The 57,671-nt window shown below is 55.6% G+C and carries 46 protein-coding genes (1 of these 46 running past the window's edge); 23 read left to right on the top strand and 23 right to left on the bottom strand.

Annotated features, from left to right (window positions below; genetic code table 11):
- From dnaA to KGP21_RS00035, 7 genes are all read left to right on the top strand, one after another.
- Positions 1-1,395 (top strand): chromosomal replication initiator protein DnaA, encoded by a 1,395-nt coding sequence (gene dnaA / locus KGP21_RS00005; protein ID WP_021181394.1) that lies wholly within the window; start codon positions 1-3, stop codon positions 1,393-1,395.
- Between the two features lie 5 nt (positions 1,396-1,400).
- Positions 1,401-2,501 (top strand): DNA polymerase III subunit beta, encoded by a 1,101-nt coding sequence (dnaN, locus tag KGP21_RS00010; protein ID WP_021181393.1) that lies wholly within the window; start codon positions 1,401-1,403, stop codon positions 2,499-2,501.
- 32 nt (positions 2,502-2,533) lie between these two features.
- Positions 2,534-3,619, top strand: coding sequence for a DNA replication/repair protein RecF (gene recF / locus KGP21_RS00015; RefSeq protein WP_021181392.1), 1,086 nt, complete (start codon positions 2,534-2,536; stop codon positions 3,617-3,619).
- An 18-nt stretch (positions 3,620-3,637) separates the two neighbouring features.
- Positions 3,638-6,052, top strand: a complete 2,415-nt coding sequence (gyrB, locus tag KGP21_RS00020; RefSeq protein WP_059199267.1) for a DNA topoisomerase (ATP-hydrolyzing) subunit B — start codon at positions 3,638-3,640, stop codon at positions 6,050-6,052.
- Positions 6,053-6,177: 125 nt separating this feature from the next.
- On the top strand, positions 6,178-6,993 hold the full coding sequence (gene yidA / locus KGP21_RS00025; protein WP_223536735.1) for a sugar-phosphatase: 816 nt from the start codon (positions 6,178-6,180) through the stop codon (positions 6,991-6,993).
- 319 nt (positions 6,994-7,312) lie between these two features.
- The gene (locus tag KGP21_RS00030; RefSeq protein ID WP_223536737.1) at positions 7,313-8,053 is read left to right on the top strand and encodes a phosphatase PAP2 family protein; all 741 of its coding nucleotides are present in this window, start codon (positions 7,313-7,315) and stop codon (positions 8,051-8,053) included.
- Between the two features lie 75 nt (positions 8,054-8,128).
- A complete protein-coding gene (locus KGP21_RS00035) occupies positions 8,129-9,409 on the top strand; it encodes a DUF3748 domain-containing protein (RefSeq protein ID WP_223536739.1) in 1,281 nt (426 codons plus the stop codon).
- On the opposite strand, the gene KGP21_RS00040 is transcribed toward KGP21_RS00035, so the two are convergent.
- The gene (locus tag KGP21_RS00040; RefSeq protein ID WP_021181375.1) at positions 9,410-9,769 is read right to left on the bottom strand and encodes a YceK/YidQ family lipoprotein; all 360 of its coding nucleotides are present in this window, start codon (positions 9,767-9,769) and stop codon (positions 9,410-9,412) included.
- Between the two features lie 304 nt (positions 9,770-10,073).
- On the opposite strand from KGP21_RS00040, the gene ibpA reads away from it, so the two are divergent.
- The 3 genes from ibpA to KGP21_RS00055 all read left to right on the top strand — a co-directional run bounded on the left by ibpA (position 10,074) and on the right by KGP21_RS00055 (position 12,812).
- The gene (ibpA, locus tag KGP21_RS00045; protein ID WP_021181374.1) at positions 10,074-10,487 is read left to right on the top strand and encodes a small heat shock chaperone IbpA; all 414 of its coding nucleotides are present in this window, start codon (positions 10,074-10,076) and stop codon (positions 10,485-10,487) included.
- Between the two features lie 70 nt (positions 10,488-10,557).
- The gene (gene ibpB / locus KGP21_RS00050; RefSeq protein ID WP_021181373.1) at positions 10,558-10,986 is read left to right on the top strand and encodes a small heat shock chaperone IbpB; all 429 of its coding nucleotides are present in this window, start codon (positions 10,558-10,560) and stop codon (positions 10,984-10,986) included.
- 167 nt (positions 10,987-11,153) lie between these two features.
- Positions 11,154-12,812 carry a putative transporter gene (locus tag KGP21_RS00055; protein ID WP_071682676.1) on the top strand — a complete coding sequence of 553 codons (1,659 nt, stop codon included), beginning with the start codon at positions 11,154-11,156 and terminating at the stop codon, positions 12,810-12,812.
- A gap of 60 nt (positions 12,813-12,872) precedes the next feature.
- On the opposite strand, the gene KGP21_RS00060 is transcribed toward KGP21_RS00055, so the two are convergent.
- The 16 genes from KGP21_RS00060 to KGP21_RS00135 all read right to left on the bottom strand — a co-directional run bounded on the left by KGP21_RS00060 (position 12,873) and on the right by KGP21_RS00135 (position 32,546).
- Complete coding sequence (locus KGP21_RS00060; protein ID WP_059199262.1) at positions 12,873-14,123, bottom strand: valine--pyruvate transaminase; 1,251 nt, start codon at positions 14,121-14,123, stop codon at positions 12,873-12,875.
- A gap of 134 nt (positions 14,124-14,257) precedes the next feature.
- Positions 14,258-16,324, bottom strand: coding sequence for an alpha-amylase (locus tag KGP21_RS00065; protein WP_223536741.1), 2,067 nt, complete (start codon positions 16,322-16,324; stop codon positions 14,258-14,260).
- Positions 16,325-16,510: 186 nt separating this feature from the next.
- Positions 16,511-17,485, bottom strand: a complete 975-nt coding sequence (gene ghrB, locus KGP21_RS00070) for a glyoxylate/hydroxypyruvate reductase GhrB (protein ID WP_223536743.1) — start codon at positions 17,483-17,485, stop codon at positions 16,511-16,513.
- 81 nt (positions 17,486-17,566) lie between these two features.
- Positions 17,567-18,835: an MFS transporter gene (locus KGP21_RS00075; RefSeq protein ID WP_024483300.1), complete on the bottom strand. Its 1,269-nt coding sequence runs from the start codon at positions 18,833-18,835 to the stop codon at positions 17,567-17,569.
- Positions 18,836-18,957: 122 nt separating this feature from the next.
- On the bottom strand, positions 18,958-19,905 hold the full coding sequence (locus KGP21_RS00080) for a sugar kinase (protein WP_172413971.1): 948 nt from the start codon (positions 19,903-19,905) through the stop codon (positions 18,958-18,960).
- The gene (locus tag KGP21_RS00085) at positions 19,902-20,660 is read right to left on the bottom strand and encodes a sugar phosphate isomerase/epimerase (protein WP_223536745.1); all 759 of its coding nucleotides are present in this window, start codon (positions 20,658-20,660) and stop codon (positions 19,902-19,904) included. Before KGP21_RS00085 ends, KGP21_RS00080 begins: the two co-directional genes overlap by 4 nt.
- A gap of 156 nt (positions 20,661-20,816) precedes the next feature.
- Positions 20,817-21,851: a LacI family DNA-binding transcriptional regulator gene (locus tag KGP21_RS00090; protein ID WP_179248620.1), complete on the bottom strand. Its 1,035-nt coding sequence runs from the start codon at positions 21,849-21,851 to the stop codon at positions 20,817-20,819.
- Between the two features lie 70 nt (positions 21,852-21,921).
- Positions 21,922-23,193, bottom strand: coding sequence for an MFS transporter (locus KGP21_RS00095; RefSeq protein ID WP_223498654.1), 1,272 nt, complete (start codon positions 23,191-23,193; stop codon positions 21,922-21,924).
- Between the two features lie 82 nt (positions 23,194-23,275).
- Positions 23,276-25,402 carry an alpha-galactosidase gene (locus tag KGP21_RS00100; protein ID WP_223536747.1) on the bottom strand — a complete coding sequence of 709 codons (2,127 nt, stop codon included), beginning with the start codon at positions 25,400-25,402 and terminating at the stop codon, positions 23,276-23,278.
- Positions 25,403-25,531: 129 nt separating this feature from the next.
- A complete protein-coding gene (locus KGP21_RS00105) occupies positions 25,532-26,539 on the bottom strand; it encodes a LacI family DNA-binding transcriptional regulator (protein ID WP_059199253.1) in 1,008 nt (335 codons plus the stop codon).
- A 118-nt stretch (positions 26,540-26,657) separates the two neighbouring features.
- Positions 26,658-27,317 carry an OmpA family lipoprotein gene (locus tag KGP21_RS00110; protein WP_223536750.1) on the bottom strand — a complete coding sequence of 220 codons (660 nt, stop codon included), beginning with the start codon at positions 27,315-27,317 and terminating at the stop codon, positions 26,658-26,660.
- Between the two features lie 257 nt (positions 27,318-27,574).
- Positions 27,575-29,011, bottom strand: a complete 1,437-nt coding sequence (locus tag KGP21_RS00115) for a 6-phospho-beta-glucosidase (protein WP_223500578.1) — start codon at positions 29,009-29,011, stop codon at positions 27,575-27,577.
- Positions 29,012-29,037: 26 nt separating this feature from the next.
- On the bottom strand, positions 29,038-30,546 hold the full coding sequence (locus KGP21_RS00120; protein ID WP_059199250.1) for a PTS transporter subunit EIIC: 1,509 nt from the start codon (positions 30,544-30,546) through the stop codon (positions 29,038-29,040).
- A 176-nt stretch (positions 30,547-30,722) separates the two neighbouring features.
- Complete coding sequence (locus tag KGP21_RS00125) at positions 30,723-31,454, bottom strand: MurR/RpiR family transcriptional regulator (RefSeq protein WP_059199249.1); 732 nt, start codon at positions 31,452-31,454, stop codon at positions 30,723-30,725.
- A gap of 76 nt (positions 31,455-31,530) precedes the next feature.
- Positions 31,531-31,977, bottom strand: a complete 447-nt coding sequence (locus KGP21_RS00130; protein WP_223536752.1) for an N-acetyltransferase — start codon at positions 31,975-31,977, stop codon at positions 31,531-31,533.
- Positions 31,974-32,546, bottom strand: coding sequence for a DNA-3-methyladenine glycosylase I (locus KGP21_RS00135; RefSeq protein WP_223536753.1), 573 nt, complete (start codon positions 32,544-32,546; stop codon positions 31,974-31,976). The genes KGP21_RS00130 and KGP21_RS00135 overlap by 4 nt, the downstream gene beginning before the upstream one ends.
- A 193-nt stretch (positions 32,547-32,739) precedes the next feature.
- Between KGP21_RS00135 and KGP21_RS00140 the strand changes: the two genes are divergently transcribed.
- The 8 genes from KGP21_RS00140 to KGP21_RS00175 all read left to right on the top strand — a co-directional run bounded on the left by KGP21_RS00140 (position 32,740) and on the right by KGP21_RS00175 (position 44,845).
- The gene (locus KGP21_RS00140; RefSeq protein ID WP_223536754.1) at positions 32,740-34,728 is read left to right on the top strand and encodes an autotransporter outer membrane beta-barrel domain-containing protein; all 1,989 of its coding nucleotides are present in this window, start codon (positions 32,740-32,742) and stop codon (positions 34,726-34,728) included.
- A gap of 789 nt (positions 34,729-35,517) precedes the next feature.
- Positions 35,518-36,261, top strand: coding sequence for a LuxR family transcriptional regulator (locus tag KGP21_RS00145; RefSeq protein WP_218520064.1), 744 nt, complete (start codon positions 35,518-35,520; stop codon positions 36,259-36,261).
- A 282-nt stretch (positions 36,262-36,543) separates the two neighbouring features.
- Complete coding sequence (gene glyQ / locus KGP21_RS00150) at positions 36,544-37,452, top strand: glycine--tRNA ligase subunit alpha (RefSeq protein WP_021181351.1); 909 nt, start codon at positions 36,544-36,546, stop codon at positions 37,450-37,452.
- 8 nt (positions 37,453-37,460) lie between these two features.
- Positions 37,461-39,530, top strand: coding sequence for a glycine--tRNA ligase subunit beta (gene glyS, locus KGP21_RS00155; RefSeq protein WP_059199243.1), 2,070 nt, complete (start codon positions 37,461-37,463; stop codon positions 39,528-39,530).
- A gap of 198 nt (positions 39,531-39,728) precedes the next feature.
- Complete coding sequence (locus tag KGP21_RS00160) at positions 39,729-40,448, top strand: DUF3053 domain-containing protein (protein ID WP_059199242.1); 720 nt, start codon at positions 39,729-39,731, stop codon at positions 40,446-40,448.
- 547 nt (positions 40,449-40,995) lie between these two features.
- A complete protein-coding gene (locus tag KGP21_RS00165) occupies positions 40,996-42,912 on the top strand; it encodes a PTS mannitol transporter subunit IICBA (RefSeq protein ID WP_223536755.1) in 1,917 nt (638 codons plus the stop codon).
- A gap of 62 nt (positions 42,913-42,974) precedes the next feature.
- Positions 42,975-44,123: a mannitol-1-phosphate 5-dehydrogenase gene (locus tag KGP21_RS00170; protein WP_179252561.1), complete on the top strand. Its 1,149-nt coding sequence runs from the start codon at positions 42,975-42,977 to the stop codon at positions 44,121-44,123.
- Between the two features lie 164 nt (positions 44,124-44,287).
- Positions 44,288-44,845 carry an MltR family transcriptional regulator gene (locus KGP21_RS00175; protein WP_021181346.1) on the top strand — a complete coding sequence of 186 codons (558 nt, stop codon included), beginning with the start codon at positions 44,288-44,290 and terminating at the stop codon, positions 44,843-44,845.
- Here the strand turns inward: KGP21_RS00175 and KGP21_RS00180 are convergent.
- Positions 44,842-45,450 carry a LysE family translocator gene (locus KGP21_RS00180; RefSeq protein WP_021181345.1) on the bottom strand — a complete coding sequence of 203 codons (609 nt, stop codon included), beginning with the start codon at positions 45,448-45,450 and terminating at the stop codon, positions 44,842-44,844. The two genes, KGP21_RS00175 and KGP21_RS00180, sit on opposite strands and share 4 nt — an antisense overlap.
- A 137-nt stretch (positions 45,451-45,587) precedes the next feature.
- On the opposite strand from KGP21_RS00180, the gene KGP21_RS00185 reads away from it, so the two are divergent.
- Together KGP21_RS00185 and KGP21_RS00190 are read left to right on the top strand one after the other, a co-directional pair.
- Positions 45,588-47,057 carry a PLP-dependent aminotransferase family protein gene (locus tag KGP21_RS00185; RefSeq protein WP_115160317.1) on the top strand — a complete coding sequence of 490 codons (1,470 nt, stop codon included), beginning with the start codon at positions 45,588-45,590 and terminating at the stop codon, positions 47,055-47,057.
- A 67-nt stretch (positions 47,058-47,124) separates the two neighbouring features.
- On the top strand, positions 47,125-47,487 hold the full coding sequence (locus KGP21_RS00190) for a YibL family ribosome-associated protein (protein ID WP_021181343.1): 363 nt from the start codon (positions 47,125-47,127) through the stop codon (positions 47,485-47,487).
- A gap of 600 nt (positions 47,488-48,087) precedes the next feature.
- Here KGP21_RS00190 and KGP21_RS00195 read toward each other — a convergent pair.
- The 5 genes from KGP21_RS00195 to fdhD form a co-directional block, all read right to left on the bottom strand.
- Positions 48,088-48,867 (bottom strand): class I SAM-dependent methyltransferase, encoded by a 780-nt coding sequence (locus KGP21_RS00195; RefSeq protein ID WP_223536756.1) that lies wholly within the window; start codon positions 48,865-48,867, stop codon positions 48,088-48,090.
- Between the two features lie 49 nt (positions 48,868-48,916).
- Entirely contained in the window at positions 48,917-49,588 is a 672-nt protein-coding gene (yiiM, locus tag KGP21_RS00200; protein WP_223536757.1) for a 6-hydroxyaminopurine reductase, read from the bottom strand.
- A 100-nt stretch (positions 49,589-49,688) separates the two neighbouring features.
- Entirely contained in the window at positions 49,689-51,611 is a 1,923-nt protein-coding gene (locus KGP21_RS00205; protein ID WP_223536758.1) for a methyl-accepting chemotaxis protein, read from the bottom strand.
- A 121-nt stretch (positions 51,612-51,732) separates the two neighbouring features.
- Complete coding sequence (sodA, locus tag KGP21_RS00210) at positions 51,733-52,356, bottom strand: superoxide dismutase [Mn] (protein ID WP_024483271.1); 624 nt, start codon at positions 52,354-52,356, stop codon at positions 51,733-51,735.
- Between the two features lie 128 nt (positions 52,357-52,484).
- Positions 52,485-53,312 (bottom strand): formate dehydrogenase accessory sulfurtransferase FdhD, encoded by an 828-nt coding sequence (gene fdhD, locus KGP21_RS00215; protein WP_039996103.1) that lies wholly within the window; start codon positions 53,310-53,312, stop codon positions 52,485-52,487.
- Positions 53,313-53,485: 173 nt separating this feature from the next.
- Here fdhD and fdnG point away from each other — a divergent pair, with 173 nt between their 5' ends.
- The 3 genes in view from fdnG to fdoI are tightly spaced (at most 12 nt apart) and all read left to right on the top strand, a layout consistent with a single transcriptional unit that may run on beyond the window.
- Positions 53,486-56,533, top strand: a complete 3,048-nt coding sequence (gene fdnG / locus KGP21_RS00220; protein WP_080661084.1) for a formate dehydrogenase-N subunit alpha — start codon at positions 53,486-53,488, stop codon at positions 56,531-56,533.
- 12 nt (positions 56,534-56,545) lie between these two features.
- Positions 56,546-57,457, top strand: coding sequence for a formate dehydrogenase subunit beta (gene fdxH, locus KGP21_RS00225; RefSeq protein ID WP_021807291.1), 912 nt, complete (start codon positions 56,546-56,548; stop codon positions 57,455-57,457).
- Positions 57,454-57,671: the beginning of a formate dehydrogenase cytochrome b556 subunit gene (gene fdoI, locus KGP21_RS00230; RefSeq protein WP_021181336.1), read on the top strand. 421 nt of this gene lie beyond the right edge of the window; 218 of the gene's 639 nt are visible here — the first part of the coding sequence; the start codon lies at positions 57,454-57,456; the stop codon falls past the right edge of the window. The genes fdxH and fdoI overlap by 4 nt, the downstream gene beginning before the upstream one ends.

A 57,671-nucleotide genomic window follows, 5' to 3' on the forward strand; every position in this document is an offset into this window, starting at 1 on the left:
GTGTCACTTTCGCTTTGGCAGCAGTGTCTTGCCCGATTGCAGGATGAGTTACCTGCCACAGAATTTAGTATGTGGATACGCCCATTGCAGGCGGAACTGAGTGACAATACCCTGGCGCTGTATGCGCCCAATCGCTTTGTGCTGGATTGGGTTCGCGATAAGTACTTAAACAATATCAATGGCCTGTTGAATGATTTCTGCGGTACGGATGCGCCGCTGTTGCGTTTTGAGGTGGGCAGCAAGCCACTGACACAAACCCTCAGCCAGCCCGTAATGGCCAGCGTCAACAGCGCTCCGGTAGCCCCGGTGGTGCGCACGGCTGCACCGTCCCGCCCAAGCTGGGACAACGCGGCACCGCCGCCTGAGCTGTCCTATCGTTCCAACGTCAACCCCAAGCACACCTTCGATAACTTCGTTGAGGGTAAGTCTAACCAGCTGGCTCGTGCTGCGGCGCGGCAGGTGGCAGACAATCCGGGGGGCGCTTATAACCCCCTGTTCCTGTATGGCGGTACCGGCCTGGGTAAAACGCACCTGTTGCATGCGGTAGGCAACGGCATCATGGCGCGTAAGGCCAATGCCAAAGTGGTCTATATGCACTCGGAACGCTTTGTGCAGGACATGGTCAAGGCGCTGCAAAATAACGCCATTGAAGAATTCAAACGCTACTACCGCTCGGTGGATGCGTTGCTGATCGATGATATTCAATTCTTTGCCAACAAAGAGCGTTCACAGGAAGAGTTCTTCCATACCTTTAACGCCCTGTTGGAAGGTAATCAACAGATCATCCTGACCTCGGATCGCTATCCAAAAGAGATCAATGGGGTGGAAGATCGTTTGAAATCCCGCTTCGGCTGGGGCCTGACGGTGGCGATCGAGCCGCCGGAGCTGGAAACCCGCGTGGCGATCCTGATGAAAAAGGCCGACGAGAACGATATCCGTCTGCCGGGCGAAGTGGCGTTCTTTATCGCCAAACGTCTGCGTTCCAACGTGCGTGAGCTCGAAGGGGCGCTGAACCGGGTGATCGCCAACGCCAACTTTACTGGCCGCGCCATCACCATCGATTTCGTGCGTGAAGCGCTGCGGGATCTGCTGGCGTTGCAGGAAAAGCTGGTCACCATCGACAATATCCAGAAGACGGTGGCCGAGTACTACAAAATCAAAATCGCGGACCTGCTGTCTAAACGGCGTTCGCGCTCGGTTGCCCGCCCGCGCCAGATGGCGATGGCATTGGCAAAAGAGCTCACCAACCACAGCCTGCCAGAAATCGGCGATGCGTTTGGTGGCCGCGACCATACTACGGTGTTGCACGCCTGCCGGAAGATCGAGCAGCTGCGTGAGGAAAGTCACGACATCAAAGAAGATTTCTCCAATTTAATCAGAACATTGTCGTCATAGCCCATATGAAATTTATCGTTGAACGTGAGCATCTGCTAAAACCGCTGCAACAGGTGAGCAGCCCACTGGGTGGCCGCCCGACGCTGCCAATTCTGGGTAACCTGCTGCTGCAGGTGACGGAAGGTTCCCTGTTACTGACAGGGACCGATCTGGAGATGGAGATGGTGGCCCGCGTTGCCCTGTCTCAGCCCCATGAAGCGGGCGCGACGACCGTCCCCGCGCGTAAATTCTTTGATATCTGCCGTGGCCTGCCGGAAGGTGCGGAGATTACGGTGATCCTCGAAGGCGACCGTATGCTGGTGCGTTCTGGCCGCAGCCGTTTCTCGCTGTCGACGCTGCCGGCGATAGACTTCCCGAATCTGGATGATTGGCAGAGCGAGGTGGAGTTCACCTTGCCGCAGGCGACGCTAAAGCGCCTGATTGAAGCCACCCAATTTTCGATGGCTCATCAGGATGTGCGCTATTACCTGAACGGTATGCTGTTTGAAACCGAAGGGGAAGAACTGCGCACCGTCGCCACCGATGGCCACCGCCTGGCGGTGTGTTCAATGCCGATTGGCCAACAGTTGCCTACCCATTCGGTGATCGTGCCGCGTAAAGGGGTGATGGAGCTGGTCCGCTTGCTTGACGGTGGCGATACGCCGCTACGGGTGCAGATTGGTAGCAACAACATCCGCGCCCACGTCGGTGACTTTATCTTCACTTCCAAGCTGGTTGACGGCCGTTTCCCTGATTATCGCCGCGTATTGCCGAAGAACCCGGACAAAACGCTGGAAGCGGGCTGTGATCTGCTCAAGCAGGCGTTTGCTCGTGCGGCCATTCTGTCGAACGAAAAGTTCCGCGGCGTGCGCCTGTACGTCAGCCAGAACCAGCTCAAGATCACCGCCAACAACCCGGAACAGGAAGAGGCGGAAGAGATCCTCGATGTCAGCTATGATGGCACCGAGATGGAAATTGGTTTCAACGTCAGCTATGTGCTGGACGTGCTGAACGCGCTCAAGTGTGAAGATGTGCGCCTGCTGCTGACCGATTCCGTCTCCAGCGTGCAGATCGAGGACGGTGCCAGCAAGTCCGCCGCCTACGTGGTTATGCCAATGCGGTTGTAATTTTATAAATACCGTTTCGGTAAAGAGATGGCATGGCATTAACGCGTTTACTGATTAAAGATTTCCGCAATATCGAAGCTGCCGATCTGGCGCCTGCACCGGGGTTTAACTTCCTGGTGGGGGCCAACGGCAGCGGCAAGACCAGCGTGCTGGAGGCGGTTTATACCCTTGGTCATGGGCGCGCGTTTCGCAGCCTGCAGGCCGGGCGAGTGATCCGCCACGATCAGCCGGAGTTTGTGTTGCATGGCCGGATCGAAGGCAGCGGGCGCGAATTATCGGTAGGACTGAGTAAAAGCCGTCAGGGTGACAGCAAAGTGCGCATCGATGGCAGCGATGGCCATAAGGTGGCAGAGCTGGCACAGCTATTGCCTATGCAGTTGATCACCCCCGAAGGTTTTACCCTGCTTAATGGCGGGCCGAAGTATCGGCGTGCCTTCCTGGACTGGGGTTGTTTTCATAATGAACCCGGTTTTTTCACCGCCTGGAGCAACCTGAAAAGGTTACTGAAGCAGCGCAATGCCGCGCTGCGCCAGGTCAATCGCTATGCGCAGATCCGCGCCTGGGATCAGGAACTGATCCCGTTGGCCGAGCGTATCAGCGAGTGGCGGGCAGCTTACAGCGATGCAATTGCCGCGGATATCACCGCGACCTGCGCGCAGTTTTTGCCCGAATTTGCCCTGAGTTTCTCTTTCCAGCGCGGCTGGGACAAAGAGAGCGACTACGGAGAGCTGCTGGAGCGCCAGTTTGAGCGCGACAGGGCGTTAACCTATACCGCGGTGGGGCCGCATAAAGCGGACTTCCGCATTCGTGCCGAAGGTACGCCGGTAGAGGATTTGTTATCGCGCGGTCAGCTTAAACTGCTGATGTGCGCATTGCGCTTGGCGCAGGGTGAGTTTCTCACCCGCCAGAGCGGGCGGCGTTGCCTGTATCTGATTGATGATTTTGCCTCCGAGCTGGACACCGGCCGTCGCCGGTTGCTGGCCGATCGCCTGAAAGCCACCCAGGCACAGGTTTTTGTCAGTGCGGTAAGCGCTGAACAAGTAACCGACATGATGGGTGAAAAGGGCAAGATGTTCCGCGTGGAACAAGGTAAAATAGAGGTTCAACCACAGGACTAAAATGAGCGAGAAACGTTGATGTCGAATTCTTATGACTCCTCAAGTATCAAGGTATTAAAAGGGCTGGATGCGGTACGTAAGCGTCCGGGCATGTATATCGGTGATACTGATGACGGCACCGGTCTGCACCACATGGTATTCGAGGTCGTGGACAACGCTATCGACGAAGCACTCGCTGGCCACTGTAGCGACATTCAGGTGACGATCCACGCCGACAACTCCGTCTCGGTGCAGGATGATGGCCGTGGTATCCCAACCGGTATCCACGAAGAGGAAGGGGTGTCTGCGGCACAGGTCATCATGACCGTACTGCACGCCGGCGGTAAGTTTGACGACAACTCCTATAAGGTTTCCGGCGGTCTGCACGGCGTGGGCGTTTCTGTTGTTAACGCCCTGTCAGAAAAGCTGGAACTGGTGATCCGCCGCGAAGGCAAGGTCCATGAGCAAACTTACAAGCATGGCGAACCACAGGCCCCGCTGAAAGTCGTCGGTGAAACCGACCAGACAGGTACTACCCTGCGCTTCTGGCCGAGCTTCCAGACCTTTACCAATAACATCGAGTTTGAGTACGACATCCTGGCCAAGCGCCTGCGTGAACTGTCGTTCCTCAACTCGGGCGTCTCTATTCGCCTGAAAGACAAGCGCAACGACAGAGAAGACCACTTCCATTACGAAGGGGGTATCCGTGCGTTTGTGGAATACCTGAACAAGAACAAGACGCCGATCCACCCAACGGTGTTCTACTTCTCAACCGTGAAAGACGATATCGGTGTGGAAGTGGCGCTGCAGTGGAACGATGGTTTCCAGGAAAACATCTACTGTTTCACCAACAACATCCCGCAGCGTGATGGGGGGACTCACCTGGCCGGCTTCCGTGCCGCGATGACCCGTACCCTGAACACCTACATGGATAAAGAAGGCTACAGCAAAAAGTCCAAAATAAGCGCCACCGGTGACGATGCGCGTGAAGGCCTGATTGCCGTGGTTTCGGTGAAAGTGCCCGATCCTAAATTCTCTTCCCAGACCAAAGACAAGCTGGTGTCTTCGGAAGTGAAAACGGCGGTCGAATCTCTGATGAACGAGAAGCTGGTGGATTACCTGATGGAAAACCCAGCGGACGCCAAGATCGTGGTCGGTAAAATCATCGATGCGGCCCGTGCTCGTGAAGCGGCGCGTAAAGCGCGTGAAATGACCCGCCGTAAAGGCGCGCTGGATTTGGCTGGCTTGCCAGGCAAATTGGCGGACTGTCAGGAACGTGACCCGGCGTTGTCCGAACTCTACCTGGTGGAAGGGGACTCCGCGGGCGGCTCAGCCAAGCAGGGCCGTAACCGTAAGAACCAGGCAATCTTGCCGCTGAAAGGGAAAATCCTCAACGTTGAGAAAGCCCGCTTCGACAAGATGCTGTCCTCACAGGAAGTTGCCACGCTGATCACCGCGCTGGGCTGCGGCATTGGCCGTGACGAATACAACCCGGACAAACTGCGTTATCACAGCATCATTATCATGACCGATGCCGACGTCGACGGCTCGCACATCCGTACGCTGCTGTTGACCTTCTTCTATCGTCAGATGCCGGAAATCATCGAGCGTGGCCATGTGTATATTGCCCAGCCGCCGCTGTACAAGGTGAAAAAAGGCAAGCAGGAGCAGTACATCAAAGACGACGAAGCGATGGATCAGTATCAGATCTCCATCGCCCTCGACGGCGCGACCCTGCACACCAACGGTTCTGCACCAGCCTTGGCGGGTGAGCCGTTAGAGAAGCTGGTGGCTGAACATTACGCCGTGCAGAAGCAGATTGGCCGGATGGAACGCCGTTACCCGCGTGCGTTACTGAACAACCTGATCTACCAGCCAACCTTGAACGAAGACGATCTGAGCGACCGTGCCAAGGTGGAAAGCTGGATCGAATCGCTGGTGAAATTGCTCAACGATAACGAGCAGCACGGTAGCAGCTACAGTTCTGTGCTGGTTGAAAACCGTGAACGCCAGATGTTCGAACCGGTGCTGCGTATCCGTACCCATGGTGTTGATACAGACTACCCGCTGGACTTTGAATTTATCCGCGGTGGTGAATACCGCAGGATCTGTGCGTTGGGCGAAAAACTGCGCGGCCTGCTGGAAGAAGATGCCTATATCGAACGTGGCGAACGTCGCCAGCCGGTAGACAGCTTCGAACAGGCGTTGGAGTGGCTGGTGAAAGAGTCGCGCCGTGGCCTGTCGGTCCAGCGCTATAAAGGGCTGGGCGAAATGAACCCGGACCAGCTGTGGGAAACCACCATGGATCCCGATCAGCGGCGTATGCTGCGCGTAGCGGTGAAAGACGCTATTGCGGCCGATCAGCTGTTCACCACCCTGATGGGCGATGCGGTTGAACCACGCCGTGCCTTTATCGAAGAAAACGCCCTGAAAGCGGCGAATATCGATATCTAACGCCTTATTTGGCTATTAACAATCCGCGCCGGTTCGCCCGCGCGGATTTTTTTATGCCGTTTTTAGCACTAACAAGGCAAGCTGAAACGCGTTAGCATGAGAAAAAACCACTGGGAGACGCTCGAATGGCTATTGAACTGATTGCAATTGATATGGACGGTACGCTGCTCAATCCGCAGCACCAGATTACGCCCGCGGTAAAGCAGGCTCTGACCGCCGCGCGCGCTAAAGGCGTGCATGTGGTACTGGCTACCGGGCGGCCATATGTCGGCGTGCAGGACTATCTGCGTCAGTTGGATATTCAGGGGGAGGGCGATTTCTGCATCACTTATAACGGTGCTCTGGTGCTGAAGGCGACGGACGGGGCCTGCGTGCTGCAAGAAACGCTCGGCTTTGACGATTACCTCTATTTTGAGCAGTTGGCACGGGAGTTTGGCGTACATTTCCACGCCTTTGATTTCGATACCCTCTACACGCCAAATAAAGACATTGGCAAATATACCGTCCATGAATCGCAAATGACCGGTATCCCGCTGAAATACCGCAGCGTGGAAGAGATGGATCGCACCATGCGCTTCCCGAAGGTGATGATGATTGATGAGCCAGAGTTGCTGGATAGCGCGATAGCCCGCTTGCCCGCAGAGGCCTGGGATCGCTACACCATTATGAAAAGCGCCCCTTACTTCCTGGAGATCCTGCACAAGAATGTTGATAAGGGCGCGGGCGTCAGAATGCTGGCCGAGCATTTGGGCGTCAAGCAGGAAAACGTGATGGCGTTAGGCGATCAGGCTAATGATATTGCGATGGTCGAGTATGCCGGGCTGGGCGTGGCGATGGGCAATGCTATTGCAGAATTAAAGGAAATTGCCCAGCACGTGACCGGCACCAATACCGAAGACGGCGTCGCACTGGCCATTGAGAAGTTTGTGCTGAACGTTTAATGTCTGCCAGCCCCCTTCCCTGGGGGCTTAAGATGCTTCCACGTAAATCAGGTATGGCTGATGGCCTGCTGGTGTTATTTCTTTACTGAAATAACTAAGTCGCTCCTAAAAGAATATTTGTAGTGAGTTCATGTTTTATTAATATAAATTTTCGCGTTAATTAATTGCATTAATTTAAATGGTATAAATAAAAATTATTTTTGCGATCTGTATTTTTTATTGTATTTTAAATGACGAAATAGCTATTTATCACATCATCTTTCATTTTAGCTTACTCACTATATTGCAAAACAACTAATAAAGTTTGTTAGGAGATAATATGAAAAAAATTATAATATCATCATTGGCTTATATTGCCTTGACGCAAATATCCTTTGCCGCCAGAGACGTGACGACGGCACCGGATTTCTACTATCTTAAGGAAGCGCAGTCTATTGATAGCCTCTCCTTATTGCCCCCGCCACCGGCCGTTGACAGCATCGACTTCCTCAATGACAAAGCTCAGTATGACGCCGGTAAGTTGCTGAGGAATACGCCAAGAGGCAAGCAAGCTTATAACGATGCGCAGATTTACGGCGATGGCATACCACTGGCATTTTTCAACGCCTTCGGCATGGAAATAACACGCAAGAAAACGCCAGAGTTATATCGCCTGGTAACCAAAATGCGTGAGGATACCGGTGATTTGGCGACCCGCAGCGCCAAGGAGCATTATATGCGGACCCGGCCTTTTGCTTTTTATCATCAGGCGACCTGCCGCCCGGAAGAAGAAAGTGTGCTATCAACCAACGGTTCCTACCCTTCTGGCCATACGAGTATCGGTTGGGCTACTGCACTCGTGCTGGCGGAGATCAATCCTGCTCGCCAAGGGGAGATCCTCAAACGGGGTTATGAGATGGGGCAAAGCCGCGTGATTTGCGGCTATCATTGGCAGAGTGACGTTACCGCCGGGCGCCTGGTTGGGGCGGCTATCGTGGCACGTTTACACGCCGAGCCAACGTTTGTTGACCAGTTACAAAAAGCCAAGGCTGAATACCTGCGATTAGCAAAAGCGCCTTAAACCTGGGTGGTGTGAAACAGCCAGGCCGATCGGGTACTATGGCGGTTCTATGCCAGCCGGTATACAGGAGCCGCCATGAGCCATCAGGAACGACAGCTGACTTTTGATCCGCGAGGTCATCAACTCACCAACATTAATGTCTGGACGCCGTGCGGCCAATGGCTGGCATATGATGTACGGCCAAGCGGTGCATCCTTTACCGGGCTGAGTATTGAACGGGTGAACGTTGCCAGCGGTCAGGTGGAGGTGGTTTATCGGGCGCAGCATGGAGCCCATGTCGGCGTGGTGACGGTGAGCCCGGATGCGCCAGCGCGCTACGCGTTTATCCATGGGCCGGAACACCCAGACAGCTTCTGGCATTATGACTTCCACCATCGCCGTGGCGTGATCGTCAGCGAGCCGGATCGTGAATTGGCGATCACCCTGGACGCATTGGACATTACCGCCCCCTATACCCCAGGTGCGCTGCGTGGCGGCACCCACGTGCATGTCTTCAGCCCAGAGGGTAGCCGTCTGAGCTTCACCTATAACGACCATGTGATGCATGAACTCGATCCCGCACTGGATTTGCGTAACGTTGGCGTAGCGGTGCCGTTGCAAGGGGTAAATCCCCCCAAGCAGCACCCACGTGAATACGACGGAAGCCATTATTGCGTACTGGTCAGCGCAACCACGCCAACCCCGCAACCGGGCAGCGATCAAATCAATCGGGCTTATGAAGAAGGTTGGATTGGCCTGCAAGGTTATAGCAAACCCGATGGCAGTCGCCAGCGTTGGGCGTTGGCGTTTATCGGCGATACCCTCTCGCCGCAGGGGAAAAAGTTGCCGGAAGTGTTTGTGGTAGATTTACCTGAAAACGATGCCGACTATGCCAAAGCCGGGGAGGCTCCCTTGCAGGGAACGGCAACGACCTTACCTGCGCCACCGTTAGGCGTTCGACAACGGCGGTTAACCTATACCGGCCAACGCAACTATCCTGGGGTTGCCACCACGCCACGTCATTGGTTGCGGAGTTCGCCAGACGGCAGGGCCATCGCCTTCCTGATGCAAGACGATCGGGGCATAGTGCAACTGTGGACTGTTTCCCCCAATGGCGGGGAGGCGAATCAGGTGACACAATCGGATCACAGCATCCAGTCGGCCTTCAGTTGGCATCCGCAGGGGGGCAAGATTGCGCTGGTGTGTGATAACAGCGTGATGCTGTGCGATATCGCCAACGGCAATATGCAGCGCCTGACCAAACGGACTACGCAACCACCACTGGGGGACGCCGTGGTGTTCTCACCAGATGGCAAACAGGTGGCCTTTATGCGTGAAGTCGCCGGATTTAACCAGATTTTTGTGGTGGCGGTTTAACTACAACCCGGCCGGTGCTGGCGAGGTTGCCATGCCCTGGCCTGGATTGCCGCTGACAGCCAGATTTCGTTCTTCATCATGCTGGATACGGGCTTTGGGTGAGGCTGCCGCTTTATCGCTGCCAGAACGCAGGTAGTCGTAAGGCAGCAAAATGGTGTCCATCGCCGCCGACAGGGGCAGGTCGATCGCCAGCAGGGGCATCATGGCCCAACTGGTATCTTCGCTCTTCATCATATCGACATTGGCGCGCGTACCGGAGTAATAACCCTGGTCGGCCCCGGTGTGGCTGGCTACGCTGGAGCAACCGTTAGTGGTCAGCAGCAGGCAACCGGTCGCTATCATTTTTTTTATTGGTTTCATTCGTCCATCCTGAGGGGAGACATCCCCTGAAATTTGCTGATTTATAACATCCAGCCAAAGCATTGAAAGATGCAACATTCCGCACTGTGGCGGCTATCTCACTTTGAGTGTATGTGATAAACAAATTTTCGCCGTTTCCATTGGCAATTATTTCATCATCACCAGTTGAAATGTGGAAAGCAAACCCCATCTTCTTTACAAGGCCAAATTAAGAATTTGCCGTAAGGGAATTCAAGCCTTATAGCCTGTCCATGATGGAAGGCTTCATTATCAACCTCGCTGAAGTGCCTTAGGAGGCTGTTTTATGCGCAACTTTGATCTTTCCCCGCTGTACCGTTCCGCGATCGGTTTTGATCGTCTGTTCAACGCCCTTGAGGCTGGCCAAAGCCAGGGTAACGGTGGCTATCCGCCGTATAACGTTGAGCTGGTTGATGAAAATCATTACCGCATTGCCATCGCGGTGGCCGGGTTTGCCGAGCAGGAACTGGAGATCACCACGCAAGACAATCTGTTGATTGTGCGCGGGGCTCACACCAACGAACCTGCTGAGAGAACCTATTTATATCAAGGCATTGCCGAGCGTAACTTTGAACGCAAATTCCAGCTGGCCGAGCATATTCAAATTAGAGGCGCCAAACTGGAAAACGGCCTGCTGTATATCGATCTGGAACGTATCGTGCCGGAAACGTTAAAGCCGCGTCGGATCGAAATTAAGTAATTGTTGTTGTATCACCGTGCCTGCCGTTAGGGGGCAAACTTTAAACCTCGCTTCTTGGAAGGAGAGTATTATGCGTAACTACGATTTATCCCCACTTCTGCGTCAATGGATCGGTTTTGACAAGCTGGCCAGTTCAATGGGAGGCCAGGAGCCACAAGGGTTCCCGCCCTATAACATTGAGAAAAGCGACGATAACCACTATCGCATTTCCCTGGCGTTAGCCGGGTTCAAACAAAGCGAACTGGATATTGAAGTGGAAGGCCCGCGCCTGACCGTGCGTGGCAACCCCACACCGCCGGAAAAACAGGTGGAGTATCTGCATCAGGGGCTGGTGTGCAAAGAGTTCAGCCTGACCTTTACCCTGGCAGAGCACCTGCAGGTGTCCGAAGCCAAATTTGAAAACGGCCTGCTGCACATCGATCTGGTACGCCACGTGCCGGAAGCCTTGCAGCCACAACGCATCAGCATCGGTAGCACTCCGGAGCTGGAAGCCAAATAACCGGCTGAAAAAACACAAAAACTTGCGGGGGAGGTCCATTCGGGCCTCCCCCGTCGCATTCTGTGGCATACCCCACATTACCCCCCAACGCCTTATGTCAGAATCCCTATTAATTGCAGGCATTTAATCGCATACCGATTGTTAAACTTATGGTAAGGATGTGACGTATGAGTGATATCGCCCTGACCGTCAGCATGTTGGCGTTGGTGGCTATTCTCGGGTTATGGATTGGCAACTGGAAAGTGTATGGCGTGGGTTTAGGGATAGGCGGCGTCTTGTTCGGCGGCATCATCGTCGGACACTTTGCACAGACTTACCAGATCACTCTCAACGGCGACATGCTGCACTTTATTCAGGAGTTCGGTCTGATCCTGTTTGTTTACACCATCGGTATTCAGGTCGGCCCTGGTTTCTTCTCGTCCCTGCGCGTTTCCGGCCTCAAGCTCAATGGCTTCGCCATTCTGTTGGTGCTGGTGGGCGGCGTGGTGGCGGCGATTGTCCATAAGCTGTTTGCCGTGCCGTTGCCGATCATTCTCGGCGTGTTCTCCGGCGCGGTTACCAACACTCCGGCGCTCGGTGCCGGGCAGCAGATACTCACCGATCTGGGTTCCGATCCGGCGCTGGTTAACCGCATGGGGATGGGCTATGCGATGGCCTATCCGTTCGGTATCTGCGGCATTCTGCTGGTGATGTGGCTGATCCGGCTGTTTTTCCGCATCAATATCGATAAGGAAGCGCAGGAATTTGAAGACAGTCTGGGGAGCAATCGCGAACTGTTGCAGACCATGAACGTGGCGGTGCGTAACCCCAATCTACAAGGCATGGCCATCAAGAACGTACCGTTGCTCAACAGTGATGAGATCATTTGTTCGCGCCTCAAGCGCGGCGATTTACTGATGGTGCCCGCCCCGCATGAGACGCTGGAACTGGGGGATTTCCTGCACCTGGTCGGCAAGCGCGAAAAGCTGGAAAATGCCCGGCTGGTGATTGGCGAGGAAGTCGACGTATCGCTCTCCACCCGGGGGACTTCACTGCAAGTGGTTCGTGCGGTAGTGACCAACGAAAAGGTGCTGGGTAAAAAAATCCGCGATCTGGAGCTGAAGCAAAAATATGAGGTGGTGGTCTCTCGCCTCAACCGTGCCGGGGTCGAGCTGGTGGCGGGCAGCAATGTTACGCTGCAGTTCGGGGATATCCTCAACCTGGTGGGGCGGCCAGAATCCATTGAGGCGGTGGCCGCGATTGTCGGCAACGCCCAGCAGAAGCTGCAACAGGTGCAGATGCTGCCGGTATTTATCGGCATTGGCCTTGGGGTGCTGTTGGGTTCTATCCCGCTGTTTATTCCCGGCTTCCCGGCAGCATTGCGGTTGGGGTTAGCCGGTGGTCCGCTGGTGGTGGCGCTGATCCTGGGGCGTATTGGTAGCATCGGTAAGCTGTACTGGTTTATGCCGCCAAGTGCCAACCTGGCGCTGCGTGAACTGGGTATCGTGCTGTTCCTGGCTGTGGTTGGCCTGAAGTCGGGTGGCAACTTTGTCGATACCCTGCTGCATGGCGATGGGCTGGCGTGGGTCGGTTACGGGGCACTCATCACCTTCATACCGCTGATCAGCGTAGGTATTCTGGCTCGGGTAGTGGGTAAGATGAACTACCTGACGCTCTCCGGTATGCTGGCGGGCTCAATGACCGATCCCCCGGCGTTGGCCTTTGCCAATGGCCTGCACCCTACCAGCGGCGCTGCAGCGCTCTCTTATGCCACGGTCTATCCGTTGGCGATGTTCCTGCGCATTATGTCACCGCAGCTGTTGGCGGTGCTGTTCTGGGCAATGTAGCCTGCAAAAAGGGGCTCCGCTTGCGGAGCCCCAAGATACTGCTGACAAAATCTCAACCGGCTACGCTTCCTGGTGGGCGCGCTCAACCTCTTCGGCCAGGATCATCACGCCACGCTCAATATCTTCCGGATTAGGCACATAGTTCATGCGCATACATTGATGCGTATGCGGCCATTCATGCTCCAATCCCGGGAAGAAGTAGTGGCCAGGCACCATCAATACGCCACGCTTTTTCAGCCGTTGATACAGCAGCTCGGTGGTGATGGGCAGATCCTTGAACCACAGCCAGAGGAAGATAGCCCCTTCCGGTTTATGGATCAGGCAGCGCTCCGGCGACAGGTAACGGCGAATAATGCCGATGGTCTGCTCGACCCGCTGCTTGTAGAACGGGCGGATCACCTCGTTGGATAAACGCAGCAGATCGCCGCGCTCAATCATCTCCGTGGCCAGCGCCGGGCCAATGCTGCCTGGGGACAGGCTGATAATGCCGTTCATATTGGTCAGCGCGGTAATGACCTTCTCGTCGGCAATCACGATGCCACAGCGTGAGCCAGGCAGACCCAACTTGGACAAGCTCATGCACAGGATGATGTTCGGGTTCCACAGCGGCGTGGCTTCGCTGAAGATAATGCCGGGGAACGGCACGCCGTAAGCGTTATCGATCACCAGTGGGATATCACGCTGTTGCGCCAAGAGATCGAGCTTCATCAGCTCTTCGTCGGTGATCACGTTACCGGTCGGGTTGGTGGGGCGCGATACGCAGATCATGCCGATGTCGTCACCGATGTTCAGATGCTCAAAATCGACGTGATACTTGAACTGGCCGTCTGGCAGCAGCTCGATATTGGGTTTGGCAGAGACAAACAGCCCTTCATCCAGTCCGGAATCGGCATAGCCAATATATTCTGGCGCCAGCGGGAACAGCACGCGGCGGCGAGTGCCGTCGGCGTAACGGCCAGCGAACAGGTTAAACAAGTAGAAAAACGCGCTCTGGCTGCCATTTGTCAGTGCAATATTCTGTGGCTCGATCTGCCAGCCAAGCTCTTCCTGCAGCATAGTGGCCAGCGCTTTCAGCAGGGCGTCTTTGCCTTGCGGGCCGTCGTAGTTGCACAGTGCCTCGGTCAGCTTGCCCTGATCGAGCATCTCCTGGCACAGCTGTTTGAAGTAGCTGGCCATCTCTGGGATCTGCGCCGGGTTACCGCCGCCAAGCATGATGGCACCTGGCGTGCGCAGGCCTTCGTTCAGATCGTCCATCAAGCGGGTGATGCCCGCGTAACGGGTAAATTTGTCGCCGAAAAGTGAAAAATTCATAGCTGCTGCAATATGGTTGTAAGCGGGTAGACGCCCACCATACCGCCAGATAAAAGCGGGTGCAATGCGGCTGATATCTTACCCGCCGGGCATAGATGTCGCTCGGCGGGCTTTTTACAGCATAACGCGCTGAATTATTGTGACCGATCGCCAGCCCACACCACCATCACCTTATCACCCCCATGTTGGCGACTAAAGGCATAGTAATGAGGCGTTTGCTGGGATTGCTGCGTACCGGCACCGACTGCCGGGTGGCGCTCGCGGAACTGGCCTAGCCGCTGCCAATGTGCCAACAACGGCGCTTTGGCTCCTTGCAGTTCACCCCAGTTCATATCCGAGCGCGTGCCTTGTAAAGGATCGGAACCGGTAGGGCCAAACGGCCGGCCACTCTCATCACCGTAATAAATCTGTACCGCGCCCGGAGCCAATAGCAGCAGGTCTGCTGCTCGTTGCTGCAAAGGCAACGAACCTTTGGCATCGCTGGCGAAGAACAGGCGAGTGTCGTGCGAGGAAATATAGCTCAGCACGTTGAAGCCCAGCAGCTTGTCCGCCATTTGCTGATAGGTGGCATCGATATTGGAGAAGCAGCCCAGCGCCTGCGAGGCCTGATCCTGAAAATCGAAGTTGATCATCGCATCGAAGCCGTGCTGGTAATAGTCGCTTTTCATCACCCCGTGGCCCCAGGCTTCACCGGTCATCCAGAACGGCGCGTTATCCAGTGCCTGCTTGGGATTAGCCGCTTTCCACTCTGCCAGCGCCTCGGTGGCACGCTGCTTTAGCAGGTCCAGCGTGGGTTTATCGACGTGCTTGGCGGTATCAACGCGGAAACCGTCAATGCCGTAGTCGCGCACCCATTGGCTGAGCCAGGCCGTCAGATAATCGCGGGTGGTGGCCCCTGGGATTTCGCGCGCGGCGGTATCAGATTTATGGCGGAAGAACAGCGGTAGGCCGCTGGCTCCTGGCGCTTCAGTTTTGATGTCCGGAAGGAAAGCCAGTGACATGGTCAGGTCGTCGAAGCCCGGTGAGTCGTAATCGCCGATATCGGTGCGGATCCAGTTTTTTCCCCACCATTGGCTCCAGCCTGCCTTATCGCTGAAGTTGATGTAGTCGTTAAAGCTGTGCCAGCTCTGGCCAGGCCCAGGTTGCCAATCGCCCCAGTTTTTGCCGAGGGTTTTTGCGGCTTCGTCACTCTTCAGGTACAGCGAGCCGAACTGAAACTGCTGCATATCGGCCAGCGTGGCATAGCCGACGTGATTCACCACCACGTCAAACAGGATGCGGATCCCACGTTGATGTGCTTGCTCCACCAGATTACGCAGATCCTGCTCGTTGCCCATATTGGCATCGAGCTTGGTCCAGTCCTGGTGGTAGTAACCGTGGTAGGCATAATGCGGGAAATCCCCTTTGGTTCCGCCGCCGACCCAGCCGTGGATCTGTTCCAACGGGGAACTGATCCACAGGGCGTTGACCCCCAGCTGTTGCAGATAATCCAGTTTTTTCGTCAACCCGGCGAGGTCGCCGCCGTGGAAGGTGCCGATCTCCTGCATGCCGTCGCCGTGGCGGCCATAGCTGTGATCGTTGGCTGGGTTGCCGTTTTCAAAGCGATCGGTCAGCACGAAATAGACCGTGGCGTTGTGCCAGTTGAAAGCCGCCTGTGGCGGCGTATTGGCTGACTCTAGCAATAGCAGACCCCCGCTGTTGGCCGCCGGTTGCAGGGTGACCTGGCCCTGAACTACCGTGGCGATCTGGCCGGAGTAAAAATCGCGCACCGTTTCGCCTTCGGCAAAGGTGTCCTTCACCGCGATCGTGATCGGCTGGCCATCCCAGCGTTGGCAGGTACGGGCCACGGCGGCGACGGTTTTTTCCGGTTCGGCCTTCAGGCTGAGCTGCAAGGTAGGCGTACCGCTGCGGGTATCGATCCGCACCTGATAATCACCATCGCGAAATAGCCGCCAGTTGACCGGCTCGCTATCGCTACAGGGTTGCAGCGACAATGTCTGGTTCAGCTTAACCGCGTCACTGGGCTGCCAGCACTGTTGGTTCTGATACAGCCGCAGCGGCAGTTGGCCTTTGGCCAGGGTAGCCTGGCTGGTAAATAAACCGCTGGCGGATTCGCTGAAGGCCGGGAAGCTTTGCAGCGTCCAGTTGGCCAGCGCTGCGGGTGAAAGCAGCATCAGCAGGGGAAGGGTCAGGCGTTTCATGGCTCTCCTTACTCGTGGCAGGAAGCGTTTTTATCGTAGGGTAACCTAGTGTGCTGGATGGAGAAAAAATCGCCTCATCCCTGGGTAAGAATTTGGGGGCGGAGGGGGAAGGGGGAGACTGCTGCTCACTCCACAGGTTCAAAATGTAGCTACATAGCGAGCCGGAGCAGTCTCATTCAGTCAAACTTATTTCTTCAGCAACTGCGGGTTAACGTAGTTTTCTGTGACCGTGCCGGTCAAGGCGGCAATCAGGTTATCCACGGCGCACTCGGCCATGCCGTAGCGAGTCTCATGGGTAGCGGAACCGATATGCGGCAAAGCGACCACGTTGGCCATTTTCAGCAGCGGCGAATCGACCGCGACCGGCTCTTGCTCGAACACATCCAATCCAGCGGCATGAATGGTACCGTCTTGTAAGGCTTCAATCAGCGCTTGCTCATCTACCACCGGGCCACGCCCCGCGTTAATCAAAATTCCGCTCTGCTTCATCTTCGCCAGCTGTTCGCGGCCAATCAGATGGAAGGTTTGCTCAGTGAGCGGCAGCGTAATGCACAGGAAGTCCGACTTGGCCAGCAGCGTATCGAGATCGCAACGGCGGGCATTGAAGCGTTGCTCTGCTTCTTCATGTGTACGGCGTGCGTTGTACAGCACCGGCATGCCAAAGCCAAAATGCGCGCGCTGCGCCAGCGCCAGGCCGATGCGGCCCATACCGAGGATGCCGATGGTTTTATGATGCACGTCAACGCCGTACCAGTCAGGCCCGATGCTGCCCTGCCATTCCCCTGCCTTGACCCGCTCAGCCACCTCGACCACCCGGCGTGCGGTGGCCAACACCAGGCTCATGATGGTATCGGCCACGGTTTCGGTCAGGACGGTTGGGGTATGCATCAACAGCACCCGGTGGGCGTTGAGCGCTGCAACGTCAAAGTTGTCATAACCGACGGAGACGGTGGACGCCGCACGCAGTTTGGGGGCGCGTTGCAAAAAGGCTTCGTCAATCTTGCCGCCGGAACCGAGGATGCCTTCGGCCTGTTGTAGCGCCTGATCGAAGGCGGCGTTGTCCAGTTGCAGACCGTCAAAGGCATGAACGGTAAAGTGCTGGTCCAGCTTGGCACGCAGGTCGGCAGGAATACGTTTGTACAACACGATTGCAGGCTTCATCAAATAACTCCATCTGGCGAACGAGATGTTCAACATAACATATTGCAGGAGAGTGAAGGGCTGAGCCCCTCACTCGCAAGATCAGGCCACCTGGGGCTGAGCTTCATTACGTGCTGGCTTGACGATCAGCGTCAGCCCCACTGAGGCCAGCAGCGCGATAGCCATGAACATATAGGAGGCCGCCGGGCTGCCGGTCGCCCCGTTGAGGTAACCGACAAACCAGGAGCCGAAGAAGGAGCCCAGCGCGCCCATGCTGTTAATCAGCGCCATAGCACCCCCGGCGACGTTTCTTGGCAGCATCTCCGGAATGATGGCGAAAAACGGACCGTAAGGCGCATACATGGCCGCACCGGCGACCACCAGCAGACCATAGGAGATCCAGAAGTGGTTCGGGCCAATGGCGTAGGAAGCGAAGAAGGCCAGCGCGCCAATCAACAACAGCGGCCAAACAAACAGCTTACGGTTCTGCATCTTGTCCGATGCCCAGGAAACCACGATCATCGCAATGGTGGCGGCCAGATAAGGTACCGACGACAACCAGCCCGCTTCAACCATCCCCATCTGCATACCGCTGCGCAGGATCGAAGGCAGCCACAGCACAAAGCCATACACGCCGATGCTCCAGGCAAAATATTGCATGCACAGCAGGATCACGTTGCGCGAGCGGAAGGCTTCGCCGTAGTTGCGTACCGCCTTGATACCTTTCTGCTCCTCGGCCAGTTGCTGTTGCAACGCCAGCTTTTCCTGATCGCTCAGCCAGCCGACCTGTGACGGTTTGTCTTTGACCAGCACCCACCAACAGAATGCCCAGATCACCGCAGGAACCCCTTCGATGATAAACATTTCACGCCAGCCAAAGGCGTGGATCAGGTAGCCAGAAACCACCGACATCCACAACACCGTGACTGGATTGCCGAGGATCAGGAAGGTGTTGGCGCGAGAGCGTTCAGACTTGGTAAACCAGTTGCTGATGTAAATCAGCATTGCGGGCATCACCGCCGCCTCCACCACGCCGAGGATAAAGCGGATCGCTGCCAGCATCGGGATATTGCTGACCATGCCGGTCAGCGAGGCGCAGCCGCCCCACAGGATCAAACACCAGAAAATCAGCTTCTTGACGCTACGGCGTTCGGCGTAGATGGCGCCGGGGATTTGGAAGAAGAAATAGCCGAGGAAAAACAGGGCACCCAGCAGGGATGACATCCCTTTGGTGATGCCAAGATCGTCATTAATCCCGGCGGCAGAGGCAAAGCTAAAGTTGGCGCGGTCCAGATAGGCCAGGCTGTAGGTGATAAACACGATGGGCATGATGTACCACCAGCGTTTGGCCGCAATAGTTGCTTTAGTCATGTGCAGAACCCTTCAGTGGAGTCTTCTCACCAGCGGTGGCTTGCAGCCATCCGCTGGGGCTTGTGCTCTCCCGGCGTGCCTCGGTTGTAGGGACAGAGGTGGGCGCTCATTGGAGCAAATGATTATTCCGCCAGTGCGGCACGGGTTGGCAGCCCTTCGCTGTCGCCGATGGCCTGGATGGCCAGCGAACCGATCTTGTTGCCGCGTTGTACCGCCTGGATCAGCGTTTTGCCTTCCAGCAGGGCGCTCAGCGTCCCAACCGCGAAGCCGTCTCCGGCACCGACGGTATCAACCACGTTGGTGACTTTGACCGCGGGTACCGCAGCCTGGTCGCCGGCGGCGGTTTTAAACCAGGCACCCTCTGGCCCGGTTTTGATGATCACGGCCTGTACGCCGCGCTCCAGATAGAAATCGGCGATGCCTTCCGCGGTGGATTGTCCGGTCAGGATCTGGCCCTCTTTTAACCCTGGCAGCACCCAGTCGGCCGCGCAGGCCAGCTTGTTGAGCTGTTCGATCATCAGCTCCCGGCTAGACCACAGCACTGGGCGCAGGTTGGGGTCGAAGGAGATGGTTTTGCCCAGGGCGCGCATCTCGGCGGCGGCGAAATGGCACAGCTCCAGCGACTCGGCAGACAGCGCGGCGGCTACTCCGCTCAGGTGCAGATGGCGCGCCCCGGCGAAGTAGTCACGATCGAAGTCGGCGGTGGAAAGATGGCTGGCGGCGGAGCCTTTGCGGAAATACTCTACGCTGGGATCGGTTCCATCGGTATTTTTAGATTTCAGCTGAAAACCGGTTGGGTAGCGGCCATCAACGGTGACCCGCTGGGCATTAACCCCTTCTTTCGCCAGCTGTTGCAGGGTAAAGCGTCCAAACGAGTCATTACCTACCCGGCTGACCCAGCCGACGTTCAGACCCAGGCGGGCCAGTCCGATCGCTACGTTCAGCTCGGCACCGGCGATGCGTTTGGTAAAGCTTTCAACCTCGGCCAGATCGCCAGTTTGCGCTGCGACAAACATCGCCATGGCTTCACCCAGCGTGACGACATCTAAAGAATTTTGCGTGCTCATCATGCCTGCTCCCCACGTAACATATCCACGTAATGGCGGGTTACCGCCTCCAGATCGCTGCCCTGTAGCGGGAACTCGATGCCGCGTGGTACGTCCTGCGGCAAGCGGGCCAGCACTTCACGCCAGCTACCGTCGGTATCATCCAGGGCGATGGCGCGCCAGCCGCGTGGGCCAAGGGTGGCGGCTTTAACATGGATATAGCCGACGTGTGCGGCCAGCAGATTGGCGGCGGCCAGGGCGTCTTGCCCCACCCAATGCCAGTTGGCCATGTCGAACGTCATCCCGACCGGCAACTGGCTCTCTTCCACCGCATGGAAAAAGGCGTTCATCAATGACAGGATGCCGCAGTCTGGCGTTTGATCGTTCTCGACCACCAGTTGGGTTGCGGATTGCCCCAGCGCGATTTTTAACTCGGTAAAGTCAAAGCCTGGCCGGTAGTGGCCTAAAGCGAGTTTGAGCCTACTGGCTTGCAGGATCTTCGCCTCTGCCAAAAAGGCGGGCAGATTCGGGTTCAGGGTGTGCTGTGGGGTAAACAGTGACTCAGGAGCGGAATACACGGCGGCCAGTTGGTGTTGCTGCAGGGCTTTTGCCAGAGTGGGTAAAGCGTCCAGTTCCTGCGGGGAAAGCAGTTCACGGCGGATTTCCACGCCGTCTGCGCCTGCCTGAGCGATCAGGGGTAATAACGCCGCCTGCCCCCCTAGCTGCTGTACCTTGTCGTTGCCGTAGGCGCTGGTTACTACAATAATCTGTTGCTTCATCTTTTGGCTCCTGAGGTGACCTATCACCACCGCGACTGTTATTGCCACGGTAAATGGAACCGGTTCCATTGAAAAGCAGCAGCATGCAGAATTATGATCGCAATCACGGAGTTGGCTGAAAAATAGTCGTTTGAGGACTGGTGATTCGAGTGTGGCTTAACGCTGGGTGGAGCCACGAACGATCAGCTCACCGGAGAATAGCTGCTCGCTAACGGGATCATCGAGGCCCTGGATACGCTGCACCAGCAGCTCCAACGCGGCATGTCCTATCTGGTAGGTGGGCTGTTTCAGGGTGGTGATCCCCACCCCGGCCAGTTCGGCCCAATCCAGTTCGTCAAACCCCAGCAGGCCAATATCGTTGCCCCACTGCATGCCCAGGTGGCGCATAGCGCGCGCAACTTGCAGCGTTAGGGCACCGTTGGCTGAGATCACCGCTTTGCGCATGCCGCGATGGCGGGTGTTGAAGGTCTGTAATACCGTTGCCAGCTTTTCGGCGTCGTTGAGCGGGGTTTCAGCCTGCTCGGCGGATAAATCGGGATGTTTGGCCATGGTCTGGCGAAAGGCGTGCAGACGTTCAAGCCGGGTATTCACGGTGCCAATCGGCTCACTGAGGAACAGGATCGCCTCAAACCCCTGCTGTAACAAATGCTCCGTTGCGATGGCGGTGGCCTCGTGGTTATTCAGGCCCACCACATCGCAGGCGAAATCGGGAATTTTACGGTCGATCAGCACCATTGGCAGCATCGACTGTTGCAGCATGGAGAGCGCGTCTTCTCGCATCCCTACGGCGTTCACCACAATCCCTTCCACCCGGTAGCTGCTCAGCAACTGTAGATAGTGCTGTTCCTGATTGATCTCGTTATTGGTGTTACAGACCAGCAGGGTAAAGCCATGTTGACGGCAGGCGGCTTCGATACCGCGCATCACGTCGACGGAATAGGGATTGGTGATATCGGCGATGATCAGGCCGATCAGCCGCGTTTGTCCGCCTTTCAGGCTGCGTGCCATCTGGCTTGGGCGATAGTCGAGCTGCTGGATCGCGATGTCGATACGTTGCTTGAGGGCGTCGGAGAGCAGGTGCTGTTCACCATTGAGATAGCGCGACACGCTGGTTTTGCCGGTTTGGGCGTGTTTTGCCACATCACTGATGGTGGCGCGCCCTGAGGCACGCGTTGCTTTATCACTGCTCACAGCCAATCTCCCCTGCGGTTCAATGCCAAGGAGACTAACACACCAAGCCCAAAGCCGGGAATGACCCGTGTCAGGAGGTGGCCTCCTGCGCTTTGGCCTGCGTCTGGATTTTCTTGCCGGGGCTGCTGAGGGTGAAGACAGAAATCAGAGTGACACCCAAGGCAAGGCAGCCAAGGATCAGGTAAGTGTCGGCGAACCCCATACGGTCATACAGGCTACCTGCAAAGGCAGAGAGGAAGATGGCGGCCCCCTGTTTGGCAAACTGGAAACCAATCAGATAGATCGTGGCGGAAAGGCGGGTATCAAAGTTGGCGGTGATGTACTTGAAGGAGCCGACCAGCAGGAAAGGCACTTCCAGCGCGTGCAGCATTTTCAGCATGATGACTTCCAATGCCGTTGTGGCAAAGGCGGAGCCAATAATGCGTATGGACATGATGGTGCCGGCCAGCAGCAGCGTATTTTTCGCCCCGATGCGGTTAATAATCCACGGCGAGCAGAACATGATCAGCGCATTGGCCAATTCTCCGGCGGTGGTTGCATAACCGAAGACTTCGGTACCGCGCTGGGGCGAGCTGAAGAAAGTTTTGAAGAAGTTGGCAAACTGTTGATCGAACACGTCATAGACGCAGGCTACGCCGACCACATACAGGATGAACATCCACATCTTCGGCATCCTGAACAGCGCTACCACCATCCTCAGGTTGAACTGGCTCTGGTTGGCACCCAGTTTGCCCATGACCATGGCGTTAGGATTTTCGCGCGGGTTGGCCAGGATCAGGAGTAGCATCAGTAGCACTGCGGCTCCAGAACCCATCCAAAAGACGATATCCGGATTGATGTTGAATAACACCCCGGCGGTAGACGCACAGATCCCCCAGCCGAAACAGCCAAACATCCTTGCCTTGCCGTATTCGAAGGCACTTTTGCGGCTGACTCGCTCGATATAAGCCTCAACGGCTCCCGCGCCCCCTGAAAAAGCAAATCCGATATAGGCCCCGCCCACCATGGCTCCGAGCAAGACGTTGATTTTCAATAACGGTGCAAAGACGTAGAGGAAGAAGGGGGCAAAGAAAAACAGCAACAGGGTAATCACCCAAAGCAGATGTTTTTTCAGCCCGAGCTTATCGGAAATAATGCCGAAAATGGGTTGGAAGAGAATGGCAAACAGAGACAGACAGGAAAATACCAGGCCAGTTTCGGTTTTATTCAACCCGATGACTTCAGACAGCCAGATCGGCAGAAACGGAAAGCAGGTGGCCATAATGAAAAAGTAGAGGAAAAAGAAAGCGCCAAATATCCAGAAGTTACGGTTATTTTTATAGGTACAGACGGTGGCGTTCATGGTGATTGTCCTTCCACGACGAGCTTTGGGTGTGCAGCGGCCCGCCGTGGTGAGCGCTGCACCTGCAAATCTATGGGATAACTCAGAGCTGTTCCAGGCCGATCAGCATGGCGCTTTCCGGATCCAGTACCGGTAACGCCAGGCCGACCTGTGCCAGCCATTCCCCGCTAACGTCGCAGGGCTGTTTCATCCAGGCGGGTAACTGGCGCATGGTATGGCCACCCTGCTGTTGGTGAATCAGCGGCGGGGTATCCAGCAGGGTGATCCGATAACGTGCATCCGGCCTCAACCCTGGAATGCGCAAATTACCCGGCAACTGGTGATCCGGCATCGCCAACTGGCTGACCAGAATGACTGCTCGCTCCTGTCCTGGGGCAACCACGCCATTAATCTGGGTGCTTGGGTCGTGATGATCGATACGGATAACATCGCCGCTATGTAGCAGCGGCCGGAGAGATTTGTGCAACGCCACATAGCGGACGAAGCCAAGCTGTTCGGCGTCACCTTCTTTGACCGGGTCGAGTTCGATACCCATGTGACCGAACAGCGCCGTCAGGCCGCGAAAACCGATGCTGTGCTGACGTTCGGTGGCGTGACAACGTCGGTTGCCGATGTGTGAGCCCATCACTTCCGGGGGGAAGAAATAGCTCATGCCACGCTGAATGGTTTGACGTTCCAGCGCGTCGTTGTTGTCGGAGGCCCAGAAGCGGTGGCAGCGTTGCAGGACCTCATAATCGATACGGCCCCCACCGGAGGCGCAGGATTCGAATTCCACCTGCGGGAAGCGTTCCCTCAAACTATCCAACAGGCGATAGAATTGCTCGGTCTGGGCTGTCAGCGAGGCGCGGCCAAGGTGTGCGGGTTGCACGATCTCGCGGTTCATGTCCCACTTGATGTAGTCGATATCATGATTGCTCAGTAGCCAGTTCATACGCTCCAGCAGGTATTCGAAGACCTGTGGGTTGCACAAATCGAGCACGTACTGAAAACGTCCGGTAGGTTGCTGATAGCCCAGTAAACCTAACACCCAGTCGGGGTGAGCCCGGAACAGATCGGAATCTGGATTGATCATCTCTGGCTCCACCCAGATACCGAATTCCATGCCTAGCCGTTTAACATGCTCGATCACCGGTGCCAGCCCGTTCGGGTATTTTTTCTCGTCCAGATACCAGTCGCCAAGTGCGGCGCGATCGTGGTTGCGCCCACGGAACCAGCCGTCATCAATGATAAAGCGTTCTACGCCAAGTTCGGCCGATTTGGTGGCCATTTGCATGATGTACTCGGGCTGGTGGTCGAAATAGATGCCCTCCCAGGTATTGAGATGCACGGGACGTGGCTTGTGTTCAGGGAAGTGCAGGATATTCTGGCGGACATAACGGTGAAACTGCTGGCTGAGCGCATTCAGACCCGTGCGAGAGCTGGCGGCATACAGCCAGGGCGTGCTTAGGCTGGCTCCGCCTTCCAGCTCCTGCTCGCCTGGCAGATACAGGGCCTCTGCCTGCAGCAGGCGGCGGCCATCGGTTTTCACATCGGCGCGCAGGCGATGGTTGCCGCTCCAACCGAGATGAATGCCCCAGACTTCCCCTTGTTGCTCGCTGAAGCCACGGCTACCTACCATCATGCCGGGGAAGTATTCATGAGAGCTGCGTCCTCGGCGGTTTTCCTGCAGGTATCCACCATGCTCCAGGGTGACGCGGTGCGGTTGGAACTCGCGGATCCAGCGGCCATGAAACGCCATCACTTCACCAGCACGCTCAGGCAAGGGCAGTGTTAACGCCAATCGGTTAACCCAGTAACGAGCAGCATGATGATTGATCAACGTATGGCGCATCTTTAGCACGCCGCTGGCGCTGTCCAATTGCAGTTCGCTGCGTAGTTGCAGCCCAGCCTGTGGGTCTTCTGCCAGGATCAGTAACTGATTGTCTTGATGCGTGATTTCGCTGGTGGTGAATACGGGTGACCAATCGTAGCCGTCACGATGGCCTTCCACTCCCGGTGAGCCAAACAGACCGCGTCCAGATTCTGCCGCCAGCGTCAGTGGCGCATCGACATCCAGCCTGCCGTTGGGCACCGCCCGGCTCAGCGTCAGGACATCTTCCGGCATAAACCCGCTTAAATGAGGGCCCCAATAGAGAATTTCGGCAAACGGCTGGCAACGAACAATGACGTCGGTCATGGGGCTGGTTAACCGCACAATGGTGGGTTCCATGTTTTGACTCCTTTACGATCTTTGGCTCAACTCAGTGGCCTCATCATTGATCCGAAACGTTTCGGATTAAAACCTAAACGTTTCGGAACTGTGATCTGGTCGGGCAAAAAACGTCGTTGTTTTAAACGATCAGGAGGTAAGGGGGAGCTCGTCAGGGTTGGGTTTTAGCACCGGTTGCCACAGTACCTGTAATTGTTGCAGGGGTTCACCACGGATCAGGCCAAGAGTCATTTGTGCGATTTGTTGGCCGACTTCTGCGCGGGTGGCTTGGACGATGGAGGCTACAGGAAGATCGAGCAGGCTTTCCGCTGGTAATCCGTCATACACCACCAGAGAAACTCCACCGGGGCCGAGTTTATCGGCATCACGAAGCGCCATTGCTGCCCCCTCGCCGTGACCGTTGCAGTCAGTAATGATTGCCGTCGGTGGATCGGCTAACGCCAATAACGCTTGGGTGGTCAGATAGCCCGCGCGACGGCTTGGCGTGATACTGCACAGATAATCGTCACGTTGTTGCAGTTGATGGTTGGCCAGTCCATCCAGATAACCTTGGCGGCGTTGGCTGATAAATGACTGCTGGTTATTTTCGCCCAGATAGGCAATTTTCCGGTGGCCGAGCGCCACCAGATAGTCCACAGCCATCAGGCTGCCAGCGCGATTATCAAAATCAAACCAGGCGTAATCTTTCACCAGTTGGCTGCGGCCGAGCGCCAGAAACGGGAAGTTAAGCCGCTGTAATTCATGCAGACGCGGATCGTTGTCTAGCGTATGGGCAACAATCAACGCATCAACACGTTTGCTTGCAATCAGACGAGTAAAGGCCTGATGGGGCGCATCATCTGCCACCAGCAGCAGATCGATCTCGTGGCGTACCAACTCATTGCTGATACAACCGATCATCTCCATCAAGGTAGAGTTACTTAACGTGTAGTTATTGAAGGGAAAAACCAGACCAACGGCGTCGATTTTGCCCATTTTTAAGCGGCGTGCCAGGGTATTGGGGCGATACCCCAAACGCTCTGCCTCAGCCTCTACCCGTTGGCGCGTATCTTGGGCCACGTCGCCGTAGCCATTCAGGGCGCGACTCACGGTGGTAACGGAGAGATCCAATGCTTTGGCAATCGCTTTCAGGGACATATTTCACTCTACAGAAGGTGTTGGGATGCCGGGCGAGAGTAACACAGGCAGAGGAACCGGCGGGAGAGGTGAGGGCAGGAAATGCGAACTGGCGGGGCAAAGGCCCCGCACTGTGGGCTTACAGCGGGCTGAGAGTGATCTCGACGCGGCGGTTCTGCGCCTTGCCTGCGGTGGTGCTATTGGAGGCGATCGGGTTATCCGGGCCAGCACCGGTTGAGCGGATGCGGTTGGCGGCTACCCCTTGGGTGATTAGCGCGCTGGCCACACCGTCTGCACGTTGCTGGGACAGCGTCATATTATGCGCACGGGCCCCGGTGCTGTCGGTGTAACCCACCACGTTGACGGCGGTTTTCTCATACTCTTTCAGCACCATCGCCACGCCGGTCAGGGTGTTGGCGCCCGCCGGTTTCAGCGTGCTGCTGTCGGTATCGAAGGTCACGTTGTTCGGCATATTCAGCACGATATTATCGCCCTGACGGGTAACGCTAACGCCGGTGCCTTTCATTTTGTCGCGCAGTTTGGCTTCCTGCACGTCCATGTAGTATCCGGCGCCACCGCCTAATGCGGCACCGGCTGCGGCGCCGATCAGCGCGCCTTTGCCACGGTCTTTTTTCGATGAAGAGATCATACCGATACCGGCACCCAGGGCAGCGCCAACGCCAGCGCCAATACCGGCTTTGCCGGCTTCTGACTCCCCGGTGTAAGGGTTGGTGGTACAAGCCGATAGCGTCATGGCAACGGCTACTGCACCAGCAATTATCGCAATGCGTTTTTTCATTGTTAGTTCCTTTAAAAGCAGGGATATCTGCGTGCGCTACTCCAAACTGGAGGCGCTAAATCGTCGGCATTCAGCCGCCAGCCCCAAACGGGCCGCGCAACTATGACGTACCTTTTGGCCCGCAGTTCCGATAAAAATCGTGACAAATTATAAACCTGTAAGCCAGGCAGGAAGGTAGCCGCCAAATCGCCGCTTGGGAACCAGAACAAACTGAATTGATGTGGGAGTGGTTGATCTTTCGCCCCGATGAGATGCGATTAGGCTAACGTTTCGCCATTGCTGGCGATCACGCGGCGATACCAGTCGAAGCTCTGTTTCTTCGAGCGGGCAAAGCTGCCGCTGCCGTCGTCGTGCTTATCCACGTAGATAAAACCGTAGCGCTTACTGTATTGCCCGGTGGTGAAGGATACGCAGTCGATACAGCCCCAGGGGGTGAAGCCCATGACCTCAACGCCGTCGTCGATCACCGCTTTTTTCATCTGCTCGATGTGCGAACGCAGATAGGCGATGCGGTAATCGTCGTGGATCTGGCCATCGGCCTCGGGCTTATCCAGCGCACCGAAGCCGTTCTCGACGATAAACAGCGGCTTCTGGTAGCGTTCATAGAGGATATTGAGCGTATAGCGCAGCCCCACCGGATCGATCTGCCAGCCCCAGTCGGACGCTTTCACATAAGGGTTCGGCACGCTGCCTTCAAAACCGGCCAGCGCCGTGCCCGTGCCGATGGAGTCCGCCTGCACCGCGTTACTCATGTAGTAGCTCAGGCCGATATAGTCTGCACAACCTTCACGCAGGATCTGCTCATCCTCCGGTTGCATCTGGATGTGGTAACCCTTGCGCTCCCATTCGTGCAGGATGTAGGACGGGTAATAGCCGCGCATATGCACATCGCCAAACAGGAAGCGTTCACGCATCGCCTCTTGGGCGTACATCACGTCGTCCGGATTGCAGGAGAACGGATACAGCGGCACCATGGCGATCATGCAGCCAATCTGCAGTTCCGGGTTGATGGCATGTCCCAGTTTGACCACCTGTGCGCTGGCGACAAACTGATGGTGCAGTACCTGATACATGCACTCTTCCGGGTTCGGTTCCTGGGTGAAAATCACCCCTGAACAGCAGTAGCCGAACAGCGGAGTCTTCCAGTTGCGCTGGTTGTTGATCTCGTTGAAGGTCATCCAGTACTTCACTTTGTGCTGGTAACGGGAGATGACCACTTCGCTAAAGCGCACAAAGAAATCGACTACCTTGCGGTTTTTCCAGCCGCCATATGCTTTCACCAGATGCCATGGCATCTCAAAGTGGGAAAGAGTGATCACCGGCTCAATGCCGTATTTCAGCAACTCGTCAAACAGGTTGTCGTAGAACTGTAACCCTTCTTCGTTCGGTTCCAGCTCGTCCCCCAGCGGGAAGATGCGCGACCAGGCAATAGAGGTGCGGAAGCACTTGAAGCCCATTTCGGCAAACAGCGCGATATCGCCTTGATAACGGTGATAGAAGTCCACCGCCTCGTGGTTGGCGTAGAGGTAGCCTGGTTCAATGCCGTCGGTGATCACGCGATCGACGCCGTGGGCACCGCTGGACAGCACATCGACGATGCTTGGGCCTTTACCGCCCTGATCCCAGCCGCCTTCAACCTGATGTGCCGCTACCGCGCCACCCCACAGGAAATTATCCGGTAACTGTTTTTTCATAACTTTGCTTCTCTTGGTAGATGAATTTAGGCCATTTCAGGCTTGTTGAGCGGTGCCGCTGGCGCAGGCTGTTCTTCTTTGAAGCCGACGATATAGGTTAGTACCGCACCAAGCACAAATGCCACGCAGATGGACAACAGGAAGCCAAGGAACTGCGGCATATGGCCTTCTTTAAAGAACACCGGCAGCACGGCAATCCCCGGCAGGCAATAGCTCCATGACACCGCGTTGAAGGCTCCGGCAATGGAACCGCCGACCGCACCGGCGACACAGCCGCAAATCATTGGGCGTTTCAGACGCAACGCCACGCCGTAGATGGCGGGCTCCGTGATGCCAAACAGGGCGGTCATGCCCGCAGACAGCGAAACGCGCTTCATCTCCGGGTCTTTGGATTTCAAATAGACGCCCAGCACGGCACCCGCCATGGCAAACACCGGCGAGGCTTGCAGGCCGGTAAAGGTGTCATAACCCAGTGTGGCATAGTTCCCCACGGTGACCGGCGTGATCCCCCAGTGTACGCCCAGCGTGACCAACGGCATCCACAGTGCGCCTACCACCGCTCCGGCAATGGAAGGGCTGAGGTGATACAGCGTGTTATAGACGCCACCGATGGCACCGCCAATCATGTTGCCGATCGGGCCAAAGGCCAGCAGCGTCAGCGGCACCATGATCGCGATACAGAACATCGGCGTGAACAGGTTGCGGATCACCAGCGGCAGGATGCGTTCAAAGAAACGCTGCACATAAGACATGATCCAGACCATCAATATGATCGGGATCACCGAGGCGGTGTAGCTGAGATACTGCACCGGCATGCCCAGGAAGGTGAGGGGATCGGCGTTAATCGGGATACCGGCCACCTCGGCCAGCACCCTGGCAATCTGTGGGTTATTGACGGCTTCCTGCATCAAAGCCTGCATGGCCGGATCGGCAGAGTTCACCAACAGGATTTTATTGGCGGTGAGCATGTTCATATAGTCTGGAGAGACCAGCGCACAGGCCGCGATCACTGCGGTGAACGGGTTGACGTTGAATTTTTTCGCGGCGGTGAAGGCCACCATCACCGGCAGGAAAGTGAAGCCGGTCCAGGAAACGAAGTTCAGGATACGATAGGTGCCGCTGGCCGGATCCATCCAGCCCAAGGCAGCAAACAGCGAGATGAGCCCCTGCAACACCCCGCAGGCTGCCAGCGGATACAGGAAGGGGGCGAAGATGCTGGAGATAATGTCCATCAGGCGGCTGACGATGCCGACGTTCGGCGCGCTGACCGCCACGTTCTCATCCATATTGACCAGCTTCAGCACTTCCCGATAGGCATCGCCGACGTGGTTGCCGATCACCACCTGCAATTGGCCACTGGATTCGATAACGGTAATAACGCCTTTGACGCGTTTCAACGTGTCTTTATCGGCCTGGCTACTGTCTTTTAGAATAAATCGTAAACGGGTGGCGCAATGTGTGACATTAATCACATTATTATCGCCGCCAATCAGGCGCACGATCTCTTTTGCCGAGTCAGCATAATTAATTGCCATCAACGTAACTCCATCTGTGGGGTACAGAAATATCGGGCTTTATTGTAGGTCGAAGGTGATTTCTAAATGGATAGTAGCAAACGGCAAGAGAATGTCACGATATAACAAAATGGCAAAATAGTGATTTGTCACATACAAAAAACAGGGTGTTATTTAACGTGCTTTAACTAATAACATTAATGGCCGAGGCTTTTAGCCAGCTTTTTCCCTATCGCCTCCAACATATACATCACCGGTACCTGGGTAGTGATATCGTATTCGCTGGCAATGCGGATTTGCGGCATGTGATAAGAGAGGTTAAAGTCCGCCATGCGCGCCAGTGAAGAGGTTTCGCTATTGGTAATGCTGACGATCTTACAGTTATGCAGGCTAAATTGGCTGGCCAATTTAAGAATTTCCGGCGTTTCTCCAGAAACCGATAAAATAATGGCTACCGCGTTTTTATACATATCGCTGCTGATGGGATAATAAGGATCATCGATATAATTACTGAATTTACCAACGTTAGAGAAAAAACGGGCGCCGTACTTACCTAAGGTGCCGGATGTTCCTGCTCCAACAAAGATGATCCGTTCCGCGTTGGCAATGTGCGCTGCCGCATCCGTAATTAACTGTTCAAACTCTTCATTGTTAATACTCTTGAAGAAGCTGACAATTTCACTGACGCCGGAGGTTAGCAGCAGCTTGTCTTCCTGTTCCAGATAGAGTTTAAAACGAATGCGGAATTCCGAATAGCCGCTGAAATTCATTTTCTTACAAAAGCGTAATACCGTGGTGGTGGAGACCTTGGCACCGTCCGCCAGCTCGCGAATGGTCATATACATAACCTTGTCCTTATTTTTGATGACGTAGTTGTACACCATCAATTCAAGACCGTTGAGCTTGGATAAGGCGATATGGGTAAACATGCGGGATCTCGTTGACAAGGTTGGCTGCCAAAGTACCAGAAGCGGGCAGGGATGACAAAGCCCGCCCGCCGCTTCTTCAGGGGTAGCGCAGTTCGGTTGCGGCCCAGTTCATGATCAGCGTATGGGCCTGGGTCTCCTGGTTGAACTGGCGTTGTACTTCACTGAACCCATGCTTGCGGTAAAAGGCGCAGGCCCGCAGATTCTGCTCGTATACCTCCAGGCTCAGCCAGCCGTGCTGTTGCTGCACGTGTTCCATCAGCGCTGCTCCGACGCCTTGGCCGTGGAAGCGTTCATCGACAAACAGCGCACCCACAAAGCGTTCATCCAGCACGCTGATAAAACCGGCGATCTGCTGGTGGTGCAGATAAACCCAGGTTTTGGCGCGTGGCAGATAGCTTTCACGCACCAGTTGGGCGGTTTGCTGCCAATAATCGGCCGCGATAAACGGATGGGCTTGGGTGGTACTTGCCTGCCACAGCGTCATAAGCGGCTCGATATCTGCCGGGACGGCGGTGCGGATCATGCCTGGCGCTGCTTTGGGTGGCAAAAGCACCCGGTAACATGATCGTTCACCAGGCCGCTGGCCTGCATAAAGGCATAGCAGGTGGTTGAGCCGATAAATTTAAAGCCGCGCTTTTTCAACGCCTTGGACAGGGCATCGGACTGTTCGGTTTTGGCTGGGACTTCGCCAAGCGCCTGCCAGTGATTGATCAGCGGCTTGCCGGTGACGAATTGCCAGATAAAGGTGACAAAATCCTCTCCGGCGGCTTCCATCGCCAGATAGGCCTTGGCATTGTTGATAATCGCCTCAATCTTGCCGCGATGGCGGATGATGCCGCTGTCTTGCATCAGCGTTGCCACGTCTTGCTCGGTCATGGCTGCAATGTGCTGCGGATCGAAATTGTGGAAGGCACGGCGGTAGTTTTCACGTTTTTTCAGCACGGTGATCCAGGAAAGACCGGCCTGCTGGCCTTCCAGGCACAGCATTTCGAACAGCTCGCGTGCGTCGGTGGTGGGTACGCCCCATTCCTGGTCATGATACTCAAGATATAGCGGATCGGCGGTAACCCAACCGCAACGTTCGATGGCCATACGAGGATTCCTTTTGCTGTATTTATTTACAGGTAATCATCGCCGTAAGTTGCCTGCTTGGCAACCCTTCGCACGATTTATCGTCAGTTAACTTGACGTTATGTGAATCCCCGCAATATTTACTACACGGCTATGGCGATAACTGCCAACGATAAGAACAGGATTTCCTCTATTTATGACTAGGAGTCTATTTATGCCTCTGAAAAGACAGGGTAAGCACACCCCAACGGTGCTTGCCGTGACGTTAGCTTTTTGCCTCAGTGCTACGGCACAGGCTTACGATCAACTGTACGTGTTTGGTGACAGCCTGAGTGATACCGGCAATAACGGCCGCTTCACTTATGACAGTAACCAACATCGGCTGTATGACGAAATACTGGGCCAGCGCATCGGTGCCGCGCTGGTGGCGTCCGATAGCGGTGGCTACAACTATGCTGCCGGTGGTGGCGTGGCTGTACCGGCGCTAAACCCGGCGGACAATACCGAGGATCAGCTACAAAGCTACCTTGCGCGGGTTAACGGCAGGGCCGACGGCGACGGTCTGTATATTCACTGGATTGGCGGTAACGATCTGGCCGCCGCGGCGATGAATGTGGCAACCGCACCGGAGGTGGCCTATACCAGCGCCTTGGCTGCGGCGACTCAGGTGCACGCTTTATTGAACGCCGGTGCCGGGACGGTGATAGTGCCAACGGTACCCAATATCGGCTCAACCCCGCAGTTGATGGAACTGATTATCCAGCAGGCGCTGGGGCCAGTGCAGGGCGCGGCCATACTGGCGGCGTACGGCAAGCTTAATACTCTCGCCACGCCGGATAACGCTTCGCGCCAGCAGGCGATCCATCAGGCTTTAGGTGCCGCGGCACAGCAGGCCAGCAGCAATCCTATGGTGCAACAGGCCATCGCTGCCCAACTGAGCGCGGCTTTTGACAGTTTCAGCGCCCAGGCGGCCCAGCTTACCGATTTTTATAACCAGAGCGAAGATCGCCTGTTGGCTCAGGGCGGCGGTAATATCGTGCGCGTAGATGTCAACAAACTGTTCAGCGAGGCGATCGCCAATCCGGGCCAGTTTGGTTTTACCAACACCGCCGGTATGGCCTGCCCAGCGGGAGTTTCTTCGGCGGTATGCAGTTCGTCCATGCCAGGCTTTAACAGCGAGCAGGCTTATCTGTTTGCCGATCATTTCCACCCTAGCCCACAGGCTCACCAACTGATCGCCGATTATATTCAGGCGGTATTGGATGGCCCGGCGCAGGCAGTGGCACTCAACCAGGCAACCGCCGCCTTCGCGCGTGATAGCCGTGCTACCCTGGACAGCCGTTTTCAGCAGCTACGCACCAACAGCAATCCGCAGGGGTCATTTGGCGTGTTCGGCGGCTATGCCGGGCAACGTTACGATTATTCTGCCAATACGGTTGCCGGGGATGGCGACGCCACCACGCATAACCTAACGCTGGGCGTGGATTATCAACTGACGGATGAGTGGCTGATAGGTGCGCTGATCTCAGGTTCCAACGACAATCAGCAACCTTCCAGCCGTTACGATTATAAGGCGCGTGGCGTGCTGCTGTCGGCCTTCAGCTCAGTAACGCTGTTTGAGCAGGGATGGGTCAATGCCGATTTGCACTATGCCAGCGTGAATTACGACGATATTAACCGCAGTATGCAGCTGGGTTCGCTAACCCGCACAGAAACCGGCGATACCGATGGTAAGCAGTGGGGCGCACGCGTTACTGCGGGGTATGACTTCCCAATCGCTTCGTACCTCACCACTGGGCCGATGGCCCAGTTTGCCTGGGATTACAGCAACGTCTCCGGTTATAGCGAGAATGGCGACGACAGTACGGCCATGCGTTTCAACGATCAGACCTATCATTCGCAGATTGGCGCTGTAGGATGGCGATTGGATAGCCAACTTGGGGTAGTTAATCCCTACGCGGAGGTGAGCTATCAGCATCAGTTCGGTGATGGCGTTTACCGGGCAGGCGGTGGATTGAAATCGACCCAGACCTCATTCACCCGCGACAGCGCCAGCCAGGATAAAAACTGGATGGATATCACCTTGGGGGCGAATATGCCATTGAGCGATCGGGTGGCGGCCTTTGCGACGGTTTCGCAAACCAGCGGCTTGAGCAGTGGTGAGCAATTTATGTACAATGTGGGGGTCAGTGCGCGTTTTTGAAGAATGGCTTTAAACTTAATTGCCCGGTGCCAGACGGTTTGGTGCCGGGAAGAATAGGAGGGAGTTGTGCTTACCATTATTACGGGACAGTGCCTGACATCAGGGGCTGTCAGCCCTGTTAGCCATCGCCTTGCCCAAGCCCTTCACCGAAAAAGTACAGTGTCTGACTGTACTTTAGTATAACTATCATTTGCTCCTAAAAGACTTTATCGTTACGGCATAAGAGCAAAAGATTTAAATAAAAAAACTGATCCCGTTTAAAGGATCAGGAGCCAATTCGGCCAACACCAGGGAAATTTTGTTGTCATTATTATAAATAACAGGTTGTCTGTCAATTGTTCTCTCGCTCGCCAATCAACGAGTGGGAGCGCTTTTGCGTGCCTGAAATATATAAAAAACGTATCAATCTCAGCCCCTATCATTAGTTTTTTAGCTTTAACCTGTTATTAACAATCAGAAAGTGAGCTATTATCAGATATGACGTGGTGTTTTTTGCCGAATGTTAACATTTTTGGCAAAAAAACACCCAATGAAAAACACTTCAGCAACTAAAAAATTTATCACGCAGACTGTCGTAAACCCGTTATTAGCGCAGTGAAAAAATCAGGCTTTGATATCTTGGGGTGAACGTGGTTAAAAAACACAGTTCTTTCATTAAATATATCAAGCATTAAAATCATCACGGAATTTTTTACTCACTATGAATTTTCTGTTTTTTTTTATGATAAAATATTACCTCTATGCTGTCCTCTGAAATTTGTAACGGGAATTTCAATAAGGAGACTTTGCGTGTCGAGTTTATTCTTTAATAATGAATTTATTAACTCAGTCATAAAGAGTTATTTGGAGGAAAACTTACAAGAGTATAACAGCATAAAGTACGCTTATGCGATCATGAGCAAAATAAACCCTGCCGATTTCGCCATCATTTCTAACAAAACAGAATGGTTTGAGTTTTACACCGCAAATAACTACCAGTTTATCGATCCGGTATTGATTACGACATCCCGGCGAGTGACTCCCTTCGTCTGGGATGAAAATATTAAGAACGGCTCTGGGTTAAAACACCCCAATATTTTTGAGATGGCCAAGAATTATAACATCATCAATGGCTATACGTTTGTGTTGCACGATCATAATAATAATCTGGTGGTGCTGTCTCTTTTTATGGATGACTCCTGTGACGAAAATATAGAAGAGATTATCAAAGAGAATCAACATAAACTGCAAATGCTGTTGATCACCGTGCATGATAAATTAACCGCACTTTATCACGAACTGAATAACACCAGCGATGATGACCAAATCAACCAAAAAGAGCTGTTCTCCAAGCGCGAGAATGAGGTGATTTACTGGGCAAGCATGGGAAAGTCCTATCAGGAAATCGCGCTGATTTTGGGGATCAAGCTCACCACCGTAAAATATCATATCGGCAACGTGGTCAAAAAATTAGGCGTTACCAATGCCAAACATGCCATCAGGCTTGGCGTCGAACTGAAGCTCATCAGGCCGGTGCTTTACGAGCGGGAATGAGAGTGGCCAAGCGCTCAACGTTGCCTTCCGGCTTGAACGTATCGATGATCAATGTCGGATGGTGTAGCGGTTGCTTAGGCCGCCCCTATTCATTGAGGCTTATCGCCTGGCTCAATCTCGTTCAGGCAACAGCTATCGACTCGATCCCTTCCTAACTGGCCGCGCTGCGCGATTTTTTCACGAAGATTGACACTTGCTGCGGGATTCTGGCTGTATATCTTACGGTCAACGGGTATACTGGCCCATTCTGTTAAATCCACTTGTATCGCGTGCGAAATCAACATGCAAAAGTTTGATACCAAGACCTTTCAGGGTCTGATCCTGACACTACAGGACTATTGGGCGCGCCAGGGCTGCACCATCGTGCAACCGCTGGACATGGAAGTTGGCGCGGGGACATCCCACCCGATGACCTGCCTGCGTGCACTGGGCCCAGAGCCAATGGCCACCGCCTATGTGCAACCGTCTCGTCGCCCAACCGACGGCCGTTACGGGGAAAACCCGAACCGCCTGCAGCACTACTATCAATTCCAGGTGGTGATTAAGCCATCGCCAGAAAACATTCAGGAACTCTACCTGGGTTCCTTGAAGGAACTGGGTCTGGATCCGACCATCCACGATATCCGCTTTGTGGAAGACAACTGGGAAAACCCGACGCTCGGTGCCTGGGGTCTGGGTTGGGAAGTGTGGTTAAACGGCATGGAAGTCACGCAGTTTACCTATTTCCAGCAGGTTGGTGGTCTGGAGTGCAAACCGGTCACCGGTGAGATCACCTACGGTCTGGAACGCCTGGCGATGTACATCCAGGGCGTGGACAGCGTCTACGATCTGGTTTGGAGCAATGGCCCATTGGGCGTTACCACCTACGGCGACGTGTTCCATCAGAACGAAGTGGAGCAGTCCACCTATAACTTCGAATACGCCGATGTCGATTTCCTGTTCTCCTGCTTCGAGCAGTACGAGAAGGAAGCACAAACGCTGCTGGCATTGGAGAAACCGCTGCCGCTGCCGGCTTATGAACGTATCCTCAAGGCTGCTCATACCTTCAACCTGTTGGATGCACGCAAGGCGATCTCGGTTACCGAGCGTCAGCGCTATATTCTGCGTATTCGCACGCTGACCAAAGCCGTTGCCGAGGCCTACTACGCTTCCCGCGAAGCGCTGGGCTTCCCAATGTGTAACAAGAAGTAGAGGCAGCTATGACACAACAGACTTTCCTGGTGGAAATCGGCACGGAAGAGCTGCCGCCGAAGGCTCTTCGCTCACTGGCAGAAGCCTTTGCCGCCAACTTTACCGCTGAACTGGACAACGCTGGCCTGGAACATGGCGAAGTGAAGTGGTTTGCCGCTCCGCGCCGCCTGGCGTTGAAAGTGGCGGATCTGAGTGCTGCGCAGGCCGATCGTGAAGTTGAAAAACGCGGTCCAGCCATTGCCCAGGCGTTCGATGCCGAAGGCAAACCGAGCAAAGCGGCCGAAGGTTGGGCGCGTGGCTGCGGTATTACCGTCGATCAGGCCGAGCGCCTGGTGACCGATAAAGGCGAATGGCTGCTGTATCGCGCCCATGTGCCTGGCCAATCTGCCCAGCAACTGCTGGCCGGTATGGTGAGCACCGCGCTGTCCAAGCTGCCAATCCCGAAACTGATGCGCTGGGGTGATAAAGAAACCCAGTTCGTCCGCCCTGTGCATACCGTGACCCTGCTGCTGGGTGCAGAACTGATCCCTGGCACCGTGCTGGGTATCGACTCTGCCCGCACTATTCGCGGCCACCGCTTTATGGGTGAAGCCGAATTCACCATCGATAATGCCGATCAATACCCGCAGATCCTGTTGGAGCGCGGCAAAGTGGTGGCGGATTATCAAACCCGTAAATCCTTGATCAAGCGTGATGCCGAGTTGGCTGCACAGCAGATTGGCGGTAAAGCCGATCTGAGCGAGAGCCTGCTGGAAGAAGTCACCTCGTTGGTCGAATGGCCAGTGGTGCTGACCGCCAAGTTCGAAGAGAAATTCCTGGCGGTGCCGGCGGAAGCGTTGGTGTACACCATGAAGGGCGATCAGAAGTATTTCCCGGTGTATGACGCCGCGGGCAAACTGCTGCCGAACTTTATCTTCGTCGCCAATATCGAATCGAAAGATCCGCAGCAAATTATCTCTGGTAACGAGAAAGTGGTGCGCCCACGTCTGGCGGATGCCGAATTCTTCTTCAATACCGACCGCAAGCAACGCCTGGAAGACAACCTGCCGCGTCTGGAAACCGTGCTGTTCCAACAGCAACTGGGCACCCTGCGCGCCAAGACCGACCGTATTCAGGCCATGGCTGGCTGGATCGCTGGCCAGATCGGGGCTGACGTCAACCACGCCACGCGTGCGGGGCTGCTGTCGAAGTGCGATCTGATGACCAACATGGTGTTCGAATTCACCGACACCCAAGGCGTCATGGGCATGCACTATGCGCGCCATGACGGTGAAGCCGAAGACGTGGCGGTAGCGTTGAACGAACAGTATCAACCACGCTTTGCCGGTGATGAGCTGCCGCAATCGTTGGTGGCCTGCTCGTTGGCTATTGCCGACAAAATGGACACCCTGGCCGGGATCTTCGGCATCGGGCAACATCCAAAAGGCGATAAAGACCCGTTCGCACTGCGCCGTGCTGCGCTGGGCGTACTGCGTATTATCGTTGAGAAAAACCTGCCGCTGGATCTGCAAACCCTGACCGAAGAGGCTGTCCGCCTGTATGGTGACAAGCTGACCAACGCCAAGGTCGTAGATGAGGTTGTCGACTTTATGCTGGGCCGTTTCCGCGCCTGGTATCAGGAAGAAGGTCACGCGGTGGATACCATCCAGGCCGTGTTGGCTCGTCGCCCAACCAAGCCAGCAGACTTCGATGCGCGGGTAAAAGCGGTGACGCATTTCCGTACGCTGGAAGCAGCAGCGGCATTGGCGGCTGCCAACAAGCGCGTTTCCAATATCCTGGCTAAATCCAACGATACGCTGCTGGACCAGGTCCACGCATCGGTATTGAAAGAACCGGCCGAACTGAAGTTGGCAACCCACTTGGTGGTGCTGCGCGATAAGCTGCAACCGTTCTTCGCCGAAGGCCGCTACCAGGAAGCACTGGTAGAACTGGCCGCACTCCGTGAAACCGTGGATGCGTTCTTCGACGGCGTGATGGTGATGGCAGAAGATGAAGCGGTGCGCGTGAACCGCCTGACTCTGCTGAGCAAGCTGCGTGAGTTGTTCTTGCAGGTCGCGGATATCTCCGTACTGCAATAATGGTGTAAAGCCCAAGAAAAAGCGCCTGCGGGCGCTTTTTCTTCTCTGATGGCGGCCGCGCAACGGTGAGTTATTCTGCGAGCCTCGCACAATCACATTTCGTATCGCTGGCAGTTGATCTATTCTTGTAGACGCACGGAGGGCGGCAGACGGCATGGAATCCGATAAAAGACACGTTTATAACAGGAGTTATGTCACATGGCTGTAGGGATCCAGAGCAGAAGTTTCGCGCGTTGGCTGGCACCGGTGTTGGCATTGTTGGTGGTTATGCAACTGACCGCCTGCGGCGATAAAGAGCCGGAGCAGCGCAAGGCATTCGTTGATTACTTACAGAATACGGTCATGCGCAGTGGCGTACATATCCCGACGTTGAGCGAAGATCAGAAACAGAAATTCGGTGCTTATACCAGCGATTACGCCATTCTGGTGGGCTTTTCCCAGCAGTTGACCAAGTCGGTGGACGCTAGCCTGACCCCGGCGCTGGAGCAGGTTAATCAGATCCGCACCGCGCAGGACTACATGAGCAAGCGCGATAGCTTGCAACAGTCGATCGGCGCGTTAAACCTGCTGGGCCAGCAGATCCAGACTGCCAAGGCGCAGGCGGATACCGCTCGTGCGGCGCTGAAACAGCCGGACGACCTGAAAGCGGTGTACAACCAGGCGTATGACAAGATCGTTACCGCACCGGCCAATGCGCTGATGCCAGCGATCCCAACCACCGCCGGTTTTGTCCAAGACCTGGTACAGGTAGGGGATTTCCTGCAGGCCCAGGGCAATCAGGTCAGCTTCAACAACGGTGGCGTGCAGTTCCGCACCCAGCAGCAGGCGACGCAGTACAACACCATGATGTCCAATCTGGTGGCCAAGCAGCAGGACTTGCTGAACGCACAGAAAACCGTGCTGGCGGTAATGCAATAACCTTCGTTCTAAACAATGTATGTGGGCCAGCGTTTGGTACCACATACATTATTCCGCTTTTTTCCAACTCCTTACCCCTCCCTCCCCCACGTATTTTCTGTACTACACTTCACTTATTCATCACATCTCTTAATGTAGTTTTCTTTCATCCACGCCATGGTTATTTCCCGACGGTGTGGATGCTCACAGGGAAGATGTCATTTCAGGTCACGGCTCGGTGGTCGGATGTAAAATAAATTGTGATTCTTGTCACATTTTAAAAACAAACATCAAGGTTTAAAGTGTGATTAAAGTCACGTTTTTGGTGCGTTTAGCCGGTATATCTTCTCGTTGTATTTTTTTTACACCGGATAAATGTGACGAATATCACTAAATACACCGGGGTATAGGGGCAATGTTAGTGATGGTGATCACAAAAATTCCGTGAAGTTCGCGTAGTAAAAAGAGCGTGGTAGAGTCCGTTTCGCAAACAGCATCAACAGGGCTAGAACGTTACAACAATTATCGCGCGCTCTTATTGTCAGCGCGTAACAATAGGGGTGTGTTTATGTTTTCACCAGACATCAAGGTTAAAGTGCAAAACTTTGGCCGTTTCCTGAGTAACATGGTGATGCCCAACATTGGCGCATTCATCGCCTGGGGTATCATCACTGCGCTATTCATTCCTACCGGCTGGCTGCCAAACGAGACGTTAGCCAAGCTGGTTGGGCCAATGATCACCTATCTGCTGCCACTGCTGATCGGTTATACCGGCGGTAAACTGGTGGGCGGCGAGCGTGGCGGCGTGGTCGGTGCCATCACCACCATGGGTGTGATCGTCGGTGCAGATATGCCGATGTTCCTCGGCGCCATGATTGTTGGGCCGCTGGGCGGCTGGGCGATCAAGCATTTTGACCGTTGGGTCGACGGCAAGATCAAGAGCGGCTTCGAGATGTTGGTCAACAACTTCTCCGCTGGCATCATTGGTATGCTGTTGGCGATCCTGGCCTTTATGGGTATCGGGCCATTGGTCGAAGCGCTGTCTAAAGTGTTGGCGGCTGGCGTGCATATCATGGTGGTCAACAACCTGCTGCCATTGACCTCGATCTTCGTTGAACCGGCGAAAATCCTGTTCCTGAACAACGCCATCAACCACGGCATCTTCTCACCGCTGGGTATCCAGCAGGCGACGGAAACCGGTAAATCAATCTTCTTCCTGATCGAAGCCAACCCAGGCCCAGGTTTGGGTGTGCTGATGGCCTATATGTTCTTCGGCCGTGGTAGTGCCAAGCAGTCTGCTGGCGGTGCGGCGATCATCCACTTCCTGGGGGGTATCCACGAAATTTACTTCCCATACGTGCTGATGAATCCACGCCTGATCCTGGCGGTTATTCTGGGCGGTATGACCGGCGTATTCACCCTGACCCTGCTGAACGGTGGCCTGGTATCCCCTGCCTCCCCAGGCTCTATCCTGGCGGTGTTGGCGATGACGCCAAAAGGCGCCTACTTCGCTAACCTGGCGGCGGTATTTGCGGCGTTCCTGGTCTCCTTCGTGGTCTCATCTTTCCTGTTGAAAACCTCAAAAGTGAAAGAGGAAGACGATCTGGAAGAGGCGACCCGCCGTATTCAGGACATGAAAGCCCAGTCTAAAGGCGGTGCCGCGGTAAACGCAGCGGTAGACGGCGATCTGAGCACCGTGCGTAAAATCATCGTGGCTTGCGATGCGGGTATGGGTTCCAGCGCCATGGGTGCTGGCGTGCTACGCAAGAAAGTGGCGGACGCGGGGCTGAAGAATATCTCCGTAACTAACAGCGCGATCAACAGCCTGCCGGACGATGTGGATCTGGTGATCACTCACCGCGATCTGACCGAGCGTGCGATGCGCCATGCGCCGCAGGCTCAGCACATCTCGCTGACCAACTTCCTGGACAGCCATCTGTACAGTGATTTGACCGCTCGCCTGGTGGCTGCTAACAAGACCAGCGAAACCGAGCAGAAGGTTATCTCTACCCTGGATGACAGCTTTGACGCCAGCGAACAGAACCTGTTCAAACTGGGTGAAAACAACGTGTTCCTCGGTTTGCAGGCCATTGATAAAGAGCAGGCGATTCGTTTTGCTGGTGAGCAACTGGTGAAGGGCGGCTACGTCGAGCCAGAATATGTTCCGGCCATGTTGGAGCGTGAAAAGCTGACGTCTACCTATCTGGGCGAATCCATCGCCGTGCCGCATGGCACCATCGAAGCCAAAGACCGCGTGCTGCGTACCGGCGTGGTGTTCTGCCAGTATCCGCAGGGCGTACGTTTCGGTGACGAAGAGGATGAGGTGGCACGCCTGGTTATCGGTATCGCGGCACGTAATAACGAGCATATCCAGGTGATCACCAGCCTGACCAATGCGTTGGATGATGAAACCGTCATCGAGCGGCTGGCGAATACCACCAGCGTCCAGGAAGTGTTGGAGTTGCTGGGCGGCAAGAAGGCCTGATAACAGAATTATTTTAAAGGGTGCAGCTTGCTGCACCTTTCTACATTAAGAAAGGGTGGAATATGAAAGCATTACACTTCGGAGCCGGCAATATTGGCCGTGGCTTTATTGGCAAACTGCTTGCCGACGCGCACGCCGAACTGACTTTTGCTGACGTTAACCAGACGGTGCTGGACGCGTTGAACCAACGCAAAAGCTACCAGGTACATGTGGTGGGTGAGCAGGCGCGCGTTGAAGAGGTGAACAACGTCAGTGCCGTTAACAGCGGTAGCGAAGAGGCGGTGGCCTTGATAGCCCAGGCCGATATTGTCACGACCGCCGTTGGCCCGCAGATCCTCGCCAGAATTGCCGGGACTATCGCCAAAGGCCTGATCCTGCGCCATCAGCAAGGCAATAATCAACCGCTGAATATCATCGCCTGTGAAAACATGGTACGCGGCACCAGCCAGCTCAAACAGCACGTGTTCGACGCACTGCCGCAGGATGAACAGGCCTGGGTTGAGCAGCATATCGGCTTTGTCGATTCCGCCGTAGACCGTATCGTGCCCCCAGCAGAAGCGGGCAGCAACGATCCGCTGGAAGTGACGGTGGAAACCTTTAGCGAGTGGATTGTCGATCAGACCCAATTCAAAGGGCAACCGCCAGCCATCGCCGGTATGGAACTGACTGACAACCTGATGGCGTTTGTGGAGCGTAAGCTGTTTACCCTCAATACCGGCCATGCGATCACTGCCTACCTGGGCCAACGCGCCAAGCTGTTGACTATTCGTGATGCAATCCTCGATCCGGTCATCCGCCAGGTGGTCAAAGGGGCGATGGAAGAGAGCGGTGCGGTGCTGATCAAGCGCTACGGTTTTGACGCCGACAAGCATGCCGCCTATATCAACAAAATCCTGTCCCGCTTCGAAAATCCGTATCTGCACGATGACGTTGAGCGCGTAGGCCGTCAGCCGTTGCGCAAACTGAGCGCAGGCGATCGCCTGATCAAGCCGCTGTTGGGCACGTTGGAATACGGCTTGCCGCACGCCAACCTGATCAAGGGGATTGCCGCCGCCATGAGCTACCGCAGCGAGCAGGACCCACAGGCACAAGAACTGGTAGACTTGCTGACAAAATTGGGTCCAAAAGCCGCGCTGGCGCAAATTTCCGGTTTACCGGCCGACAGCAAGGTTGTGGAAGAGGCGGTTGCTGTGTATAACGCCTTGCAGTAAACGCTGTGATATCAAACCAGTGTAAGCAAACTCATTCCCTTTCCCCACGGATAAGGGGTAGGGTGAGGGGGCAAGGCGTCTTTGCCCCCCATTTGGGCTCACTTCCTGTGGTTAATGGGAGGGGCTCGAATGACCACACCACCCATGCGATTCGAAAAGCGAAGATGATCGAGACACAGGCATTCGAAAACAAGGTTCTGGAAAAGCTGAACGCTGGCAAGACGGTGCGCAGTTTTCTGATCGCAGCGGTCGAGCTGTTGGCAGAAGCGCTTAACGTCCTGGTGGTACAGGTTTTCCGTAAAGATGACTACGCGGTGAAATATGCCGTAGAACCTCTGTTGTCCGGTGCCGGGCCGCTCGGTGAACTTTCGGTTCGTCTGAAGCTGATGTACGGGCTGGGGGTGATTTCCCGCCATGAATACGAAGATGCCGAACTGCTGATGGCGATGCGTGAAGAGCTGAACCACGACGGTTCGGAATATCGCTTTATTGATGATGAGATACTCGGCCCCTTCGGTGAGCTCCATTGCGTCAGCGCGTTGCCGCCGGTCCCCACGTTTCTACAGCCCGGCGAGGCCGATGAATCGCTGATCGCCATGCAACACCAGCGTTACCAGCAGATGGTGCGTTCCACCATGGTGCTGTCGATCACCGAGCTGCTGGCGAAAATTGGCGCCAAGCAGCCCTCCCGGCTCTCCCCGCTCGGTGCTCAAAAACCTTAAGCCATCAGCGCACGCCACTCGTCAAACAGCAGCCATAATGCGGTTGTTGCCATCAAGCCCGCCATCACGCCGTTAAATAACCGCAGTTTCCAGGTCACACGCAGAGCGTGGCGCAGCCGATCGCCCATCAACGCCCAGATCAAGATGCAGGGAACATTCACCGCGGTGAAGCCTGCGATGGTTAACAGCGTTTGATGCAGCGTCGCCCCTTCATGGGGAGTGAACAGGATCGCCACGTTGATGGCCATCAGCCAGGCTTTCGGGTTCACCGCCTGGAACAAGGCTCCGCCGATAAAGCGCATTGGCCGCGCCTGCTGTTTAGCATCCGGCGAAGCCGCCTTATACAGTTTCCACGATAGCCACAACAGGTACGCACAGCCCATTACCGCCAGCGGAAAGCGGATGGTATCGGCCCAGTTAAGGATCAACGCCAGCAATAGCGTGGTGAGGGCTAACTGTGTCGCACAGCCCAGACTGATACCAAACATCATCGGTAAGGTACGCCGCAGGCCGAAATTGACGCCGGACGAAGCCAGCAGCAGGTTATTGGGGCCAGGGGTAATCGACATCACGGTCACGTAACTGATAAAAGCAGAGTCCAGCATAAGGTTTTCCATACATGATTGGGGGGTGATCATCAGCATAAGGGCTGTAGAGTGATGGTGACAGAACCAGAAATCAGCTATTGTCATGGTTACAGTTACGATAATTTTTAACTGTACCCATTAACCGGAGAGGAATTGTGACCCTGCTCGACGAAATCCCCGAAACCCGCTACCTGCAACTGGCGGAGACATTGGCGGCGGCTATCCATCGTGGCACTTTACCGCCCGGTAGCCGCCTGCCTTCGGTGCGCCGTTGCGCACAGAGCCACAGCGTCAGCATCAATACCGTGGTGGCAGCCTATCGCCAGTTGGAAGACCGGGGGCTGATCGAGGCGCGGCCACAGTCTGGGTTTTACGTGCGGGCGACCTTGCCTGCGTTGAAAACGGCGTCGGCACCCAGCAACCGGGTTGAACAGCCAGCGGATGATGTGCTGGCCCTGATCGATACGGTTTTTGCCGCCCAACAGAACCCGGCCTTCACCAATTTGTCGCTCGCCTGTCCGCAAACCGTGGATTTTTACCCCGGTGGCAAGCTGGGGAGGATGTTGTCATCACAGTTACGCCGCCAGCCGAATCTGATTGGCCAATACGCTTTGCCGCCAGGCAGCCTGCGGTTGCGCCAGCAGATCGCCCGGCGTTCGATGACGTTGGGCATGTTGCTGGAGCCGAGTGACATCACGCTGACGCACGGTTGTATGGAAGCCTTGCAGCTGGCGCTCAGGGTGACCACCAAGCCCGGCGACTGCGTGGGGTTGGAGTCGCCGACCTATTTTTACCTGTTGCCGTTGCTCGCCAGCCTGGGGCTGAAAGCGTTGGAAATTCCCACCGACCCGCAGCATGGCCTGTCGCTGGATGCGCTGGAGTTGCTGTTGCAGGAGAAACGGCTGAATGCGGTCATCGCTATGCCGACGATACAGAATCCACTGGGCTGTACCATGCCGCTGGCGTCGAAAAAACGGCTGGCACGCCTGATGAACGATCATCAAGTGCCACTGATCGAAGATGGGCTGTATGCTGAGCTACAATTTGGCAGTGCGCTCAGCCCGGCGGTGAAGGCGTTCGATAGCGACGGCTGGGTGCTGTTTTGCTCCAGCTTTACCAAAACGCTGGCACCGGATTTCCGCATCGGTTGGGTGGTCGGCGGGCGGTTCAGTGATGCGCTGCGTAAGCTGAAGGCGGTGTCTTCGATGTCGGAGTCGCACTTGCTGTCGGAAACGCTGGCCATGTTCCTGGAAGCGGGGGGATACGATCATCATCTGCGTAATTTGCGCAAACGCTATGCGGCGCAGGTGGAAGAGGCTAGAGCGCTGATTGCCCGCCATTTCCCGCGCGGGACAAGAGCGACTCAGCCTGCCGGTGGGTTTGTGTTCTGGGTGGAGTTCCCAGCAGGGGTGGACACGGTGGCGCTATTCCATCAGTTGCTGGATGAGCAGATCTGCCTGACGCCCGGTACGCTATATTCTCCCAGTGGGCGTTATCATAATGGGCTGCGGCTCTCCTGCTGCTATCCCTTTAACGCCCGTTATACCCAGGCGCTGGCGCGGGTGGGGGCAAAAGCCTGTGAGATGAGCGGCCTGCCTGCGGGAATTGCGCAAGGTGAGGAGTAACCTGCCGTGCATTTTGCTACACTAGCGAAATATTTTTTACGCCATAGAACAAAACAGGCCAGAGACGATGAAAGAGAAAGAAAAAGCCGAGATTAAGCGCCTGAGCGATTTGCTGGACGCACTGAACCACAAAGACACCGTGGTGATCCAGCAGGGTAACACCGACCTGATTGCGCAACATCTCAAAGAAAAAGAGAAGCTAAAGACCGAGATTGAGCGCCTGAAAAACGTGCGCGTGGAAAAACTGAGTGCGGAAGCGCAGAAGTTGAGCCAGCTGCCGTTCAGCCGCGAGATCACCAAGAAAGAGCAGGCGGATATGGGTACGCTGAAGAAAAGCGTTCGTGGCCTGATCGTGGTACACCCAATGACCGCACTTGGCCGTGAGATGGGCCTGAAAGTGGTTACCGGCTACGCCAAAAAAGCGTTCTGATTACCCCTCACCCCAACCCTCTCCCACAGGGAGAGGGAGCTGTCCCGAGTGCGTAGTTAGTCCGCGTAACTTCGGAAAGTAGGGGGGCAGAACAAGAAAGGCAAGGTATTACGCAAAGCAATTAACGAATTCGATCGGTCCCCTCTCCTTGGAAGCGGATAGCCCCTGCTCTGTTGAGAGAACGGTGGTAATCTCAGCAACCGCGACCGCCCCCTCAACCAAGGTGAATCAACCGGTGCTGATGAAGAGTCACGATACTTTCAGCCTAACTCGATCGGTCCCCTCTCCTTAGGAGCGGATAGTCCCTGCTCTGTTGAGAGAACGGTGGTAATCTCAGCAACCGCGATCGCCCCCCTCAACCAAGGTGAACCAGCCGGTGCTGATGAAGTGTCACGATACTTTCAGCCTAACTCGATCGGTCCCCTCTCCTTGGGAGCGGATAGCCCCTGCTCTGTTGAGAGAACGGTGGTAATCTCAGCAACCGCGATCGCCCCCTCAACCAAGGTGAATCAACCGGTGCTGATGAAGAGTCACGATACTTTCAGCCTAACTCGATCGGTCCCCTCTCCCTGTGGGAGAGGGCTAGGGTGAGGGGCATGCTCAGGCCTTGGTCGTAAAGAACGCGCAGGTCTGGTAAGGCACCGTGAGCGTTTCTTTTCCCCGGAGTTCCTCTTCCTCTGCCACCAACTGGCGGATCTGTTCGATCACCCGTTCCTGCTGCTGTTGCGGCAACGCGGCGATAAAGCTGGTGGATCGCACACGGTTATAAATCACATCTTCCGGCGCTCCGCAATGCCCCAGCATAAACACTTGCTCCTGTAGCTGGGCAAAACCCGGGTAAGGGAACAGCCTGCGCCATTCACCGGTATAAAAACGCGGCGCATCCCCTTCGTGGCGATCGACTATCTGGTTGAGCTTACGTACCCAGCCAACCCGCGCATCGCGCATATTCCACACCAGGCCAAGCTTACCGCCGGGTTTCAGCACGCGCTGAATTTCCGCCAGCGCCTGACGTGTGGCAAACCAGTGAAAGGATTGCGCGCACACCACGGCATCCACCGACTCATCCGGCAGCGGGAGTGATTCGGCGGTACCTGCCAGCGTTTTCACCTGAGGGAACGCTGCCGCCAGCTTTCCCAGCATCGGCGCCACCGGCTCAACGGCGATGACGTTGGCACCGGTCTCCAGCAGGCGCGGAGTGAACTTGCCGGTGCCTGCGCCCAGATCGATGACGGTCTTACCGGGCTGTAGCTCGAGTACTTCACGCAGCCAATCGGCGATCTCCGCCGGATAATCCGGGCGGCCTAAAACGTAGCGATCCGCATTGGCCTGATAGCCCGCCGCAGCCGCGTGATGAATAGAATGAGGTGATGTAGTCATAACGCAACTCCCTAATCCAGCTCGATGGGTGTCTTTTGCCTGGCGCCGGTTAACGGCCAAGCAGACGGCGGTTGAGGTCTTCGATTTTGCCGCTGGTGATGCGCGTCAGCATGGTTTTGCTCCAACTGGTCGACAGCCCAGCGACCGACAGTAAACGGCGGTATTGCTCTTCATCGAACGGCATGTGCCAGGCGATGCCGATCGCTTGTGCGACGGAAACATCGCTATTGCGGGTCACCAGTTCCAGTGGTTGGTCGCAACTGACCGATCCGGCCGACACCACGCGGTACAGCCAGCCGCAGCGGCCTGTTTGCTGCATCAGCACCGAAATATCGCCGATAGCGAAATGGTAATTGAGTTTGAAACACGGAGAACGCGGTTGGGTTACCTGGATCAGCGCTTCGCCCCAGCGGAAAATATCCCCCATAAACACGTTATGCTCGGTCAGGCCGAGGGTCGAAATATTCTCACCAAAGGCGGGTGCGCAGAACTGTTCTGCCTGAGCGGGGAACTGTTCACGCCAGTGGTCGTAATGTTCGCGCGGATAGTGGCAAAGGGCGCGGTCAGGCCCGCCGTGGTAGCTTTTTTCTGCCTGCTCATCGCCCGCCAGACCCAATGGGGTAAGCTTCAGCGTCCCCTCCACCAGGTGTTTGGCGATAGCGCTGGGGCGGCCACCTTCATAAGGTTGAATCGAACCGAGATAGACGTCTGGGTGGTGCATGCTGGCCTCCATTCACGCTCGTTAATGCCGTCTAGCATAGCCTGAGTCGAGGGGGAGGAACAGAATAACCCGCCCGGAAATCACCGGGCGGGCGGAGGGGTTAGAAGGTTGTCCAGTTATCTTCGGTGCTGGTGCTCGGTTTAGCCATCGACGGTGATTTGGGCTGGGTGGTTTTCGCTTCCACTGACGCAGCCTTGTCCGCCAGACGGAATACCGAGACGCTTTGCAGCAGCATCTCAGCCTGCTCTTCCAGCGAATCGGCGGCGGCGGCAGACTCTTCCACCAGTGCGGCGTTTTGCTGCGTGGTGTGATCCATTTCCACAATGGCCTGACCGATCTGCGCGATGCCTCTGGTCTGTTCATCGGAGGCGGCGGCTATTTCAGCCATGATGTCGCGTACGTGGGTGACCGAACGGACGATTTGCTCCATGGTGTTGCCGGTGTCTTCCACCAGTGCGGTACCGCTCTGTACCCGGTTGACCGACTCGGTAATCAACCCTTCGATTTCTTTCGCCGCCTGGGCGCTGCGCTGGGCCAGATTACGGACTTCGCTGGCGACAACCGAGAAACCGCGCCCTTGCTCACCCGCACGGGCGGCCTCTACGGCGGCGTTCAGGGCCAGGATGTTAGTCTGGAAGGCAATGCCGTTGATCAGGGTGGTAATTTCGGCGATCCGCTGCGAACTGTTGGAAATATCCCGCATGGTACTGACGACGTTGTTAACCAGTTTGCCGCCCTGTTGTGCGGTTTGTGAGGCATCGGTCGCCAGCTGGTTGGCGTGATGGGCATTGTCGGCATTTTGCTTCACCGTGGCGGTGAGCTGCTCCATGCTGGCGGCGGTTTCTTCCACCGCGGCGGCCTGTTGTTCGGTGCGTGAAGAGAGGTCGGTATTGCCCGCAGCGATTTCTCCGGCGGCGGTGGAGACCTGGCTGACCCCCATCTGGATTTTCTCAATCATATCGCGCAGGTTCTGGCTCATGGCGGCGACGGCGTTAAGCAACTGGCCCAGTTCATCACGGCGAGTGCTGGTTTGTGCCTGGCGTAGATCACCCTTGGCAATGCGTTCTGCCAGTTCCAGGGTGCTGTTGAGTGGGCGAGTGATCTGCAATGTGATACGCCATGATATCAGCAGGCCAGCAAGAATGGCGATCGCCGTGGTGATCCCCATCTGCCATTGCGCGGTATTGATATTGTTATGGGTCTGCGTCAGCTCATCCTTCATGAAATTATTGACCAGCGTACCGATCTCGTCAGCGTAACCGCCGAGCTGTTTACTGATCTTGATCTCATTCTCAACGGCGGGCAGGTAGGCCGCGATGTGGCCTTTATACTCGTCAAGCACGGTCAACAGAGGTTGGAGCAACGGGCGTTGTGACTCGTTCAGGCGTTGGCTGAGCGTGTTGGCGGCGCTGCGGGCGTCGTCGATGGCGCTGAGCAATGGGATTTCGGAGTCGCGGTTGGGTTGCAGCACCAGGCCACGGGCATAGTAGCGGATCTGGGTCAGCTTCTGGTTCAACTGGATAAACGCCAGTTGCAGATCGGTAGCCCCCAACTGACGTTCAACCTGGCTCAGGCTGTCCTGAACTTCGGACATGTTCCAGCTGGCTCGTACCGCGTCTTTATCCACCACGGCTTTGGCAAACATTTTCTGTTGTTGCTCATAGTTACCCAGCAACACCACCAACAGCTCCAGATCCTTGCGGCTTTGCGCATCCCAATTCAGGTTTTGCGCGTGGCTGGCCAGTTGCAACGCGTTCTCGATATGTTTGCGGTTACGTTCAAGGTAGTCGGTGTTGTAATTTTGGCTAAACATGGCACGGGTGTATTTAGCCTGACTGATTTCGCCCGTTAACTGATAGCTGAAATCGATGCGGTCGCTGCGTGATTCGATAAGATTGAGGTAGGTTATCCCGGTGCCAGCGATAACGATCGCCAGTATCAACATTAGAGAGAACCCGAGTCCGAGCTTTTTACCTACGGTGAGATGAACGATTTTTCCTGCCAAAGCTTGCAATGCCGCCATGATTTATCCCTCTTTAGGCGTTGGTCAATTGAACAAAGCATCGGCAAGGGGCGGTTAAACTTTAGCGGGAAATGGGCAAAAAAATGCCCGCATCAGCGGGCATCATCGGAGATAAGCCAAATTATTTCTTGGCTTCGGCGAAGCGTTTGGCCGCTTCGTCCCAGTTCACTACGTTCCAGAATGCCTTGATGTAGTCAGGGCGACGGTTCTGGAATTTCAGGTAGTAAGCGTGTTCCCACACGTCCAGGCCAACGATTGGCAAGCCTGAAGCGCCGGAGACGGCTTCGCCCATCAGCGGGCTGTCCTGGTTAGCGGTAGAGACTACGGCCAGCTTGTCGCCTTTCAGCACCAGCCAAGCCCAGCCAGAACCGAAACGGGTGGCGGCGGCTTTCTCGAACTCTTCCTGGAATTTCTCTACGCTGCCGAAATCGCGCTCGATAGCGGCTTTCAGATCGCCACCCAGCGTGGTGCCGGTTTTCAGGCCTTTCCAGAACAGGCTGTGGTTAGCGTGGCCGCCTGCGTTGTTGCGCATAAAGGTGCGCTTGTCTGCAGGGACTTTATCCAGATCCTGGATCAGCTCTTCTACGCTCAGCGAAGCCAGCTCAGGGTAAGCTTCCAGCACGGTGTTGGCGTTGTTGACGTAGGTCTGGTGGTGTTTGGTGTGATGGATTTCCATCGTCTGCTTGTCGAAATGCGGTTCTAGTGCGTCGTAAGCATAAGGTAGGGATGGCAGTGAATAACTCATGATCATCATCTCCAGTAGTGTAGGGCGGCGCAAAATGTGAGCACCGCGTAAGCAGTATGATGCATTATAATTAATTAAATGATATTGAAAATGATTATCAATGCCCTACAGACTGTGTGGTTTAGGGATTAATCGGTAATACGCTGCGGATGAGTAAACACCGTTGCCCGGCCTGGCTTGCTAAAACCAACCAATGTCAGGTTGCTGCGCTCGGCGATTTCCACCGCCAGCGAGGTGGCGGCAGAGACCACAAACAGGATCTCGGCACCGCACATGGCGGATTTTTGTACCATCTCATAGCTGGCCCGGCTGGAAACCAGGATCGCCCCTTGCTGCCAGCCCTGTTTGGCGCGTATGCCGATCATTTTGTCCAGCGCCACATGGCGGCCAACGTCTTCGCAACCGCCCAGCAGTTCACCCTGCGGTGAGATCCAACCTGCCGCGTGGGTACAACCCGTCAACTGGCCGACGTTCTGCACCTGACGCAGCTGGTCAAGGGCGCGATCGAGATTGGCCAATGAGAAGGTTTGGGTAAAGGGCAGCGGTGTGACCGGCCGGAAGATATCCGCCAACTGTTCAATGCCACAAACGCCGCAGCCTGTGCGGCCCGCCATCGCCCGGCGGCGCTCCTTCAGCCCGGCAAAGCGGCGGCTGGAAAGCTCGATTTGTACTTCCATGCCGTTGCAGGTGGGATTAACCTCTATACTGAAGATATCCCGTGGTGAGTCGATAATCCCTTCCGAAAGGGAAAAACCGAGGGCGAACGCCTCCAGATCCTTTGGCGTACACATCATCACCACGTGAGAAATACCGTTATACACCAGCGCGACCGGCACCTCTTCGGCGAGCCAATCTTGCTCTTTGGTGGTCAGTTGTCCGCGCTGGTACACCGGAGCCTGGATCAGGCCCGTGAGCGCGTTCACATTTGTGGGCTGCTCTTGGTTAATTTTGTTCACTTTCCTGGCACCTGTTTGTAACAACCCTACGCCTGCTATGGTATTATTGCGGCGCCGTTGCGGCCCATTTGGCCAATACCCACATAAGAATAGTGATTTTAGCGCTTCCCGCTTTGAGGGGGAAAGCGTCATTTGAAACAATGTGACAACACGAGAGAGAAAGGAGACCCCCCATGCAGGTCAGCAGAAGGCAGTTCTTTAAGATCTGCGCTGGCGGTATGGCAGGAACCACGGTAGCTGCACTGGGCTTTAGCCCGGCGGTGGCGTTGGCGGAAACCCGGCAGTACAAGTTGCTGCGCGCCCGTGAAACCCGTAATACCTGCACGTATTGTTCCGTCGGCTGTGGGCTGTTGATGTACAGCCTTGGTGATGGCGCCAAAAACGCCAAAGAGAGCATCTTCCATATCGAAGGGGATCCAGACCATCCGGTAAACCGTGGTGCACTGTGCCCGAAAGGGGCAGGTCTGGTGGATTTCATCCACAGCGAAAGCCGTCTCCAATACCCTGAATATCGCGCTCCAGGCTCAGACAAGTGGCAACGCATCAGCTGGGACGACGCCTTCACCCGCATCGCCAAACTGATGAAAGAAGACCGCGATGCCAACTTCGAAGCCACCAACGCCGCTGGCGTAACGGTAAACCGTTGGCTCTCCACCGGGATGCTGTGTGCTTCGGCCTCCAGCAACGAAACCGGTATGCTGACCCAAAAATTTAGTCGCGCTCTCGGCATGCTTGCCGTAGACAACCAGGCGCGTGTCTGACACGGACCAACGGTAGCAAGTCTTGCTCCAACATTTGGTCGCGGTGCGATGACCAACCACTGGGTTGATATCAAGAACGCCGACTTAATTATTGTCATGGGTGGGAATGCGGCAGAAGCGCATCCAGTGGGATTCCGCTGGGCGATGGAAGCCAAAATTCATAATAAAGCCAAGCTGATCGTCATCGATCCGCGCTTTACCCGTACTGCATCCGTGGCGGATTTCTACACGCCTATCCGTTCAGGTACCGACATTGCTTTCCTGTCGGGCGTCTTGCTGTACCTGATCACCAATAACAAGATTAACCGCGAATACGTGGACGCCTACACCAACGCCAGCCTGCTGGTGCGGGAAGACTTCACTTTCGACGACGGCCTGTTCAGCGGCTACGACGCGGAAAATCGCAAATACGATAAAACCACCTGGAACTACCAGCTCGACGAGAACGGCTTCGCCAAGCGTGATACAACGCTACAGGATCCGAACTGCGTGTGGAACCTGCTGAAAAAACACATCAGCCGTTATACGCCAGAGGTGGTAACCAACATCTGCGGCACGCCAACCGAAGATTTCATCAAGGTGTGCGAATATATCGCTGAAACCAGCGCCAACGACAAGACGGCCTCGTTCCTCTACGCCCTGGGCTGGACACAGCACTCGGTCGGTGCGCAGAACATCCGCACCATGGCGATGATCCAACTGCTGCTTGGCAATATGGGCATGGCAGGTGGTGGCGTGAACGCCCTGCGTGGTCACTCCAATATCCAGGGTCTGACCGATTTGGGTCTGCTGTCACAAAGCCTGCCGGGCTACATGACGCTACCTTCCGAGAAGCAGGCCGATCTGGAAACCTACCTGAAAGCCAACACGCCGAAGGCGCTGCTGCCGGGCCAGGTCAACTACTGGAGCAACTACCCGAAATTCTTCGTCAGCATGATGAAGAGCTTCTACGGCGACAAAGCGCAGAAAGATAACAGCTGGGGCTTTGACTGGTTGCCGAAGTGGGACAAAGGCTACGACGTGCTGCAGTATTTCGAGATGATGTCGCAGGGGAAAGTGAATGGCTATATCTGCCAGGGCTTTAACCCGGTTGCGTCGTTCCCGAACAAGAACAAAGTGGTGGCCTCACTGGCCAAGCTGAAGTTCCTGGTGACCATCGATCCGCTGAACACCGAAACTTCCAACTTCTGGCAGAACCACGATGAGTTTAACGACGTTGATCCATCGAAAATCCAGACCGAAGTGTTCCGCCTGCCATCCACCTGCTTTGCCGAAGAGAACGGCTCGATCGTTAACTCTGGCCGCTGGCTGCAATGGCACTGGAAAGGGGCCGATGCCCCAGGGGAAGCGCTGAACGACGGTGAAATTCTGGCGGGGCTGCTGATGCGCCTGCGCGAAATGTACACCCGTGACGGCGGTGCGGTCCCTGAGCCGTTGCTGAACATGTCCTGGGATTACCTGACCCCGGAAAATCCGAAGCCAGAAGAAGTGGCGATGGAGAGCAATGGCCGGGCGCTGGCGGATGTTCTCGATCCAGACGGCAAAGTATTGGTGAAGAAAGGCGAACTGCTCAGTACCTTCGCGCACCTGCGTGATGACGGCACCACGGCAAGTGGCTGTTGGATCTTCGCAGGCAGTTGGACGCCAGCGGGCAACCAGATGGCGCGCCGTGATAACGCCGATCCTTCTGGCCTTGGCAACACGCTGGGCTGGGCCTGGGCATGGCCGTTGAACCGCCGCATCCTGTATAACCGTGCGTCTGCGGATCCAGCGGGTAAACCGTGGGATGCCAAACGCCAGTTGCTGGAATGGGATGGTGCCAAGTGGGGCGGGGTGGATATCCCGGACTACAGCGCCGCCGCACCGGGCAGTGACGTTGGGCCGTTTATCATGCAGCCGGAAGGCATGGGCCGCCTGTTTGCCATCGACAAAATGGCGGAAGGACCGTTCCCTGAACACTACGAGCCGTTTGAAACGCCGCTCGGCACCAACCCGTTGCACCCGAACGTGGTGTCCAACCCGGCGGCACGCGTGTTCAAAGACGATCTGGCTGCGATGGGCAAATCCGACAAGTTCCCGTATGTCGGCACGACCTATCGTCTGACCGAGCATTTCCACTACTGGACCAAACATGCGTTGCTCAATGCGATCCTCCAGCCGGAGCAGTTTGTCGAGATAGGTGAAAAACTGGCTGAGAAAAAAGGCATCAAGCAGGGCGATACGGTCAAAGTCAGCTCCAACCGCGGCTATATCAAGGCCAAGGCGGTGGTGACCAAACGTATTCGGACTCTGCAGGTAAATGGCCAGGACGTGGACACCATCGGCATCCCGATCCACTGGGGTTACGAAGGGGTAGCGAAGAAAGGCTTTATCGCCAACACGCTGACGCCGTTTGTCGGCGACGCCAATACGCAAACGCCAGAGTTCAAGGCGTTCCTGGTTAACGTGGAAAAGGTGTAACGGAGACGAATTATGGCAATGCAATCTCAAGACATCATTCGTAAATCCGCCACCAATGGCTTCACCCCGGCACCGCGCGCGCGCGATCACCAGGAAGAAGTGGCCAAGCTGATCGATGTCACGACCTGTATCGGCTGCAAAGCCTGCCAGGTAGCCTGTTCTGAATGGAACGATATCCGCGATGAAGTGGGGCACAACGTCGGGGTTTACGATAACCCCGCCGATCTGACCGCCAAATCGTGGACGGTGATGCGCTTCTCGGAAGTTGAGGAGCACGGCAAGCTGGAGTGGCTGATCCGCAAGGATGGCTGCATGCACTGCGCCGATCCGGGTTGCCTGAAGGCGTGCCCATCGGAAGGGGCCATCATCCAGTACGCCAACGGCATCGTCGATTTCCAGTCCGAACACTGTATCGGCTGTGGCTACTGCATCGCCGGTTGCCCGTTCGACGTGCCACGCATGAATGCGGAAGACAACCGGGTGTACAAATGTACCTTGTGCGTCGATCGTGTTGGCGTTGGCCAGGAACCGGCCTGTGTGAAAACCTGTCCGACCGGGGCGATCCACTTCGGCACCAAAGAAGCGATGAAAAACGTCGCGGCGGAACGAGTCGATGAACTGAAAACCCGTGGCTACCAGAATGCCGGTCTGTACGATCCGGCAGGCGTGGGCGGCACCCACGTGATGTACGTACTGCATCACGCCGATAAACCGCAGCTGTATCACGGTTTACCGGATAACCCGACCATCAGCCCGGCGGTGACCTTCTGGAAAGGGGTCTGGAAACCGTTGGCTGCCATCGGGTTTGCTGCCACCTTCGCGGCCAGTATCTTCCACTACGTTGGCGTGGGGCCAAACCGCGTTGAAGAAGAGGAAGAGCAGGATCCGAAGGACGAGCATCATGATGAGGAGACGCGCAAATGAGGAAGGAAAAGCCAATTCAGCGCTACAGCGCGCCGGAGCGGATTAACCACTGGATTGTGGCGTTCTGCTTTATTTTTGCCGCCATCAGCGGGCTGGGGTTCCTGTTCCCGTCCTTTAACTGGCTGATGAATATCTTTGGTACGCCACAGCTGGCACGCATCCTTCACCCCTTCACCGGGGTGTTGATGTTCGTTGCGTTCCTGCTGATGTTCCT

It is taken from the genome of Serratia sp. JSRIV004 (genome assembly GCF_019968705.1).
Lineage (GTDB): Bacteria > Pseudomonadota > Gammaproteobacteria > Enterobacterales > Enterobacteriaceae > Chania > Chania fonticola_B.

Bases quoted from the DNA above. Each gene is read 5' to 3' on its own strand.
- dnaN (WP_021181393.1), top strand. From the start codon at position 1,401: ATGAAATTTATCGTTGAACGTGAGCATCTGCTAAAACCGCTGCAACAG.
- recF (WP_021181392.1), top strand. From the start codon at position 2,534: ATGGCATTAACGCGTTTACTGATTAAAGATTTCCGCAATATCGAAGCT.
- gyrB (WP_059199267.1), top strand. From the start codon at position 3,638: ATGTCGAATTCTTATGACTCCTCAAGTATCAAGGTATTAAAAGGGCTG.
- yidA (WP_223536735.1), top strand. From the start codon at position 6,178: ATGGCTATTGAACTGATTGCAATTGATATGGACGGTACGCTGCTCAAT.
- KGP21_RS00030 (WP_223536737.1), top strand. From the start codon at position 7,313: ATGAAAAAAATTATAATATCATCATTGGCTTATATTGCCTTGACGCAA.
- KGP21_RS00035 (WP_223536739.1), top strand. From the start codon at position 8,129: ATGAGCCATCAGGAACGACAGCTGACTTTTGATCCGCGAGGTCATCAA.
- KGP21_RS00040 (WP_021181375.1), bottom strand. From the start codon at position 9,769: ATGAAACCAATAAAAAAAATGATAGCGACCGGTTGCCTGCTGCTGACC.
- ibpA (WP_021181374.1), top strand. From the start codon at position 10,074: ATGCGCAACTTTGATCTTTCCCCGCTGTACCGTTCCGCGATCGGTTTT.
- ibpB (WP_021181373.1), top strand. From the start codon at position 10,558: ATGCGTAACTACGATTTATCCCCACTTCTGCGTCAATGGATCGGTTTT.
- KGP21_RS00055 (WP_071682676.1), top strand. From the start codon at position 11,154: ATGAGTGATATCGCCCTGACCGTCAGCATGTTGGCGTTGGTGGCTATT.
- KGP21_RS00060 (WP_059199262.1), bottom strand. From the start codon at position 14,123: ATGAATTTTTCACTTTTCGGCGACAAATTTACCCGTTACGCGGGCATC.
- KGP21_RS00065 (WP_223536741.1), bottom strand. From the start codon at position 16,324: ATGAAACGCCTGACCCTTCCCCTGCTGATGCTGCTTTCACCCGCAGCG.
- ghrB (WP_223536743.1), bottom strand. From the start codon at position 17,485: ATGAAGCCTGCAATCGTGTTGTACAAACGTATTCCTGCCGACCTGCGT.
- KGP21_RS00075 (WP_024483300.1), bottom strand. From the start codon at position 18,835: ATGACTAAAGCAACTATTGCGGCCAAACGCTGGTGGTACATCATGCCC.
- KGP21_RS00080 (WP_172413971.1), bottom strand. From the start codon at position 19,905: ATGATGAGCACGCAAAATTCTTTAGATGTCGTCACGCTGGGTGAAGCC.
- KGP21_RS00085 (WP_223536745.1), bottom strand. From the start codon at position 20,660: ATGAAGCAACAGATTATTGTAGTAACCAGCGCCTACGGCAACGACAAG.
- KGP21_RS00095 (WP_223498654.1), bottom strand. From the start codon at position 23,193: ATGAACGCCACCGTCTGTACCTATAAAAATAACCGTAACTTCTGGATA.
- KGP21_RS00100 (WP_223536747.1), bottom strand. From the start codon at position 25,402: ATGGAACCCACCATTGTGCGGTTAACCAGCCCCATGACCGACGTCATT.
- KGP21_RS00105 (WP_059199253.1), bottom strand. From the start codon at position 26,539: ATGTCCCTGAAAGCGATTGCCAAAGCATTGGATCTCTCCGTTACCACC.
- KGP21_RS00110 (WP_223536750.1), bottom strand. From the start codon at position 27,317: ATGAAAAAACGCATTGCGATAATTGCTGGTGCAGTAGCCGTTGCCATG.
- KGP21_RS00115 (WP_223500578.1), bottom strand. From the start codon at position 29,011: ATGAAAAAACAGTTACCGGATAATTTCCTGTGGGGTGGCGCGGTAGCG.
- KGP21_RS00120 (WP_059199250.1), bottom strand. From the start codon at position 30,546: ATGGCAATTAATTATGCTGACTCGGCAAAAGAGATCGTGCGCCTGATT.
- KGP21_RS00125 (WP_059199249.1), bottom strand. From the start codon at position 31,454: ATGTTTACCCATATCGCCTTATCCAAGCTCAACGGTCTTGAATTGATG.
- KGP21_RS00130 (WP_223536752.1), bottom strand. From the start codon at position 31,977: ATGATCCGCACCGCCGTCCCGGCAGATATCGAGCCGCTTATGACGCTG.
- KGP21_RS00135 (WP_223536753.1), bottom strand. From the start codon at position 32,546: ATGGCCATCGAACGTTGCGGTTGGGTTACCGCCGATCCGCTATATCTT.
- KGP21_RS00140 (WP_223536754.1), top strand. From the start codon at position 32,740: ATGCCTCTGAAAAGACAGGGTAAGCACACCCCAACGGTGCTTGCCGTG.
- glyQ (WP_021181351.1), top strand. From the start codon at position 36,544: ATGCAAAAGTTTGATACCAAGACCTTTCAGGGTCTGATCCTGACACTA.
- glyS (WP_059199243.1), top strand. From the start codon at position 37,461: ATGACACAACAGACTTTCCTGGTGGAAATCGGCACGGAAGAGCTGCCG.
- KGP21_RS00160 (WP_059199242.1), top strand. From the start codon at position 39,729: ATGGCTGTAGGGATCCAGAGCAGAAGTTTCGCGCGTTGGCTGGCACCG.
- KGP21_RS00165 (WP_223536755.1), top strand. From the start codon at position 40,996: ATGTTTTCACCAGACATCAAGGTTAAAGTGCAAAACTTTGGCCGTTTC.
- KGP21_RS00170 (WP_179252561.1), top strand. From the start codon at position 42,975: ATGAAAGCATTACACTTCGGAGCCGGCAATATTGGCCGTGGCTTTATT.
- KGP21_RS00175 (WP_021181346.1), top strand. From the start codon at position 44,288: ATGATCGAGACACAGGCATTCGAAAACAAGGTTCTGGAAAAGCTGAAC.
- KGP21_RS00180 (WP_021181345.1), bottom strand. From the start codon at position 45,450: ATGCTGGACTCTGCTTTTATCAGTTACGTGACCGTGATGTCGATTACC.
- KGP21_RS00190 (WP_021181343.1), top strand. From the start codon at position 47,125: ATGAAAGAGAAAGAAAAAGCCGAGATTAAGCGCCTGAGCGATTTGCTG.
- KGP21_RS00195 (WP_223536756.1), bottom strand. From the start codon at position 48,867: ATGACTACATCACCTCATTCTATTCATCACGCGGCTGCGGCGGGCTAT.
- yiiM (WP_223536757.1), bottom strand. From the start codon at position 49,588: ATGCACCACCCAGACGTCTATCTCGGTTCGATTCAACCTTATGAAGGT.
- KGP21_RS00205 (WP_223536758.1), bottom strand. From the start codon at position 51,611: ATGGCGGCATTGCAAGCTTTGGCAGGAAAAATCGTTCATCTCACCGTA.
- sodA (WP_024483271.1), bottom strand. From the start codon at position 52,356: ATGAGTTATTCACTGCCATCCCTACCTTATGCTTACGACGCACTAGAA.
- fdxH (WP_021807291.1), top strand. From the start codon at position 56,546: ATGGCAATGCAATCTCAAGACATCATTCGTAAATCCGCCACCAATGGC.